The following is a 57,671-nucleotide window of genomic DNA, read 5'->3' as shown; positions in this document are numbered from 1 at the left end:
CCAACTCGAAACCTTACAATTCCCTGAAATCAGAACAACCCAAAAAGGAGAATCCAATTTAGTTGTATTAGAGGAACGAAGGTTAGGTGAACTTACATTAGAGTCCAAAGAACTAAAAAATCCAGATCCTATTGCCTTACAAAACGCACTGGAAAAATATTTACTCTCTTTGGATTGGGAATCCGAATGGAAACGAAAAGAAGAACTCCAATCCCTATACGAAAGAGTGCGCTTTTTGGTGCAAAACCAAATATTGGAAGTGAAGGTATCTTTCGAAGAGCTAAAAAAATCTGCAAAAGAGTGGTTATTCCCTTTCATCAATTGGGAAACAAATAAAATCTCGTTAGATCGAATTCCTTATTGGGAAGCATTTAAGGCATATCTGGGTTACGAAAACGAATCCATTCTAAACAAAGAAGCTCCCACTTCTATCCATGTTCCCTCAGGTTCCAAGATTTCCATCCAATATTCCGGAAACGAACCCGAGTTACATGTCAAATTACAAGAGTTATTTGGTTTAAAACAACTTCCGAAACTTGCCAATGGAAAAATAAACATTTTAATCCATTTGTTGTCACCCGCGAGGAGGCCAGTGCAAATCACAAAAGATTTAGAAAGTTTTTGGAATTTTGGGTATCATGAAGTGAAAAAGGAGTTAAAAGGTAGGTATCCAAAACACCCTTGGCCCGACAAACCTTGGGAAGCAGTCCCAACAAAACATTTGAATCACAACAAACGTTCGTAAGCTGATACCCACCCTTTTTGGTTCACAAAAAATTTGGTTTGGCAATTGGGACAAAGATGATCTCCCATTTGTTTGAATCGGAGTTTGGTTTGGCATTCCGGACAATGGATGGTTTTGCCCTCTTTTGCGTTTGGGATGAGTTCATTGGCAGGGGAATCGCCGATGTAAAATGATTCTAAGTAATGGATGCATTCCGCTTCTCCATTGAAAAAAGAAAGGGTTTGTGATTCCAAATGAGGAATTTCTATTTTCAAACCAAATCCAGCCAATTTGGAACCTGTCTCTTTACAGCGGACTGCCATTTTTTTGAGAAATTCCGAGCCCACTTCCGTGACTTCGTTCACCTCGCTAAAATCCAGACAAAAAAGCGAAGGCGAAAGGGTTTCTTCCTTTAGTTTTAAATAAAGTTCCGAGCCAATTTCTGCGGAAAATTTCCCCGCTAGGCGGAAAAGAAGTGATTTCAAACAGGTTTTTCCTCTTTTCTATTCTTCGGAAAAGATTCTGTATTTACAAGGAATTTTGTTCCAAATACCTTTATTTATCAGATATGAAATCGATTCCGAGAAGATACTGGGTTTTTCCTGTCGACATCCTCTTTATGTTTTTGTCCTATTTTCTCGCACACCTTGTGCGTTTCGAAAACATAAGTTTTTTGGACAACTACCCCGATTTTTGGATTTGCGCCACAATTGTGGTGGTCACTCGCAGTGTGGTTTTTCTATTTTCTGGGATTTACCGCTCCTTGTGGTCGTATGCATCCCTTCACGACCTACTCTCCATCATCAAAGCAACCATTCTGTCTTCCCTTGTTTCAACCCTTGCCTTACTTTTTTACAATCGATTTTACCAACTCTCAAGGATGGTTCCGATCCTTGATACCCTCATCTTACTTGGGTTTTTGTGCCTACGAAGTTTGAGTTGGAGGATGATCCGTGAACAAATATTTAGTTCCGATAAAATTCGAAAAGGAATCCCCATTCTCATCGTGGGTGCTGGCAAACTAGGTAGTTCCTTCCTAACTGAAATTCGGCGAAATATTAATTTAGAATATTTACCTGTGGGATTTTTGGATGACAACGCTGCCAAAAAAGGTGGTTACATCCAAGGGGTACCTATCCTTGGAACAACAGATGATATTGGTAAGGTGCTCACACGTTACGGCATCAAAAAAGTGATCATGACCGTGCCCCAACCTGACGGACGTGTTGTGAGTAAACTCATGAAAGAGTGTGATGGCTCAGGTGTTGAATTTAAAATCTTACCAACGTTTGGCGAATATCTCGCAGGAAAACCGAATATCACCCAACTCAGGGAAGTCCAAGTGGAAGACTTACTTGGCAGACCCACAGTCAATTTAGAAATTGAATCCATACGATCTTACTTAGAAAAAAAGGTGATCCTTGTAACAGGCGCTGGTGGATCGATTGGTTCTGAAATTTGCCGCCAAGTGGCTCTTTTCAAACCAAGTGTTCTTGTCATTTTGGATGCCGCCGAAACCCCGTTATATGAAATTGACTACGAATTAAGAAAAAACTTTTCAGAGTTTAATATTGATATCCGTCCTGTTGTCGCAGATGTCAAAAATTTATCCAGAATTTCTGCAGTATTTGAAGAACATAGGCCCGCCGTTGTTTTCCATTCCGCCGCATACAAACACGTTCCAATGATGGAGATCAATCCATCAGAAGCGATCCTAAACAATGTGATGGGTACGAAAAATGTAGCCGATGTATGCCGTCTCATCGGTGTCGAACGTTTTGTCCTCATTTCTACTGATAAAGCAGTAAACCCGGTCAATATTATGGGTGCATCTAAACGAGCCGCTGAGATTTATTTGCAACATATCTCACAAAATTCAAGAACCAAATTCATCACAGTGCGATTTGGAAACGTTTTAGGATCCAATGGAAGTGTCATCCCAAGATTTCGAGAACAAATCAAACGTGGTGGACCAGTCACCGTAACCCACCCGGAAGTGATTCGATACTTTATGACGATACCTGAGGCCACCCAACTTGTATTACAAGCAGGTAGTATGGGAGAACATGGTGAAATCTTTTTACTCGATATGGGGGAACCTGTTCGAATCCTTTCGCTTGCAGAAGAAATGATTCGTTTGTCAGGTTACACACCCTACAAAGACATCAATATTGAATTTTCAGGACTAAGGCCAGGGGAAAAATTGTACGAAGAACTTCTGTTAAATGCAGAAGGGATCAAAAAAACCCATCATCCAAAAATCCGAATCGCTGCCCCACTGGATCATTACAATTTATTACTTTTCCAAAACAAACTCAATCGATTGTTTTCTTTGGCAAAGGCTAATAAAAATCGAGAGATTTTTCTTGGATTAAAAGACATCATTCCAGAATACAAAATCCATGATGAATACATTGAATGGGAAACATCACACGGTAAAAGGAATTTATGAGCGAAAACCTCACGCAGGAAGAAATCACAACGTTACGTGAGTTCAAAAGAGATTTATTCAATTTATATTGGGAACGATTTGGTGTTTTTTATATCCATGTTATGCCCCATCCCAAATTAGAAATCGGAAAACGAGGACTTTTAAATGCCGAAAAAGAATCTGGCATTGTACTCGTATTTGGTGACAAAGCCGTAAAAGTTTTAGATAGCAAACCGGATTATCTATTTGCCGAATTACAATTTGGATCTACTTGGGAGCCAACAATGATCCCTTGGGATGCAGTGTTTCGTATTTACGATAAATTCCAAAATTCTGCCTCCCAACTTCGATTTTTACAAATCGAAACTAGTGGAAATGCAGACGAACCCCAAACAAAACCTAAATCTCCCAAACCAGAAGTGACAGGTGAGGGAAATGTGATTCGCGTAGATTTTGGAGGCAAAAGAAGCGAATGAATTTTTTTACCATCACTCGAGGTGACCTAGACGGATTTTTTGGACTCATGGTCGACAACCTCATCCAATTACTGGTACTCTCTGCCCTATGTATGGGAGTTTGTGGTTTCCCAATGGAATTTATCACCTCAGTGGTGTTACCTGGTGCCGCCGTTTCGTTACTTGTTGGGAATGTATTTTATGCATGGCAAGCTTGGAAATTGGGACAACGAACCAATCGAAGTGATGTCACTGCCATCCCATATGGAATAAACACTGTTTCTCTATTTGCTTTTATCTTTTTTGTGATGTTTCCCACTTACCAAGCAACTGGTGATTACAAAGAAGCTTGGAAAGCAGGGCTTCTTGTTTCATTTGCTTCTGGCCTTATCGAAGTATTGGGGTCATTTCTTGCAGCCCACATTCGTAAGTACACACCGAGAGCGGCTCTACTCTCTGCCTTGGCAGGCATTGCACTTACGTTTATTTCTATGGATTTTTTACTCAAAACATTTGAAAGGCCACTCATCGCCTTTATTCCATTAGGTGTCATCCTATTACAATATTTTGGGAAGGTTCGTTTTCCATTTGGAATCCCTGGTGGATTTTTATCGGTTTTAGTGGGAGTATTTCTTTCGTATCTTTCTGGATTTTGGGAGACCCTATCTACAAAGAAGGTGGAATCCAAAACGGACTTTCTAATTTAGGTTTTTATTTCCCACAACTTTCTTTATTTCCTCTTTTGGAAACACTGAACTATGCAAATTTACAAGCATATTTCTCCATTATTTTACCAATGGGAATTTTTAATGTCATTGGTTCTTTACAAAACATAGAATCCGCAGAAGCATCCGGTGATAGTTTTGATACAAAAACATCCTTACTTGTGAATGGATTGGGAACACTTGCAGGAACTGCCTTTGGATCTCCATTCCCAACAACCATTTATATCGGTCACCCCGGATGGAAAGCGTTAGGTGCCAAACATAGTTATTCGATGTTATCTGGTGTATTTATGACAGTTGTGAGTCTTTTTGGACTGATGGGCCTCATCCAAGCTCTTATCCCTGTGGAAGCGGGTATGGCCATTGTCCTTTGGATTGGAATCATCATCACAAGCCAAGCATTCCAAGCCATTCCGAAACACCATTCCCCTGCCGTTGTTGTGGGACTACTTCCAGCCTTTGCTGGCTGGGCAGTGCTTATCATTCAAAACGTGTTTTTATTTTTGGATGGAAAACTTCAGGGCATATTACAAGAATTAGGTGCAAATAAGGAAATCCATTTTTCCTTATCAGACATCCCAACCCATTTGCCATTTTTGCCGTACGCTTTGGGTGGAGTCCTTTCTCTTTCCCAAGGATTTTTAATCACTTCCATGATTTGGGCGGCGATGGTGGTATTCATTTTGGAACGAGAATGGTGGAAGGCAAGCCTATGGGCTGTGATTGCCGCAGTTTTATCTACAGTTGGCTGGATCCACGCGTACGAGCTGAAAGGAAATGCGATTTTGAATCGATTCACAGAAATTGCCAATTGGGATTTTCCAATCGCCTACCTGTCGCTTGCGACCTTATTTTTGTTCGTGAAGTTCCTTGGTTCGAAAGAAAAAGCAGATCCAGCAGACCATTAAATTGCTTGTAATCTTTTGGAAAAGGTCATACAGTTTCAGTCTAAAGAATAGGTTCCTTCTTGGACCTTAAGGAGAACAATTTCCTATGACTTGGATCAAACGAATCGGTTTTTTCCTGTTAACTAACATATTGATTATGACTACAATTTCCATCGTCACCACCCTTATGGGCTCGATGGGATTTAGCATCCGAGCTTTTGGTTTGGACCTAACGCAACTCATTGTTTTCTGTTTGATGTGGGGTATGGCGGGATCATTTATTTCCCTCTTACTTTCCAAAATGATGGCGAAGTGGACGATGGGAGTGAAAATCATCGATCCCAAACAAGCTTCCTCTCACGAAATGGAAATCTACCGTCGCGTCCAATCTCTCGCACAGAGAGCCCACTTACCGATGCCTGAGGTGGGAATTTACGAATCACCTGAAGTAAACGCTTTTGCAACAGGACCAAGTAAGTCCAGTGCGCTTGTTGCTGTTTCCACTGGCTTACTCAATCGAATGAACACACAAGAGTTAGAAGGTGTACTCGCTCACGAATTGTCTCACATCGCAAATGGTGATATGGTAACCCTTACCCTCATCCAAGGTGTTGTGAACTCGTTTGCAATGTTCATCTCTCGGATCATCGCGTATGTTGCGTCAAACGCTGTGAAAGAAGAAATGGCGCATATCGTTCGCATTGCAGTGACCATCTTACTTGATATCGTATTCTCCATTCTTGGATCGATGGCAGTGGCTTACTTCTCTCGCCAAAGAGAGTTTAGAGCCGATGCCGGTGGTGCCAAACTTGCGGGTAGAGAATCAATGATTTCAGCTCTTGAATCCCTCAGACAAATGGTAGAGATGCCAGAGGACCCAAGAGGAGAAGCCCTTGCTTCTTTTAAAATCTCTTCCAAAAAAGGGGGATTTTTATCCCTTTTTGCGACCCACCCGGCATTGGAAGAACGAATTTTGGCTCTCAAACAAATGAGATAATCCTTTTCGAATTCGTTCGAATGATGAGAAAGGTCGGCATTTGCCGGCCTTTTTTTATTGCAAGACCCTAGTCTTCCTAGGTTTCATCCTTTTATGTCCATTGTTAAATCTAAGATACGAACCATTCCTGATTATCCGAAACCAGGGATTTTGTTTCGAGACATCACTTCCCTTCTCATCGATCCAGAAGGTTTCCAACTTACCATTGGGATGTTTGTAGAACGTTACCAAAATGCAAAATTAAATAAAATTGCTGCTATCGACGCAAGAGGTTTCATCCCAGGGGCAGCGCTTGCTTTCCAATTGGGAGTGGGTTTTGTTCCCATCCGAAAAAAAGGAAAACTTCCAGGCAATACCATTTCTGAATCTTATGCACTAGAGTATGGTGTTGACCATGTAGAAATCCATACCGACGCAATCGTTCCAGGAGACAGGGTTCTCATTATGGACGATTTGATTGCAACTGGGGGAACCTTGGAAGCATCCATCAAACTCATCCAAAATTTGAAAGGCCAAATCCACGAATGTTCTACGATCATCAACTTACCTGATTTAGGTGGAGCGAAACGGATCAAAGATACGTATGGGATTGATGTGTTTTCTATTTGTGAATTTGAAGGACATTAAAACTAAGATTTAAGAAACATTTTAAAAAGGTTCCGATCATACATGGGTTTTCCAGTCGGAACTTTTTGTTTTGTCCACACGTATATTCACTTCATTTCCTAAAAAATTCCATCGTACCAAAAATAGTTTTTTTAAGATGTGAATTCCCCTACCACCAGTCACAAGTTTTCGATCGGAATCAATAGGACTTGGAACCAGTCTAGGATTAAAACCTTTTCCGCTATCAATCACAAATACATCTATGTATTTGGCTGATTCAAACACATGGACAGTGATGATATCGTCTTCTCTCTTCCCACCATGTTCTAAAGCATTATCCAATGTTTCATCTACAAGGATTTGAAACCAAAAACTATCCATCGTATTGCGCCAATTTTGTTTATCATATAAGGTCCAAAGTTTTTCCTTGATGATTCTTGAATTGGCACGGTTTGCTGGTATTTTTTCTTCAAAAATTTGTTTGGATCTTTCAAATAAAAAAGAAAAGGGATGGGTGAGATAATCTTTCGTAAAAGAGTAATGGAATAAAAAGACAACAAAACAAGTGATAAATAATAAATTCATAAAAAAGAAAAAATGTAAAAAATAGGAAGTAGTTGCGGGGATTAGATTCGGGAAAATACAAATAGTCAAAAAACTAAAACAAGTAAAAATTGCCGCGTAATATATATATTCCATAAACTTCTGGATGGCAGGGAAATTGAATCGAAGTTTTGAGGTAATTAAATAAGAAAATACAAAAAAAGTAAGAATGTAATAAGTATTATAATAGTATTTAAGTAAAATCAAACTTGCTTCTGGGTAAATGTCATTTAAAAGCCCTAGATCAACTAACAATAACATGATTCCCATTCCAAAAACAAAAGAAGAGACTATGAGGAGTTTTGGGAAATTCCGGAAAAAAGTAGGGAAATGTAATCCAAAGAAAATCAAAACAAAGGAGAAAAAAACCAGATACGTCGAAATGATATGAGGATGGTTTAGGATTTGGTTTTTTAAGAACAAAGTATCAATTAAGATTGTGAAATCACCGATACAGAAAAAACCAGCCAGGACGGAAAAACTTGTTTTCATTCCAGTGCGAGGGTTCTTTCTAAAGGAAACGATGCCAGTGATCAAAGAAAAAAAGGCAACCGATCCGAATAAAATGGATTCAAAAAAACTCATGCAGAATCAAAAAAAAAGACTAATGCCCCCAATTCCCTTTGCGAGTACTATTTTATTTTTTCTGATTTTATTCAACATTCCGATTCCTTCAGATTTACACGCGCAATCCATTGACGAATTGAAGAAATCTGTAGTCCAAATCCGCGTATTTTCACAAACAAAAGACCCCTACTCCCCTTGGATGTCTTCCGGGATTTCGGCTTCGACTGGCTCTGGATTTATCATTTCAAAAAATCGAATTCTGACGAATGCCCATGTTGTTTCGAATGCTAAGTTCATGGAAGTGCAAAGATACAACCAAACGGAATGGTACGAATTAAAAGTATTGTACATTGCACATGATTGTGATTTGGCTATTTTGGAAGTTCCTGACGAAAATTTCTACCAAAATAGCATACAACTTGAGTTAGGTGGAATACCGGAACTGGCTAGCCCCGTGGACATCATTGGATATCCTATTGGAGGAAGTAGAATTTCTGTTAGTCGGGGAATTGTATCCAGAATCGAACAATCCACTTATGCTCATACTGGGATCGACAGTCACTTGGTAGTCCAAGTAGATGCTGCCATAAATCCAGGGAATTCCGGTGGTCCGGCACTCCAAGATGGGAAAGTTGTCGGTGTCGCCTTCCAAGCTTCCACAAAAGGAGAAAATATAGGGTATATCATACCAACAAATGTCATCCAACATTTTTTAAAAGATATAGAGGATGGAATTTACCATGGATATGTTGAACTTGGGATCCAAACTCAAAATTCATTTTCAGAATCTCATCGTAAGTTTTATGGCATACCAACATTAGAAGAAGGTGTATTTGTCACTAGAGTATTCAAACAAGGATCTGCAGAAGGTTTTTTGTATCCAGGTGATTACTTAACAGCAATTGACGGACGTAAAATAGGAAGGAATGGTAATTTAATCGAAACAAATTCTATCGATTTTTTAGAAGTGATTGATAACAAATTTGCTGGTGAAGAAATCCAATTTGATTTGATAAGAGAAAGGAAAAAAATCCAGGTCCGTTTCCCTGCAAAAAAAATGGCACTTATGGAAAACCAAAGAGCAAGTTATGGAAAAGAATACGATTATTTATTATTAGGTGGGCTTCTATTCCAAACGGTAACACGCGATTTGTTAGAAGCATGGAGTAAAACTGGCCAAACACAAGGTGGGAGTTTACTTGTGTATCGATTTTATGAAGCGTATCCACTAAGTGAAGGTGATAACGAAGATGTAGTATTCTATCGAAAATTACCCCATCCGATCAATTCTCATACTGACTTTTATTTGAATATGGTGGTGGAAACATTTAATGGAACTAAAGTAAAAAACTTAAAACACTTAAAAGAATTGTACCAAAACTCAAAAGAGAAAACAATTAAAATCCAATTTTATGGAATTCAAGTTCCGTTACTTTTAGACCGAGACGAAACAGAAAAAGTTAATAGCGAAATCAAACGCTCCTATCATATAACAGGAAACAAATGAAATTAACAAATTTATTTCTAACCATCTTACTCGTTTCTCTACTTTGCCATTTTCAATTATTTGGTAAATCGATTCCTGTTGGGAGCAACGATGCTTCGATTCTTCAAATTAAGGTAACAGTATTATATCCAAATATGATCCAACCTTGGCGATTCAAAAACCCTGAGATTCGACAATCCACTGGAATTTATATTGGAGAAAATCGTATTTTAGTTCCGGCGCAAGCAATCTACTTTTACACCAATATCGAAGTAAAAAAACCAGATGCCTTAAAGGTTTATACAGCTGAATTGGAAAGGTTAGATGCGGACTTAGGTCTCGCCATTCTAAAGTTAGATGATCCTAGTTTTCAAAAAGATTTAAAACCCGTTTTATTTCCAAACGAAGTTTTTGTTCCCGGCACAGGACTTGTGATGGAAAGTAAAGACCAAAGGAACTTAGAAGAAAAAAAAATTAGGATGATCCGATTGGATGTCGATTCATATGCGAGAGGTTATGTAGAATTACCTTATATAGAAATTCAATCCGAAGAAAAGTTGGATGGAATTGGAGAACTTGTTGTGGATGTAACTTCCAGAATTCCGCAAGGAGTGTTATACCAGTTCAAAGAAAACGGATTGGGTAAAATGATCCCGTCATTTGCCATCAAACATTTTATCGAAGGAAAATCTTTCCCCTTCAAAGGATTTCGATTCAAACCACTTCCTGATTTAGCTTCTAGAAATTATTTTGGACTCAGGAAAGACGACTTGGGAGTTTTAGTCGCAGAAATTTACCCAAATTCTTCTGCTTCAGGAATTTTAGAATTAGAAGATGTGATTTTAGAAGTATCAAATTATAAAATTGATCCAAAAGGTTATTTTGACCATCCCAAATTTGGAAAACTCAATCTTTCCTATTTATTCCATAATACCTATGATTCAGAATCAGCCTTTGGTAAAAAAATTAAACTAAAAGTATTACGTAAGAAAAAACCAATCCAACTGGAGCTCGAAACGAAACCTTTAAATGAGACTGACATTCGCATTCCTCATGGGAATACCAGGTTCCAAACTCCCAAATATTTAATGTTAGCTGGCATAGTATTTTTAGAACTTTCAGAACAATACCTAACAGAACACGGGAACCAATGGCGAAACCGAGTAAGTAAAGAATTATTGTACTTAAATGATTTTTATCGAATCAAACGTAATCAAAAAGAAGGGAAAATTGTTTTTTTATCACAAGTATTCCCGCTTTCTGGGAATAAGGCTTACCATACAACCCATCAGGTGATTTTAAAATCTGTGAATGGTAAGGAGATTTCTTCTCTAGAAGAACTCAAACAAATTGTAAACCAATCCGATTCACCATTCATTCAATTCGTATTAGGTGATGGTTACGAACTCATCTTTAAAAAGGAAGAAATTCGAAGTCTAAACGAAGAAGCCAAAAAGAATTTTCAAGTCCAACAAGATTTCAATTTCTAAAACCCAACCTGGTAATTCATTTGTTTAGAAATGAATAATACTTTTATTAGGAATAAAAATAAAATGAGGATGGTCACCAAAACATATTCTTGTTTACGGATGGTTCTGTCTTCATTGAACAGTAAAAGTAAAATTGGAATGCTCAGAGTAAACATTCTCGATACATTTTCATATACAGACCAAAAATGATAATACCCAGCTGTGCCTATCATAAAGAGGACAAACAAAAACGAAATTCTAAATTCCCAACCTTTATTCAGTTTTCCAGTGAAGGGTAAAAACACTCCTAAAAAAAACAAAACCACTAATGGGAATCGAGATAAAAGCCTCGCAAGTTCCTTTATGTTAGTGCCAACCGCCAATTGGCGCCAAATGGATTCCATATAGGAAATCAATCCCTCAAATGGCATGATAAAGTCTGTAAGTCGACCTGGTCTCCAATTTGGAAAACGATATGATAAATACAAATGCCAACAAATGGGAATCACCAAAACCGATCCAACCACAATCATTTTTTTCCTATCTTTACGAAACAAAGCAGCTAAGCCAAGAGGGAATAATAAAAACAATGCTGGTTCTTTTGTAAGGATTGCTAAACTAGATAATAAAACAAATATTAGGTATTTTTCTTTTACAAAATAGTAATATGCAATGATTAGGATGGAAACCATAACCGAATCACTAACGAGAACGTAATAACTACCTAATGCAAACGGGCTTAATAAGTATAAAATCGCATAAGGTTTTACTTCATCATCCAAAAGTTTTCTTAAATAAAAATAAGAAATAAGAATCAGCGTAATATTCCAAAAATACATCCCAAAAATGGCACTCGTTTTTCCAAACAAACCAAAAATACCAACTAACATTGGATAACCGATCCGTGGAGCACGGTAGGATTCATCAAATCCTTTAGGCCAATTTAAATTAAAATTAGAAAGTGGCCTTGAAAAATAGTAAAAAATTTGCCCATCATATCCAGCTCCTAAATCACCTGCTTCTCCTTTAAATAGAATTGCATTCTCTGGAGTTTCGGACTTGTTTTGCAAAGCAAACTCATGCCCAAAATTTACCATGGAACTTGGATTCCAATCGTATTTTTTCCAATAGGAAACGGAAGTGATTCCCCATAATAATAGAAAAACAAAAATCGTTAACCACTGTTTCGAGTTTAAATAATTGAATACTGGATTTAGCTTTTTTAACAACATTATGGTTTCTCCTGAAACGTTTCTGTTTTTGGATCTGATAGATATGGTTCTAATGATTTGGCAAAAATGAGATCGTAAAAACTTGCACCTTCGTATGTTAAATGGTGAGGATCAAAAAAATACCGAACATCTTTAACGGCTTCAGTATGGTCAATGAGCACGTGTCCTCGTTTCGCTAATTTGTTACGCAAATCATTAACCCAATCTTTTCTCCATTGAGAGTCTTTATAAAACGCAAACTCGATAGGATTTTCTGGACTTAAAACCAAAACAAAGGGAATTTTATTGGCTTGAAAATAATCTGAAATTTCTAAGATTCTATTGTATTCTTTCCAGGGTTGGAAATCAACAGCATTCACTGTTTTTTTTGCTTCCCTAACCTTATGAAGGCGAAAGAGTTCATTTCTGTTAGCAGAATCACGAATCATTCTTTCAAAGTATTCTTCCCTAAATTCTGAATCACTCATTTGGATGAATCGAGTATCATCCCAAAAACTCCTTCTGGAATATGAGTAATTTTCTTTTGAAAATGTTTTACAAAAAAAATGAGACAAACGAATTCCAACTGATTCATCTTTTCCATACCGAATCAAATTCACTTCTTTGGCAGTTGGAAGATTCGTATTCACATGAATTTGAACGATTTGCCAAACGATTTCCTTTCCGGCCAAATCCTTCCATTGAATCTCTGTCCAACCTGTTTTTGAAAATGATTTTTGAATTGTTACACTTGGAGTTTTCAGATCCAACGTTTTTTGGTTTTGGTAAAATTGAAAGGTTATATCAGTATTTGGTTTTTGGATGAATATTGACTCACCTTTTCTTTGTTCGCTGCATTGTATCGTTGCGATTTCTTTTGTCCAACCTTTTGACCAAATTCCTTCAATTGGAATCTCTCCTTGGTAGAGATGGTATTTTCTCCCACTTCGGAAATGATTGTCTATATAAACAATGATGGGATCCCAAAAAAATATTCGAAATCGACTCACATAAAACATTGATTTGGTTGCCAGTTTGGAAAAAGATTTTCTCGAAATTCGATTCCAATAATCCTTTAAATACTGTGTCGGATAAATTGTTTTTGTTGGATACCGATCGGCCAATTGTTTCACCCAAATCTCTTCTTGGAAGATCAATGAATTTTGTTTTTGATCCAAATACTCCCATTGCAAATCAGCAAAGTTATGCAAATACACAACGACATCGGGACGAGTCGAAAGTAATGTCTCTTTATAATAATAAAGATCCGTTGGAGACATTGCCACATGGGAAAAAAAATCGTATTTTGTTTTCCGAATTTCTTTTTGATTTAACTCATCCGGTAAAACAGAATACAATGCCACCGAACTACCTGTTATGATGGTTCGATGTTCTTTTTTTTGATTTTGTAAGGATTTTGTTTTATAAATAAAATTGTACCAAGGGGACGAATCCCACTCTGTTTCGTTTGGAAACAAAAAGTACAAATCATAAAACAAAATCCGATCGAGTGCAAAAATACCAACTAACAAACAAATGGTGACTAGGAATACTCTCCATTTGATTCCAATACGGCTTTTTGTTATGGGTAATCGGGGATCAGTTTCCATTTTCTTAATAAAAGTTTTTTTGCAAATTGGATGGCGAGTTTTAATACTTTACGATTAAAACTACTATTCGAAAAAACATATTTGATAGGTAGCTCTTGTATACTTCCATTATTTTTAGAAACAATCGATAGAGCTTCCATATGAAAATCAAAAGCAACTGATTCCAATGGGTAATTTGCAATTTTTTCAAACATTGGTTTGGAATAACGTCTATATCCACTTGTACAATCACGTAAACGATTCCCAAACAAATTAAAAACTCCATTGGATAAACAGTAGTTCATCACTTTTGCGGCGAGCCATGAAATAAACTTACGATACAATGGAACATTCACTGTGGAAGTGCGAGACCCAATGACCAAATCACAATTTGGAAATTCAATGAATTCTCTTAAGTAATTGGCATCATGAGACAAACCAGCGTCCATAGTGATGACCCAGTCGTATTTTTTTTCGACAGCATACTTCATTCCATCTTGGATACCCTTGGGAATATGAGTATTTTTTTCATGTCGAATGACATTGAGTCTTTTCCCAAATTCTTTTGAGAGTTTTTTTAGAATGGAAGCTGTCTCATCTTTACTTGCATCATCAGTGACTGAAACATCTGCATAAGCAATTGCACCTCGCACCACTTCTTCAATTGTGGTGGCTTCATTATAAGCTGGGATCACCACAAGTGTTCGATTTGCCATATTATTTACCAGCGATGTTGAATACGTCTTTGTTTGCTTCAATCCACTTAAGTAAGCGAGTGACTCCTTCTTTTGGAAGGATTTTAGGATTAAATCCAAATTTCTTCGCTTCAGTGATATCACAAATGAAGTAACGCATGTCCCCTGGCCTTTCGACTTCAAAAAGGATCTCTTGTTTTTTACCTAGTATTTCACCAATGAGTGAGATACATTCTAACAAGGAAATTTTATGTGGGCTTGCACCCCCAATATTGTAAACACCAGGGATTGGATTCTTAAAAAATTCCAAATAAGATTTTGCCCCATCTTCAGCATGTAAAATATCACGTGTTTGTTTTCCAGTTCCAAAGATACGGAGTGGAAGACCAAAAACGGATCGAATTGCAAAATTTGCTACCCAACCGTGATCTTCACCACCAAACTGACGTTCACCGTAAATTCCAGTAAAACGAAAACTCGCAGCCTTAACTCCATACATATCGGTATAAGAACGAACATAGTGTTCGGCACTCATTTTGGATGCGTGTAGTGGTGAAATTTGTCCCACCATGGTTGGGTGAGTGACTGGAATTTCTACTGGTTCTCTCACATAAGAAGTTTTGTCTTCTTTTAAGCTATCGTTAATCGAATTTCCATAAACATGGATGGAAGATGTGTTTACCACAGGAATTTTGTGTTTCCTTGCTGCTTCCATCACATTAAACGTTCCAATCACATTGGTTGAAAAATCAAGTTCTGGGTCTTCCCAAGAAATGGTCATCGCAGGTTGTGCAGCTGTGTGGATGATGTAATCACAATCTACACTTCGGTCCATTAGATGTTCCAAATTGCGAATGTCACCTTTTACCATGGTCACACCAAGTGATTTTAAATAGTTCCAGTTATAATCTCTAGTGGCGTCCGTTCCGTAACCAGTTCGTTTCAATTCATATTTTGTCATGTTATCAAAACTGACAACATCCCAACCTTCTTTACGGAACAATTCACAAACATGGGATCCTAAAAATCCACAACCACCTGTAACCAATACTTTATTCGCCATCGCGACTTTCTCCTAAGAAAAACTTTTTTGATAAAATCAATTTTAATATTTGGAATGAATCCGAAATCATATCCCGTAATCGGTATTCCACTTGTCCTACTGGTTTAAAATAAGAAACAGGAATTTCGATACATCTCATATGAGATCTAACGATATCTATCATCATTTCCACAATAAACTTACGATCTTCGACAACTAACTGGGGTTTAACTCGGTCATATGACTCTCGCCATACAGAAAAAAATTGGCAATCTACGTCTGTAAACCTTGGTTCTTGCCCCCACCAAAACACTTCCACAAGTTTACCCATAAGTAAATTTACCAATCGGTATAAAGGTTTTAAATTGGAGCCTTGTTCGATCATCTGCCTTGTGGTCCTTGTTCCTATGACCATGTCAGAGTCCTTCATGTATTCCAATAGTTTTGGAAAATCTTTGGAACGAAACGATCCATCTGGAGATACCACAACCAAAATATCTCCCGTTGCATATTCGATCCCACGACGGACTTGCTCGCCCAGTAAAGATGGGTCTCCATCCCCTGGGAAAGTATACGTTTTCACCTTTTCTTTTTTTGCAAGACTGAGTGTTTCATCTGTTGATTCATTATCAATCACAATGATTTCATTGAATTTATCTTTAAAATCTACGATGACATCTGTAATCGATCGTTCATTATGATTGGTAGGGATAATCAAACTCGTTTTGAATTTGGAAAACAAATCATTTCGAACTTCATACACTGCATGGTAGTAATCCTGCATGGAGTTGATGTTAAAATATTCACAATTCAGGGTGGTTGCATACACTCCACCACTCGTTTCTTTTGCCATTTTATCAATGACATCCGTAATTTCGATCACACCAGATTTGGGTGAGGCAGGTGTTTTTTTAAAAAACTCAAAATATTCAGGTGTAAAATAATAACTCCCAAGTCCCAAAAGTTCATTTGGTGGGTTTTCTGGTTTTTCAACTAAATTTAGAATTTTATCATCTTCTAATACAACAGAATAGTTCTTACGGATTCGAGAAAGAAGAGAAGTTTTTACGATCCCGATGGATGCGGACATTTTTGGATGTTTCTTCAAAACTTTGAGAAACATTTCATGATTGGAACGGTAATAAAACTCATCCCCTAATATGGTAAGGAAAGGTTCATGGATCATTTTTTCCAGGCTTGCCACATCGGAAGCCAAACCTTTTTCCGTCCATAACACAGTTTCGATCACTACTTTGGGAAGTGCCAAACGAATGTGTTCCACTTCAGCCTTAATTTGTTCTTTAAGATGGCCAACAAGGACATACACCTTTTCAATCCCGAATGTTTTTGCCATTAGCTCCACATTCCTATGGAGGATGGTTTTTCCTTCGATGACAAAGAGTGGTTTTGGTATAAAACTCGTACGGGGATAGGCTCTGGTACCTTTTCCAGCGGCGGCAATCACCCCAATTCTGATCTTTTTCAATGTAAAAGGAAAGTCCCTGGAAGGAAGGATTGGGTCAATTAGAAAAGGTTCGTTTCCATCGGTAGAATTGGAGTTCCTTGTTGTCCCCAAAGCCTTTAAATGGCTCCCAATTCCCCTTAGAAGGGTTCCAGGTTTTCTCAGGGTTTTTCTCCCCAATGCCATTCAAATGGAAGCCCCAAATCCCTTCCCGACCCACAGGTAAGCCACTCAGTTGGACTCCCACAGGGTTCCCTGCCTTGTGTTCTAAAGCAAACACCAGCGGGATGTTTTCCAAGGTTCCCAGGAGTGATTCAGACAAAACCCAGACATTGTCTTGATTTTTGATCAGCGTGAACTGTAAATGTTCACAATCAAAACGGCGGAGGAGAGCAAACTTTTGCCCCCATTCCTTTGTGGCACGGATTTGGCATCCCTCAGGGACCAAATGGATTTCTTCCGTTAGATTCGTGATTTTCCCTACAAAGAGGATTTCTTCCCAACCTAAGGTTTTTTTATAACGAAGTTCTTGTGCGTAGTAAAAAAACTTTCCTTTTTCCTGGAAAATCTCTATACCTATCACTAGGTATCCATTTTCAGTTGTTTGACGGTCTGAAATATACAATCCTTCCAGTGATTTTCCTACCACAGGTTTCGTCCAAACAGGTAGAAGGCAAATAAGGGATAATATTAAAAATTTATGCACTTGAATTACCGAGTAATCGCTGCTCTTCTATTTATTTCATCTATTTTTTTCAATTGTTATCCCTTACTTCTGGCAACAAAAGAAGAACCAAATGACAATTCTTCCGTTTTACTCGGAACGTATTTATTACTCGTTGGGAATTGTAACTCAGGTAATGGGCTTTGGGCAAGAGACCTTACCACACAAACGAGTGTCTGTGTACCAGTTCAACTTTTGTATGATGGGAACAATGTACAAGTTTATAAAGAAGTATCCCTTTCCACTAATTACGATTTGGTGAACTTTGGGAAAGTTTTTGATACCAATACTTACAGCAAACTTATTGCCACATTTGGAACCCCAAGTGACAGAGATGGAGATGGCAAAATCAAAATATTGGTGATGGATATAAGAGATGGTGCTACAGCAAACAGTCCTTATGTGGCAGGATATTATGACCCAGTAAATTATTTTTCTGATAATTTTTTATCAAGGATTCGTTCCAATTTTGCAGAAGTATTGTACTTAGATGGAAAAGAATTAATTGCGGCAAATAATTCCGATCCAACCGCATTTACATCCACAGCAGCGCATGAATTCCAACATTTACTTCGGTTTCCCAGGATGTATGAAGTGGGTCAAACCGACGAACTTTGGATCAACGAAGGAACAAGTGAAGTGGCCAGTGACATTGCAGGGTTTGGACCGCAAACCAGTCGTTTGGATTGTTATGCAGGGAGAGAATCACGTTGTTCGGATGGGATCAATGGTGTTTCCTTATTAGATTGGAATAATAGCAGTAGCGAAGTCCTCAAACAATATGCCTTTGCCTATGTATTTTTGAAGTATCTTTATGAAAGTTCAGGCACAACAGAGGCACAAAAACAAAGTTTTTTTCGTAATTCCGTGTTAGGCGTGAATGGAATCCGTGCCAACTCCACGGGAAGTTTGATGTCAGTTTTCCAAACCAGCGCGAATTTCCAATCCTCTGCTCTCACCACCCAGAATTCCGATATCTTCTTTCGGATGTACACTCTCATCACAGGGTATAGCTTTGGTTTAACTAATTTTTCTTCTGTAGAGCAAGTGCAAATTGATGGAGGAAATATAAACACAATTGATTTGTCAAATGCAGTCCACTACTACCCACTCCCTACTAGTTTGAATCGGTTTAATACGCTCGCTAACCAAGTAACTCCGACAACAATAAAAAATACCATCAAACAAGGATCCACTAACTTTTATAATACTGCTCCACCAAATATTCTCGTAAGTTCTTCAAGAAAAAATTATGGCCGAGTCGCTGGAATCGGGAAAGGAATCTTTTTATGGGCAGATTCCCCTTCTGGTTTCAATGCGAGCTTTCGGAATGTAACAGAAACAGAGGAGACATTCGCTCCGGTGAGAACAAAACCTAGGTCTTTAAAATCTGTGATAGGCACTGATCATGGGCACCAATTCCCGATTTGTGGTTTTGAATTTACAAACGGTTTGGTTCATACTTCCGAAAGTATTCCAATAGAATAGAACGCATCAGACCTCGGTAACAGTCCTTCGCAACGTGGCCACCATCTGCAAACGCATTACAAGAATATGAGGAATCATTTTTTAATTTTAAAATAGAATAATTGTATTTGGATGTGATTTCATTTACTTCTTTTTCCCATAATCCAACCAGGGATTCTTTTTCCATTAGGGATTCAAAATCTGGGGAAGACAATGGCCAAACGACTACCACTTTGATGCCTTCCTGATTCAATCTAAATAGAATTTTTTCGTAAAATCCAAATTGCATTCCACTCCTTTGGTAGGAGGCAAACAACCAATCCAAGGTTCTATGGCTTGTTTGTAATAATGAATTGGAGTTTTTCTCCATATAATTGTCGATAGGTGAAAGTCCGTTTCCATTATGTGATAAAATATAATCGTAAGTCGCTTTATGCATTTCAAAAGCATTGACTAAATAGGGATTTTTATAATTTTTCCACATCTGGTCGAGGTAAGGTTTGTAAGTTCCAACAGCAAAAAGTTTACGCCCAAGGTAAAAAGAAACATAGTCCTTTCCAAACAATTGGATATTAGAAAACACATACCCTAAGTCGAAACTATAAGTTAAATTGGAACTTTTGAAGACAGAGTTGTGATTGAACTGGTTTGGATCAGTTTCCATGATCACAAGATCAGGTTTGATGCCAGCATCTAAAAGTTTTGTTAATTGGTAGTCATAATAAGCTGGAGTTGTGACGGCTGAAGAAAGGTTATAAATTTCCCACTCTGGGTAAAACGATACCAATTCATCATGATCAAAATAAAGAAGGCGAGAAGAACCCAAAATGAACATGATTTTTTTGGATTTTGACTCACCAACCCCAGTTTTTTTTTGGATGAGTGAATCCAAAAAATCAGCTTTTGCTTTATAGTTAACCGCTGTCAGGTCAATCTTTGTTATGATTTGTACATAAGGGATTCTAAAAATGGAATCCACAAAAAACAAAAAAACTAAAAGAAAAACTGGGTAAAAAAGGAACCGTGCCTTGAGCATATCTGAAAGGAGAAAGGAAACGGATTAAAATGTAAAGCGAATTGAGAACCTCCCCCAGACTTTCGAATGAGGGAGAAAGTGTTTATGCTACTTGTGTGCGAGCAAGTTTACGTTTCTTTTTAAGACTAAGGAACCAATCATCAGCCTTACGAACATGGCTCACTAATTTTTTCACGTGTTCTCTATTCTCTGGATTTAAGATTTCACGTGCTTCTTGGATGATTTCTTCCACTGTTTTCACATGGAATGTGAAATAACTAGTAAAGAGTTCGTAATACTCTCTGTCGGTGTTCTCCCAATCTTTTGATTGGATATCATCAAAAAACTCAGTTAACTGTGGTATGTCGATCTCAGGTGTCGCATCAAAATGATTGTTCATCATTGCGATACGGTCTGTTATATCAGTTAATTTCTGGAAATAAGATTCCAATTCAGGATATTCCATCTTCCAACCCTCCTTAACAACCCTTACTTTTACCAGGATTTTAGAAAGGGTCGAGAGATCAAGTTTTTTTCATAAATATGCTGATATCTGGATTTTGTTTTAAGAAGTCTTTTAGGTGTACAGCTTGTCCGTCCCATGCCTCTTTGGCACCATCTAGCCATACTTGTGAAGAATCGTTGTCAGGAAATCCCCCATTAACAATTGTTAATTTGGATTGATTTGGCCCTGTGCTTTCAAATAATAACTGCAAAAAAATATCCCCGGCTGGATGGTCTTTCCATTCCATTACAAGTTCTTTTAATGGTTCAATTTTTTTATAAACTCCATGGGATGTGAAATTTCCTTCCAGGCCTAATTTCCATGTCCAAGAAAACTCACCTCCAACTTTTGGCCTTCCCCTTACCTCATCTGCCAACCAATGCACTAACACTTCATAAACGGTGACCGCGGACCACAATCGTTCAATAGGTTCATCAAATGTAAAAACAGATTTGGTTTCTCTCATAGACAGAGAGATAAGGTTTTCGATTGGTTTGGCAAGATGTTTTTTTAGGCAACCTAGTACCAATGGATCGAAATTCTTCCATCCATTGGTGGGTTTAAGAGTCTCAGAACAAAGTTTAGATGTTTAGATTGTTGGGTCGAACATAAACAGACTGCACGACACTGATGTTTCGCATTTGGAACGCAGCAGCGCAATATGCTAAGTAGTACCTCCACTTACGAATAAACGTTTCGCTATACCCTTGATTTCTCACTAAAGCCAAATTGTCTTCAAAGGCACGTAACCAAATCCTAAGTGTTTTTGCATAACTAAGACCCATATCTTCCAAATGGTGGAGATACATATCCCCCGTGCGATTGATCGCTTGGTTCATTCGCCCAATCGAAGGCAAAAGCGAACCAGGGAAAATATGTTTTTGGATGAAATCGATCCCCTTTTTAAAAGCAGTGAACCTAGAATCAGGGCAAGTGATCACTTGGAGTGCCATTATTCCATCTTGTGCCAAAAGATCCTGACACTTTTGAAAGAATGTTTCATAAAATGCATCACCAACTGCTTCCAACATTTCAACTGATACAAGTTTAGTGAACTTACCCTCAATTTTACGGTAGTCTTGGATCCGAATCTCAATTTTGTCTGACAATCCCTCATTGGCGATTCGTTCTTTTGCATATTTGTATTGTTCTTCAGACAAAGTAACAGTTGTTACCTTGCATCCATAATTTTTTGCCGCATGGATGGATAAAAATCCCCATCCACTTCCAATTTCCAATAAATGGTCATTCGGATTTAGTTTTAACTTTTGGCAAAGTTTATCCACCTTTGTGGTTTGTGCTTCTTCCAAAGTTTGGTCAAGTGACTCAAAATAAGCAGAACTATACGTCATAGTAGGATCTAAGAATAGTTTATAAAAACTATTACCTAAATCATAATGTTCTACAATGTTCTTTTTACTACCAGTGAGTGTATTCCGTCTTAAAAAATGTAAGAATTTATTTCCTAAATTGAACAGATCCAAATGGAAAAGTTTTTTCTTTGCTCCTGATAAATTTGGAGTTTCATCTACATTCAAAATAAACCATGAGATTACGTTTTCAATCGAGTCAGTATCCCAATCACCTGTTAAATAAGATTCTGAAAATCCAATATCACCATGTAATACGGATTTTTTAAAGAAAACAGGATCTTTCACTTGAATGAGAGCGGAATGAAATTTTGGCTCATAATTGCTATTTGCATCACCAAGCACCACCTGCTCTCCGTTAGGTAGAATCATTCGTAATGATCCTCTCTTCATGGAACTCATTGCTTTAAAAAATATCTTTTTGTAAATGGGATATTGTTCGGTGACCGTCTTATCCTTTAGTTCAGTAAAAAGCTCTGAATCAATCGTTTCTTGTAAAAGGGACTGGTTCGCTGATTTTTCCAAGGGGAACTCCTGTTTGTTTCTCTAAGTTTTGGTGTTTCTTTATGTAAGGAATTTTTTTGATCCACAACTTGAAGGCTTGCCAATGAATCAATGTTATTATTTTGACGGTAATAAATGGAAATTGGATGAAAAGTTTTAATAGAGATTGGGTCTTAAATGGAATTTTTTTTCCAATAAAGGATGTAATTAAAATTCGTTTCCCATCTTCATAAGAGTCGACTCCAATCTGTAATTTTTCATTCGGAACATTCAAACGGAATTCGAATTCAGAATCCAATGGGATAAAGGGTGAGACATAAAAATGTTTTGGTTCTCGGATGTACACTTCTGGGTCTGCGATTGTACCTTCCCCAGATTGGAATTTACCTATGTAGGGTTTGATTTCCCCAAAGGTATTGCCAACTTCCGCAATGGCAACAAGTGGAGTTCCATCTGATGCAAAACAAAAATAAAAACTCACCGGGTTAAACACATAACCAAGGACTCGAAAATTGGTTAAGAGGAAAATTTTTCCCACTGAACCTTTCACTCCAGACGCTTCCAAAAATGCTTTCACATTCTCATACGTTGTCTGTTTTCCAAATTGCAAATGGTCTTTGTCGAAGTAAGAAAATAGATTCCACCGATTCCGCGAGAAAAACAAACTCTTGTGGGACAACTGGTCTATTTCTTCCAGATCAATATAAAAATTAAAAATTTTATATTGGAACTTGTTTTGGGTCGGTGCGGTACGCATATGGAATACGTCCGCCTCATACATACAAGAATTTAGGTCCATGGATCTCGTTTTAAAATGCTTTTGGAAACATTCACTGCTGATAAAAATCCATCTTCGTGAAATCCATATCGGAAATATGCACCTGCAAAATAAATCGGCCCGTCCTCATTTAACTTCGGCAAACGGCTTTGCCCAAGAGAAGCCTCTACAGAAAAAAGTGGGTGTTCATAATCTATTTTTTTGATGAGATGGCTTTTTTTCACACGGTCTGGATCATTGATAGTCACAAAATAGTTTTTCTTCTTCGAAACATTTTGCAAACGATTCATCCAATAAATCGTATACGGTTCCTGTTTTCCGTTTTGCCCTTCTATGATTTTATAATTCCAACTCGACCAACAAGATTGAATCGTTGGCATATCTGTTTCATCGGTATGCAGGGTGGCAGTGTTGTGTTGGTATTTGTAAAGTGGTAATAATTCCTTTTCAAGTTTTGTTGGATTTTGTAAGAGTTTGGCAGACAAATGACCATGGGTAGCCAGTAACACCTTATCAAAAACTTCCTTTTTCCCTTCTGGTAAACTGAGTTCCACTTTTCCATTTGGCAATCGAGTGACTGCTTGTATGGCTGTATTCAATCGGATTCGGTTTTGGATCGGTGGGATGATTCGTTTAACGTATTCTTTTGAACCGCCATCCACTGTATACCATTGGTGTTGTGTATTGAGACCTAAAAAACCATGATTATAAAAAAAGCGAATGAGAGATTTGGCTGGGAATTCCAACATCAAATCAGGTGGTGTGGACCAAACAGCAGAACTCATTGGAACTAAATAATAATTGAGGATGTCCTTACCATAACCAAACGTCTGCATATAACGCCCTAAGTTCCAATCATCATAGGTAGGGTTCTCCAGAATTTTTGGTGCGTTTGAATTGAAACGATCGATTTCAAGTAACATCTTCAGATAACGCGGACGGAATAAGTTTCGTTTTTGTGCAAATAATCCAGAGAGTCCTGATCCACAAAATTCAAGTTTGGTGGGATCATGTTGTACGCTAAATGACATGTCCGATTTTTTTGTGGGCACACCTAAGGTTTGGAACAAACGCAATAAATTCGGATAGGTTACGTGATTGAAGACAATGAACCCTGTATCGATCGGAATTTGGATCCCATCTTCTTCTACCATAACCGTGTTGGTATGACCACCAATGTAATTGGCAGAGTCAAATATTGTTAAATCAAAATCATTTTTTAAAAAGTAAGCAGAACCCAATCCTGCGATTCCAGTTCCGACAATTGCTAATGTTTCTTTCACTTGTTTCCCTAATGGTGATTAGACCGTTATGAAAAGAGTTGGTTCATTTGCAAATGGACTTCTTCTGCTTTCTTTTTTGAAACTTCCCCATAATTTTCTGTGAGAGTGCTAAGTGTAATGCCGCGGGATGAATTGATCAATGCTTCTTTGCCAGAAGCATTTAGGATCGATTCCAAGTCTCCACCTTGTGCTCCAAATCCTGGAATGAGAAAACATAAATCACGATGACGTTTACGAAGGGATTGGATCTCAGATGGATGGGTCCCTCCGACAACAAGGCCAATCTGTCCTGGGTAGGTCTCGGAAAGTTTTGCCATTTGGTCACTGACCTCTTCATAGAAATAGAGACCACTGCCTTCGGTTTTTAATTTTTGTAAGTCCCGTGAACTTGGATTGGAAGTTAACCCAAGCACAAACAAATAACCACCTAAATCAAGATAGGGTTCCAAACTATCTCGGCCCATATAGGGATTCACTGTCAGGGCATCCACTTTTAAGGTTTGGAAAAAATACTTCGCATATTCTTTTGCTGTATTGGCAAGGTCACCACGTTTTGCATCCATTACAATCGGAACCTCTGGCGAAACCTCTTTCATTAGGTGGACCATATGTTCTAATGCAAAATACCCTTCCGCTCCTAACCGTTCAAAAAAAGCAATATTGGGTTTCCAAGAAACGGCAAAGGGGTGGGTGTACCGAATGATGGTTTCCGAAAAATGAACAAGAGGGGACTTGGATTCCAAACAAACTTTTGGTAATTTTTCCAATTCCGGATCAATTCCGATGCAGAGTTGGGATCGTAACTGGTCACGGCGGGAGTGGAACTTTGATAAAAATGAGGTCATGGACTCGGTTTGATTTCCTTTATCGTTTTCTTTTGTTTGCGTTTTTCCATTTCAAGAGAGATGTCTCTTTTTTTGTAACGACCATAAATATGACCTGGGATGACCGTAAAAGTAGTGATAGGGTTTACGACAACATCACCAATCGCTCCCCCCACATAGGTCGCATACGCTGGGGTCAGAAGTTCGAAGGAAGATTCTAATTGTGCCACATCTTCCTTTTCAGCAAAGTAATTGAGGGCATCATCGGATGCCTTTGCTTCGTGGTACAAACTTCCTACAATGGGAATCGCATAGACAGCTGCATATAAAGTACGTTTTTCCCTTTGTGCAAAATCCTTTGCATGCCCTCCTTCATGGATGGCAACGGGAGGTAAATCGGAATACAAATTGATGGTGTTGGTAAATGCATTGTAATGGTCGCCACTTATAGTACCGGCAAACAAACGACCCGGTAAAAAAGTATAGGCAAGTAAAGAAAGAGAACCAAAAAAATAACGAACCACTGGATTGATATTTTGGTTTTTGGACAACCGTTTCCATTCTGATAACGGAGCATATTGGTTAAATCTAACCTTTACATCACGTAAATTATTCTCCTTCATATAACGAATCAAATATTCTTTCGTTTCTTTAGAGATGTGATGGTTGTCTGCCTTTCGGTTCCATAAAACAATTTTGGAGGGAATCGAAAAAATCCAGTCTCCAGTTTTGTCCAAAATCCAAACTGGTTCCCCTTCTTCGAATTGAGGGTCATCTTCTGTAAATTCTGGACTTGGTAAATACGGATTCCCGTAATTGTATTGTTTTTCTAACGAATAACAATTGATTACCAAAACTCCCAAACAGAATACAAAAAGGATCGGATAACGTTTCATAACGAGTCAATAATTTCCTTTAACTTTGGATCCATTGGTTCTTCTGTTTTCGGTTTTTTCTTTGTCGGCGGAGTTTTGATTTCATCTTGCCTCATCACCTTCACATTGTTTTGGAAACCCGAAGATAACTCCAATTGGTTAAAAAACTCATTTAATGCATTTCGTCCTAGTTGGTTGATTTGGTCTTCTCGGTTTCCACGGAATCCACTATACGGCACATACCAAACCAAAGGAAGGATTGTAATCGTACTTCCTAAAAGATAACAATTGGTTACATGGGAAAGGATTTCATCATAATAATCAAAATCTTCCTGTCCAAATCCACGAATTTGAAAATTCCCTTTGAGTCGAACATAGGTTAAGTTTTCGTGGCATCGATCCAATGAAACCAATTCAAATGACTCAATACGAATGTTACCACCTCTTTCTATAAGCAGAGGGAACCTTTGTTCCCGAATGGACAATTCCTTACGAATCAAATACGATAAGGGACCATATTCATTCTCTAAACTTTGGGCATCAAAAAAAAATGGATCAAATAATCCCATTTTCATTCGGTTTTCATCTTTGACTTCTACTTGTATATGGTCCATTTTTTTGACAAAGTCGTATTCCTTTTCATTGGGAAACGGCCGATACACTCGAAGGGATACATCACATCCCACTAAGAGAAAACAAATTAGCAGTATAAAAATTCTGAGTTTTTTCTCAAAACACATAGGTATATCCTAAAAACAAATTTGCAATCGCATACACTCTATTTGGGCGACTATTATATCCATCAGATTCATAATAACCAGAACTTAAGTAATAGTCTTTGAAAGCGGATGTATACGACTCAATGTTTGCGGCCCGAAATCCAGGTGCACGTGATTCATTGGCTCTCCAGTTGTATTGTAAGTATTGTAATCCTAAATGAAATTTGTGATGGGTAAAAGGTTGCCAATTGAATTGTGTGATCAGATTCAGACCAATGATTGCCGTATCTAGATTTTTTTCCGAAAAGATAGAATACATTTCATCATAGGATATTTTTTCACCACTAAAACGAGTGTACCCGCCAGCATTGGTAAACATATCCCTTTTGTACTGCAATTTGGCTCCAGGTGTAAAAAATAAATCTCCCCCAAATTCATAGGACCAAACATTCGTCAAATGGTGATAAAACTTAAAACCAGTACTTGGTGCGATATAATTGATTTGGTCTTTTAATAAACTGGTTTGGCCTAAGGTCATCGAATGTTGCGAAGAATTAGTGTTCATCGAACCAAATCGAAACCCAAACTCCCAAGAAAAACTTTTGTTAGACGAATATTCTTCAAATACTTGCACAACAAATTTGTGATCTGCATTTCTAAATGCATCCGCTTGGTTTCCGTATTGGAAACCATCTAGATAACCGAATGTAAAATAATTCCGTGATGTGTTGGATTGCAAATACACATACTCAAGACCCCATTTTTTGGATTTGTGTAGGTAGGCAAATCGAGGCGAAATGAAATTTGATTCCCTTCTTTTGTCATTCCACTCATTGGTAAAGGGTAATGAACGGATGTTTTGGTATCCAATCTCGGAACGTGGGAAGTAAGGGGTTCCTGCTTGGAATGCAATCCTACCATCGTCAAAACTCCATTCTTTTCCAGACTGGAACATCGAAAACGATTGAAGGCCTCTTAACCCAATCTCCCATTTCCCACCGGAAAACTCCAATGATCCATTGTTTGTAGCAGGTATGTTTTGGTTCGATGGAATGTATTCAGGTTCGCTATAAGACCTTTGGAAATTCCTGGAACGGATTTTTTTAATCTTTTCTCGGAGGATTTGGCCCTTTTTATAATACCCTCTACTTTCATACGATTCCGCTTCCAATTCTAATTTGGTTGCATCTGTTTCCTCTGCAAATAGCAAAGAGGTTGGAATGGCAAAAAGCCAAACCAACATAGAAAGATAGAGAGTGAAACATTTCACAAAGTTTTAGCCTTTTCGTTTGATGTATGCTTTTGCAAATTCAGGTAAAACAAAAGCCGCTTTGTGGATATCAGGGCTATAGTACTTAAGGCCTTTTGGAACCCGTTTTGGATCTGGAGTGACCGAATACGGATCAATGGCATTGGATAAAAATGTAAATCCAATGATTCCAGAAGGATATGTTGGGATGGTTGTGTAATAGTAACCATACTCTGGGAAAATCTTTGGAATGAATTCGAAAAGTGATGTGATCACATCTCCATGATACCAAAATGATTCTGCTTGTGTGGCAATGATTCCTGTTGGTTTTAAGGCACTCGCCATATCACGAAAAAATGGTTCTTTAAACAAAACTTCTGCAGGCCCTACAGGATCACTGGAATCCACAAGGATCACATCAAACCTTCCTTTATTGTCACGCGCAAATTTTGCTCCGTCATCGTAGTGGTGGATGACTTTTGGATCTTTCATTGCATCTGCACATTCAGGAAAATATTTATAACTGATGTCGACAACAGCTTTGTCAATTTCGCATAACACAACTTCTTTGACGGAAGGGTGTTTTAAAACTTCACGAACGGTTCCACCATCTCCTCCTCCAATCACAAGAACTGATTCTGGATTGGGATGACTCATCATTGGGATATGGGCAATCATTTCATGGTAAGAATGTTCGTCTTTGTTGGTAACCATTGTTACACCATCAAGTGTAAACATACGGCCAAAAGACTGTGTCTCAAAAATATCTATTTTTTGGAACGGAGATTGTAGGCTTTCGATTGTTTTTGTTACTCGGTAACTAACAGCTCGCCCTTTTTCTAATTCCAATTTTTCTGTGTACCAAATCTCCATTAAATGCTCCTAAGGATTCTCTCTTTGAACCAGAATAGGAATGGGAAGAAGAGAGTGTAGTTTTTTTTAAAGTTTTAGCTTTACGAAGGCTTAAAAATTGAACTTGGCGGGAATGGGACAGTCCCTTTCCATAGGCATGTATGCAGAAATATTCTCGCGTTTTTTACCTCGTCGGATTTTTGGCTATGCCAGTTTTTATCTTACTCCTCGTTTTTGGTTACATCAAAATCAACCAAATGGCGAGCGAAGAAATCCACTGGGGTCATAATAAGTCATTTGCCTTTGGACAAGCTTCGAGAGAAGGAAAACTCATTTTGCTTGCAGTCACCAAATCCCGATGTGAAATGTTAAGAGGATTGGAATGTGGCGAAGGGAAACCCGACCTCGGAACCTACGTCTTACTCAACTTCACCCCCCGCGACAACGAATTCCAAACCCTCATCCTCGATGACCGATTTGCCTCACTCAAAAATGAATCTCTCCCACAATACTTTTTACTCAATGCCTCAGGTGAAATCAGGCACTCTTCCAAACAACTCCCAAGTGTTGAGGAGATGCAAAAACTCCCCAAAAAAGAGTCTTCTCCCTAAAAATTAAAAAAAATCTCTTGCAACTTCCAAAACCGCCTATACCCTATGGGGTATAGGAATTCGGAGGATTTATGTTAGGGTTAACCGTACACAGAAAAAAGAGTTTTGAAGACACGATACACGACACAACAGAAGCACTCAAAAAAGAAGGGTTTGGTGTTCTTACCACCATTGATGTCAAACAAACCTTAAAAGATAAAATCGGAGTCGATTTCAAACGATATACCATCCTCGGTGCCTGTAACCCCAGTTTTGCGCACAGAGCCTTACAAACGACAGACGAAATTGGGATGTTATTACCATGCAACGTAGTTGTGACAGAAGAAAAAAACGGAGAAATCAAAGTCTCGATCTTTGATCCCATGACCATGACAAAACTTGTCCAAAACTCAGAACTCGAATCCATCGCAAAAGAAGTCCAAGACAAACTCGTACGTGTGATCCACCACCTGCACGAGTGAGTTTACCAACCGACACGCGTTAGGGCGCCTCGCCTTTGGACTAGATGATTCACATTTAATCCATTAGGCGAGCCTGTGCATTGAGAAATTTTAGATATTTAAAAAATCAAGATACATTTTAGCTCCAACGATCAAATGTTTTCTTAATTCCTCACCTTCTAAAAAGATTCCGTCATTCAATGGAATCTTATTTGTAGTTTTATGACTAATAATTAAATCAAACTGTGAACATTGCATTTTCTCATTTAGATCAGTAATGAGTTCTGAATCCATCAATTCGGAATTTTCAATATGAGTAAAACTTTGGTTTAATCTTTCACCAAGTGTAAGAATTTTTTTACCCATTAAATGTTCGAAAGAAAATACACTTAACTGACATACGTGGAAGGACTCCGCTAGATAAATTTCACGAGCCAATTCCGCGAACAAAGATCTCAAAAATACTCTTTCTGATTCAAAAATATCTTCCGGGAATATTACTAAGACTTTTGGTTTCATGAAGTAATCGAGAAAGTGTTTGTTAGCTGACCTAAGAGATTGAATTAATTGAATCAAATAATCAAAATAAGAAATCGACCATTTGTAGTTGGTCGAAGGATTCTGATTGAGAGTATCAATATAAGGATAATTCCTAACGGTTGGATCATTGGGGTTTTGTGCTCTAAAATAGACGAGATTTTGATTTTCAAAAATCACCACTTCCGTGTTGCGAGCGGATGTTATCTTCAATTTCATGAATGATCATTCCTAGTTGATCTATCTTTTTATAAAAGTTCTTTTTATCTTGGTTTTGGAAATAAAAAGATAATTTTTACTTTGCGAGTCAACCGGAATGAAGCCCCTGTCGAAGCAAAGTGACAGTGGGTTTTTACACAAGTTTCTCTTTTTCCTGTATCCGATTTTCTTTCTGTTTCCGAAACACTTCCATCACAGCACAAAACAAAATCACCCCTCCACCGAGCCATAACCTATCGGGAGGGACTTCTCCTAAAAAATACCATGCCGCCAAACTCCCGTAAATCGGGCTTAAAGTGGACAACGTTCCCGCCGTAGTCACTGATAAATTTGACAAACTCCGAATCCAAATGGTATGAGCAAGGGAGGTAAAAATTCCCGCAAGGATCACTTGGAAGAGGAGATACTTTGGTTCTGAAAGCATCTGGGAAAGTCCATCGGCAAAGGGGAGTAAAACCAAGGAAGTTGCTAAAAGTTGGGTGAATAGAATTTGAGAACTTGGATAATGTACATGCATCTCTTTTGTAAGTAAGTTGCGGATCGCATACAATACTGCCGATACCACCCCCCAAACCACACCTTGGAACATTTGGTTGTCCCAAGATAAATCTGGCACAATGAGAAAAAGTCCAAACAAAGAAAAACAAGCTAAAAATAACGCAAATGGCTCTGGCTTTTTTCCACCAAACAAAGGTTCTAAGATGGCAGAAAACACAGGATAAGTGAAAAGGGACAACATCCCAACCGCAACCGTTGAAACTTGGATGGAATGGAAGTATGTAACCCAGTGAACGGCAAACAAAATCCCAATCCCAAAGACAAAACTAAAGTCCTTAAAACTTCTGTACAATATGGACTTACGTCGGAGTAAAAAAAACAAACCCAAAACCAAAACGGAAAACAAAGCACGACCCGAGATAATGGTGACGGCAGGAAACGGTAGGAGTTTGGCAAACAAAGTGACGTTCCCCATGATAAGGATCGTCAAATTGAGTTCTAATACAGAACGAAGGAACGAGGGGGAAGAAGTTTTCACTTCTTCCCTAGGTTTCAACCCCTAAAAATTTGGCGATGGATTTTCTATCCTTCTCCAAACTATGTTTGTGGATTTCTTCGATTGCCTTCTCTACGATGGGAGAAACAAAAAGTAAACTCGATACTACGTCTACATCATAAGACCTAGTGGATTCTGCACCACTCGCTTCGTATTTGCTTTTCCCTTTGATCACAAACACATTGTCTTTCCCAGGAGGGGAAATTTTAAATTCATGGGTATTCGTTGTGATATCAAACGTGGATTCTTCGAGTAAGGATAGGTCATTGAGAGCTGCCGACAATACGGCAGGCATGGATCCCTCCAAACTCACCTTTCGTTTTTGGTGGATGAGGTTCCCTTCCTTTTTTTCTTCGAGTAAGGTAACGTTCTTTAGATCAGGGAACTGGTCTAGGTGTTTGTATCGTTCCTCTCTCGCATGCAAAAGTTTCTCTAATGGGACTGGAAATGTATGGGTGACTTGGTATTTCACTATTTTTTCTTACCTTTTTTCTTTGCCGGTTTTGCCTTTGGTTTGGCTTTTTTAGGAGATGGTTTAGCGGCCTTTTTAAGTGCCTTTTTCACCTTCGCTTTGTTTGCTGGTTTTACAACCGTTTTAGAGGAAGTTTTTGTTGTAGGCGTTGGTTTCGCCTTTGACGATGTTTTTGGTTTTTGGCTCGGTTTAGGACTGGTCTGTGCCTTCGGTTTTGGTTGTGATTTGGAAGGAGGGTTTACTTGTGCAAGTAACTCTTCATCTTCCCAATAAAACACTTGGTCGGCAGGTGTGGACTGTTCCATCGCCATGGCTTGAGCTTCTAACAATGAATTGTTGGATTCATTAAAGTTTGCTAATTTTTGGAATAACAAATTGATTTTTGGGTCTTGGAATTTCCCACGGATGGTCGCATAAAAATTACGAGCATCTTCCCCTTCTCGGATCGCAAGTTCGATTGCCTTTTTTTCGTCGGCTTTTACTTCTGCATTTTTGTTTCGATCGAGTCTATCCATGATCTTTTGGATGGTGGATGAATGGAATTTTTCGATTTCAGAAAGTTGTTTTAGATTTGGAAGTTCCTTACCTTCCGCACTTTTGTAAATTTCTTTGATGTATTTGATATGCTCATCGCCGTCTAACGCGAGTTGGCTGAAGAGTTCTCTAATTTGTCCTTCTGGCAAACTTTCAGAAAGTTTAAGATAAAAATTGAAACATTGAACCTCATGTTCAATTGCAGCCGCTACTGCTTCAATAAAGGATGTTTTTTTTAGTGATTTCATAATCCCTTTCCCTGGTTTTGTAAAACCATAAATACGATACTCGTTTGACCGAGGTGAATCAAGTATTTTTCACTGATTGAACGTCTAACTCTTCCCTCTTTGTAGCTGCATAAATCAGCAATTGAGCAAGATAATAGGTGATCATTATGCCAAGAGAAGCGATAGAACGATCCATCTCCCGGTTTAGAAACATTGAATACGCGATGATCGAATCGGAAAGGATAAAAACGAGGGCTCCCGCAAGACCTAAATAAAATGGTTTTGTAATGGAATTTCTCGCAGCGGCCCTCCAACCCATCAGGCAAATGGCAGAAATATAAAACCCAACTGGGATCATAAGGGCACCAAGTTTCGGTGCGAGCACCATAAAAAAGGAACTTCCAAACAGTAAAAAAGGAATGGCAAGCAGCGGTTTGATTTTAGAATCAATGGTGAAGGCGTACGAATAAATCAATTGGGCAACAAGAAAGGATCCAAGCCCTGGTACAAAGTATCCTTCTTTCGGGATGGCTAAAAAACTATCACCAAAAAGGGAAAATACAAACCCCACCGCCACCAATTTCCCACGTTTTTCCAAACTCGGGAAAAATCGAAACAAAGACACAATCAAAATAAGGATTGGTATGATTTTGGATGGAAGATAAAAAACATCATCCTTAGTGATCGTAACGATCGCAAGCAGATGCACAATAGAAAAGAGAACAAACAAAACAATTTCTTTAGCCATATTTCTTACTTTACACAGATATCATTCTCGAGATTTCATCAGATGGAAAGCCCGAGTGATCAGCCTATGAAACAAACACGACCCTTGTCTATCCTTTTCTTAATCTGTCTTTTGTGGACACAAACCCTATCCGCAAGAGAAGTCCCATCTGGCGGTGAAATGTTGATTGATCTCATCGTTGCACGACCTATGGGACTTGCAGGAACAATTCTTGGAACTGCTGCGTTTATTGTTGCTTCCCCATTCACACTTCTCTCTGGAACATTCATCCAATCAGGGAAAAGATTGGTTGTGTATCCTGCAAAATTCACCTTCACACGAGGGTTAGGCGACTTCCCTGGTTATATGGAAGATTACCAAATCGTAGAGGAATAAATTGAACGAATTTTTATTTTCAGACTTCCCCGAAGTATCCACCGAAGATTGGAAAAACCAAATCCTTAAAGACCTAAAAGGCAGTCCTTGGGACAAAGTGACCTGGGAAACCGAAGAAGGTTTTAAAATTGAACCCTTTTACCGCAAAGAAGACCTTCCTGTTTTACCAAGAGTTTTCAAACGAAACCCGGGATGGAAAGTCACTGAATCTGTCACAACAAATTCCGAAGCCAATTCTCTTTCAGAAAAGGGAGTTGATGCTGCCATCCTTATTTCCCATGAAGAAAATGGAACTCAATATGGTTGTAAAATTTCATCGGCTTCTGATTTAGAAGTTTTGTCAAAAACCGTTGGCGCCATTCCCCTCATCGTTTCCCTTGCCACAAGGACTCCTCAATTTGTAGATTCCTTAAAAAAACTGGTCCCTTCGCATAACACAGTACTTGGTGATTTTGATCCGTATGGAACAGCGCTTCTCTGCGGCGAACTCGGTTGTGAAGAGAATACCTTAGGCACTAGTTTTGCCTCTCTTTCGGGAACAAAGGGTTTTGCCGGTGTTGGCATCCATAGTTTGTACTTACGCGATTCAGGGGCTTCCATTAGCCAAGAACTCGCCTATTCCCTGGCTTGGGGAGTGGATTACCTAAACCAGCATTTGGATGCGGGAGTTTCTATAGAAGATGCCTCTGCTAACATTTGGTTTTGGATGGGAATTGGATCGGATTATTTTACAGAGATCGCCAAATTCCGCGTTATGCGAATCCTTTGGACAGAAATTCTAAATGCCTACAAACCAGGCCTTGGAGAAACACTTCCTGCCCTAATCCTTGCCCAAACTTCCAATTTTCAGTACACAGCGTACGATCCTTATGTAAATATGTTACGGGGGACAACGGCTGCAATGTCCGCGGTGATTGGTGGGGCAGATTTTATTTCCGTTTCCCCATTCGATTCAGAATACACCACAAAACAAGAGTTAGGCAAACGAATTGCAAGGAATGCCCAACTCCTCCTTCGTTATGAATCGTTTTTAGACAAGGTAGAAGACCCAGCTTCCGGTTCATACTATTTGGAAGTCCTCACTAAAAAACTGGCAGAAACTGCTTGGGGAAAATTCCAAACCATCGAGAAAGACGGTGGTTTCGGCGCCTCTCTAAAAAAAGGAACCATTCAAAAAGAAGTCAATGTACGTGCTTCTAAAAAAAGAGAGGCCCTTGCTTCAAAAAAAGAAATCCTACTTGGGACAAACCAATACCCACTCCCTACAGAAAGGCATGCGGAACTAAAAGAATCAATAACCGAAACGGAAAAAAGACTTTCGTATTCAGAAAACTCAACTTACGAGCGTTTGGTGCCACTTAGGCTATCTTATGAATTTGACAAATGGAGGAACAAAACGGACCTCCATGTGGCTGCCGGTAAAAAAGCACCAAAGGTATTTTTACTTACCATTGGGGACCTCACCATGAGAAAGGCAAGGGCTGGTTTTAGTTCCAACTTCATTGGGTGCCTCGGATATGAAATCATCGACAACCTTGGTTTTTCTTCTGTAAAAGAAGGTGTTGCAAAAGCCAAAGAACTTGGGTCTGAAATTGTTGTCCTTTGTTCGTCTGACGAAGAATATGCGACCTACCTACCTGAATTTGTTTCCGAGATGAAATCGCAACTTCCAAACTCTTGGAAACTGCTTGCGGGTTATCCAAAGGACCTAATAAGCCAAGCGGAATCCCTCGGCATCGATGACTTCATCCACATGAAACGTAACCTCGTTGGGTTTATGGAAAAGGCCCAAACCAAATGGATCGGGAAATAAAATGAAGAAACCTAATTTTGCAAATACCCCTCTCTCGTTTAGTGCTCCAAAACCAGACCCAAAGTCCATTTCCCTTTGGCAAACGGCTGAAGGGATCTCCATCCAATCACGATACCAAAACTCTGACTTGGAAGGGATGGAACATTTAAATTACGCAGCAGGAATTCCACCTTACCTTCGGGGACCCTACTCCACGATGTATGTGAACAAACCTTGGACGATCCGCCAGTATGCAGGATTTTCCACGGCCGAAGAATCGAATGCCTTTTATCGCAGGAACTTAGCAGCGGGGCAAAAGGGACTTTCTGTTGCCTTTGACCTTGCCACACACAGAGGTTATGATTCTGACCACGAACGAGTGGTAGGAGATGTGGGAAAAGCGGGAGTGGCCATTGATTCGGTCCTCGATATGAAAATCCTCTTCGACCAAATCCCTCTCGACCAAATGTCAGTTTCCATGACAATGAATGGTGCTGTGATTCCCGTACTCGCCTTCTACATTGTCGCTGCCGAAGAACAAGGGGTTTCCAAAGATAAACTTTCAGGTACCATCCAAAACGACATCTTAAAAGAATTTATGGTGCGTAATACTTACATCTACCCACCTAAACATTCGATGAAAATCATTGCGGACATCTTTGGTTATACTTCCAAGTACATGCCTAAGTTTAACTCGATTTCCATCTCTGGGTATCATATGCAAGAAGCAGGTGCCACTGCTGATTTGGAACTCGCGTATACATTGGCTGATGGATGGGAATACATCAAAACAGGAATTGCATCTGGCCTTTCAGTAGATGAATTTGCACCCCGCCTCTCCTTCTTTTGGGCGATTGGGATGAACCATTTTATGGAGATTGCCAAAATGCGGGCAGGACGTCTGCTCTGGGCAAAGATTGTAAACCAATTCCAACCAAAGTCCACAAAGTCACTAGCACTCAGGACCCATTGCCAAACCTCAGGGTGGTCACTTACAGAACAAGACCCATTCAATAACGTAGGAAGGACATGCATTGAAGCCATGGCAGCTGCCCTTGGCCACACACAATCCCTCCATACCAATGCCCTGGATGAAGCGATAGCCCTCCCCACAGACTTCTCTGCAAGGATTGCACGTAATACGCAGATTTACCTTCAGGAAGAAACAAACATCCACCGTGTCATCGACCCTTGGGGGGGTTCGTTTTATGTGGAAAAACTCACCAATGACTTAGTCCACAAAGCATGGGATCTCATCACCGAAGTACAAAAATTAGGTGGGATGGCAGAAGCAATTGAGACAGGAATTCCAAAGATGCGTATCGAAGAAGCATCGGCAAGAAAACAAGCTCGTATCGATTCTGGTAAAGATGTGATTGTGGGTGTGAATCGATTCCGTTTGGATAAGGAAGCACCACTTGATATTTTGGATATCGATAATACTGCCGTTCGAATCGCACAGATCAAACGTCTTGAACAAATGAAAAAAGACAGAGATAACACTGCCGTCGAAGCTGCGTTAAATGCCATTACGAAATGTGCTGAAACTGGTAATGGAAACCTACTTGAGCTCGCAGTGGATGCCGCAAGAAAACGTGCTTCCCTCGGTGAAATTTCATATGCAATGGAAAAAGTATTCGGGAGGTATAAAGCTGTGATCAGGTCCATCTCTGGAGTTTACTCCTCAGAAATTTCCGAAGACAAAGGTTATATCGAAGCAAGGTCACTTGCGGATGAATTTGCAAAACTGGAAGGGAGAAGACCTAGGATCATGGTTGCCAAAATGGGACAAGATGGCCATGACCGAGGTGCCAAAGTGATCTCTACTAGTTTTGCTGATATGGGGTTTGACGTTGATATCGGGCCACTTTTCCAAACGCCAGCAGAGGTTGCCAAACAAGTAGTAGAAAACGACTGTCATATACTGGGAGTATCGTCTCTTGCTGCTGGACACAAAACTTTGGTTCCACAAGTGATTGAAGAATTGAAAAAACTGGGCGCCGAAGACGTGTTAGTTGTTGTGGGGGGAGTGATCCCAGCACAAGATTATGACTTTCTCTACAAATCAGGTGCCACTGCCATTTTTGGACCAGGGACCGTGATTTCTGAAGCTGCGAAACAAATCTTAAATTTGTTACTTGGCGAACGAAGAGCCGCTTAGTCGATAAAAGAAGCAAACAAAACACCAACCAAAGGTCACCGAAAGACAAACAAACATTCGGTGGAGTTTGGTTGGTCCGTTTGAACTTATTTTCGAAACAATAGGCAGAACAAACGATCCGAACGATACAAACCATGGACCAAGTGAACAAAGCGGACGAAACCAAAAAAGAGCAAAGCGTTATTGGCGAACCAAAATCAGCCCTTTCGGTAAATCCTGGTGTGGCAGATGCCCCTGCGATCTCTCCTTACATCAAAGAACAACGGAAATCCTTATCCAAAAAAGAAACCACTGCTTTGTCCCTTGCCGAAGGAATCCTCGCAGGAAACCGCACTGCCCTATCCAAGGCCATAACTTTAGTTGAAAGTAATTTGGATGAACACAATGACAAAGCCCAAGCCATCTTAGAACTGGTGATGCCAAAGGTAGGAAACTCCATCCGCATTGGGATCACTGGAGTTCCGGGAGTGGGAAAATCCACTTTCATTGAAAGTTTTGGCAGTTTCATCCTCGAACAAAATCGAAAGCTCGCTGTTCTCGCCATTGATCCGAGTAGCCAAAGGACAAAAGGTTCCATCCTTGGTGATAAAACCAGAATGGAAGTTTTATCAAAATCAGAAAATGCATTCATTCGGCCTTCACCTAGCAGTGGTTCGCTTGGAGGAGTCGCAAGGAAAACTCGAGAAAGTATGTATCTCTGTGAGGCCGCAGGATTTGACACTATCATCATTGAAACCGTGGGAGTGGGACAATCGGAAACACAAGTCCATTCTATGGTGGATTTCTTTTTATTACTCATGCTTGCCGGTGCCGGAGACGAACTCCAAGGGATCAAACGAGGGATCATGGAGATGGCAGACCTTATCGCCATCAACAAAGCTGATGGCCCTAATGAAGCCTATGCCACAAGAGCAAGAGCCGAATACGAATCAGCGCTCCACCTCTTCCCTGCTCCAGAATCCAAATGGACACCTCGGGCCACAACTTGTAGTGGTCTTGGTGGAAAAGGAATTGATGAAATTTGGAAACTCATCAAAGACTACATCTCTACCACAAAAGCAAACGGATATTATGCGAAAAATAGAGAGGACCAAACTAAAACTTGGTTTGAAGAATCCTTACGGGAAGCGGTTCTCGATCAATTTTTTGCCAAAGAAGGGAAAAAAGAAGCGATCTTGCGTTCTGAAGCCAAACTGATGGGCGGAAAATCCACACTGCTCCGAGAAATCAAAACCCTACTCGGTAACTAAAAAAACACCACCGCGTTATGGACACGATGGTGCACGTAAAAGTCATCATTCATTAAAGGAAAATGCAAATGGATTGGATTCAATACGAAAACGAATCCAGGAGAATCTACTTTTGAACAGGTTTAGTGTATGAAATTGAGGACAAACAAAACCAAACAATACGTCCCAAACCAAAAGAGGATTCGTAAGCCATTCCACAAATAGGGATTCAATGGGTCTTTCTGGCTCGTTTCATATTGATGGAATTCCAATGCAACCATAAGTATACGTTATTTCCCTAACTTCGTCTATCTACCAAATGGTATAAAAATGAAGCAAATGGCAAAGATCAAAAAATACCGAAGATCCTTGCCTTTTTTAACATTTGAACCCGGGTGTTGACTTGGAGTTTTTTGTATATGGTTTTGATTTGTTGCCTGACTGTACCAACAGATGTTCCAAAAAGTTGTGCAATCTGTTGTGGGTTGTCCCCTTCCGTAATGAGTTCTAAAATTTGTCTCTCTCTAGGTGTGAGTACTTCTAATCCTTGTTCCTTTTGACTTTGCCCTAACTTCCAATCTGGATTTGTTTTCGAAGCCCGAAACGATAACAAAACCTTAGTAGCAATCGAAGGAGAGATCACACTGCCTCCCTCTAAAATGGTTTGGATGGTATCAGGAAGAGAATCCAATTCCGATTTCCAAATATAACCAGAAGCACCTGATTGGATCGCTGCAAAAATCACGTCATCGGTTTGTAAGGCAGAAAGTACAAGGCTTTTTCGAGATTCCACAGTGTGGTATTTTTTTAATACATCGATTCCCGTTAACCCAGGAAGCCCAATGTCGACTAATAACAATTGTAATTCTTCTTTTGGAGGGGTCTGGAAAAAACTTTCCGCTGAATCCCAGGTGAGAATGGAAACATTCCCTTGCAAAAGAAGTACATCTGTAAGGGATTTCAAATAATCAGGGTTGTCTTCAATGATGCCAACTAGGATCTGATTCATAAACTAAATATCGACTTTGGTAGTTTGATCAAAATTTGGAAAGGGAAATCTATAAAATTAACTTTTCCTTGTAAAAATATGACTCTTTGTTCAATCCCTTTGATTCCTAATCCAAATTCCAAAGAGGAAGGCTTCGGATTCTGTTCCAAGGATTGTTTTGTTTGTAAATTCGTTGGTACTTCCGAGATAAAATTGATGGTAAGGTTATCTTCCGTCACCATTACTTGGCATGTAGTTTTCCCAAATCCATGGCGTAAGTCATTGGTTGTAATTTCTTTCAAAATTTGTAGGATGTGATGGGCATGTTCAGGTTCTTTGATTTGGATGAGTTTGTCAGTCTCCAAAGAATCCAATACTATGGAGATGTCTCGGCCCAAAGATTTATATCTTTTTTTGACAAGCAAATGGATTCCATCTACCAACGACTCTTGTAAAATTTCACGATGGTCTTCCTCTTTTACTTGGTTTCGTAACGATTGTAAGGCGTCACTTGACAATTCTTTGATTTTTTGAATTTGAGGAGAACCAACTTGAGTAGGATTTTGTTCTAAGTTTTGGCTTAACAAATACAAGTCCGTGAGTTTGGAACCCAAACTGTCGTGGATATCTTGGAAAAAAGTTCTACGTTTTTCTTCGAGTAACATCCCTCGGTAAGCGGCGATGTAACGAGTTTGGAACCACCAATGGTTGAGAAAAAATGCAACCAAAAACAAAGGTACGGTGGTTGACATCTCACGCCATGTTTCTTCAGGGATGGAACCTTCATTATTAAACGCCACACGTGTTACATACAGAAAAAAGACAATGGTCCATTCTAAAATGAATTGCCATACAAGTCCTGGATAAAAGAAGCAAGTGGTTCCAATGAGTGCAATGATGGTTAACCAATTTCTTGGATCAAAATAAGGGATAATTGGATCATGAAATCCTGTTTCTATTTCCACAAGAACTAAGAAAAAAAAAGAAAACCTTACCAGTTTAGAAATAAATCCATTTGTGTTTTGATACCAAAACGAAATGCCTACAAGAAACAAACTGATTAAAAGTTGTACAAAGGAGAGGTAACAATTGATCAAATCTTCTTTGCCCCATTCTAAGTACACACTTTGGGCATAAGCAAGTGTGTATGCAAAACCTAATAGATATAATTTATTTAGAATTTCAGAATATACGGCAATGAGCGAAATTGGATCATATTCTCTTCCAAATATTTTTTGAACTGTCTTTTGAAAGAGCGTCATATTGCCAAAAGAGTGATTGGTATTGAAAAATCTGATAGGGGTTTGGAATTTGATTTCACACTTCCAGTTTGTGGATGTGTTCTAATAAAAGTTTTTTGTCATCTTCAAAGATTTGGTTAAACTCTAAGCCCACTTCATAAAAAGCACCTTCCCCAAATTCTTCTAAACGAACCACTTTGGCTTTTGGATACAAAACATATTTTACATCAGGGAACCTAAGTTCCAACTCAAGCCTTGTCCCCAGAGGCATCGGCTCTTTTGTTCGGAAAAGCAGACCCCCTTCGGAAATGTCTTGCGAGTCCCCCTCTCCCTTATCACTGGGAAGGAACTGAGCAGAGCCTGCTCCCGATTGGATCACACGGTAGGTGAGGTGGACTTTTTCAGAGATACGTTTGTAAATTCGGCGTTCGCTAGACATGATAGCAAGAGAACACCAAATTCAAAGTTTGGGCAAGTTTAAATTGGAAAATGGATCCGGTGATCCAATTTCCGTTTTCATCAATCTTCTAAATCTTCGGGCCTAATTTCATAGTCAGGACGGAAAGCACCTTCAATTTTTTCTCGGAGCCTGTCAATGTAACCAAAAACAGCAGGTACCACGATAAGGGTAATCAAAGTGGATAAAACAAGTCCTCCAATGATGGCAATCCCCATGGCCGTTCTCGATTTGGAAGCTTCACCGATTCCTAGGGCAATTGGCAATGTACCTGCAATCATGGCAAGAGAAGTCATTAAGATGGGTCTAAGTCGTTTGGCTCCGGCATCAAAAATTGCCTCATCCCTTGACATCCCATGTTCTTTCATCGCTAACATGGCATGGTCCACAAGTAAAATTGAGTTTTTGGCAACAAGACCCATAAGTAGGATAAGCCCAATCATACTGAATAGATTTAACATCTCACCTGTCAAAGCGAGGGCAAAAAAGGCACCCGAAATGGCCGGTGGGATGGCAAACAGAATCGTAATGGGTGTGATGAACGACTCATAAAGAGACGCTAACACAAGATAGATGAAGATAAGTGCCATTCCAAAGGCAAGCACTATGTTTTGTAATAACTCTTTGAAATCCTCTGATTGCCCCACAAAGGAATATGTGATCCCAGGAGGAGGTGGTAATTTCTCTTTTAAAATTTTTACCGCAGATTCTGAGGCAGATGCAATCGCACCACCAGGAGCTAGGTTTGCATTGATTGGCACCACACGAGAACGGTCTTCTCGGATGATCCTTGCAGGTGATGAACTTTCTTTGCCATCTGCGATGGCGCTCAAAGGAATGAGTCGGTTTTGGATATTGGGAACTCTTGTTTCATAAAAAGACTTTCTGAGATTCCTTTGGTCTTCTCGAAGCCTTAGTCTCACATCATACTCAATTCCACTCTCTAAATACTTTGCTACTTCCCCACCTTCGATGTGGTAACGAAGCTCAGCTCCCATCACTCCTGCGACGACTCCCACCGTTTGCATTTTCGCTCGATCAGGAACCACTTGGAATTCTGGTTTCCCCGTTCTATATGTTGTGTCAACATCCGTAAGGTCTGGAACTTTTCTTAATTCTTCCATCACCTGAAAAGAATAGGATTCTAGATCTTTTAAGTTTTCCCCTTTTAAGTTCAGGTTAAATGGATATTGCACACCACCACCGATCGCAGAATAATCGTTCACCTTAGGGCGAGCTTGTGGATAAGCTTTCAGAACTTCACGAATTTGGTCTTTTACATCACCTGTGGTACGTTTTCGATATTCGGATGGAAGCAGTGCCACACCAATCGTTGCAATGTTTGACTCACCATCAGAATTTCCAACAACTGTTGCTAGAAGTTCCAATTCAGGAACATTTTTGATGATTTCGTTTTGGATTTTTTCTACCATTTCCGAAGTCCCACTTAAGGAAGTTCCAGGTGCCATCTCCACATTCACCATAAACTCCCCTTGGTCGTTCGGTGGGAGGAAGGTTTTTTTCACAAAGGCAAGGGAAAAAATACTAGTGACAAGAGTTAAAAATGTTAAAAGAATTACGGCCCATGGTTTTTTTAATGCAAACTTCATGATGACACCGTACATTCTGTCCAAAAAGTTTTGGAACTTATCAAAATACCGAAGCACAATATTTTTTTCTTTGTGGATATCGTTTTTCCCAGCAAAATAAGCAGATAACATTGGTGCAACGGTCAAACCATCAAAAAGAGAGATGATCATTGCAAATACCACTGTGAGACCAAATTGTTTGAAAAACTGACCGACGATCCCTGATAAAAATCCAATCGGTAGGAAAACAGCAATCACAGTTAAGGACGTTCCAATCACAGCAAGAGTCACTTCTTCCGTTCCCTTCCTTGCCGCGACGATGACCGATTCTCCTTCTTCCAGTTTTCGGAAAATGTTTTCCCTCACCACAATGGCATCGTCAACTAAAAGTCCCACCGCAAGGGATAATGCGAGTAACGTCATCACGTTCATGGTAAATCCCATGGCATACATGATGATGAAAGCACCTAACATGGAGTTGGGGAGAGCCATTCCCGTAATCAAAGTGGAACGAACATTCCCAAGGAATAAATAAACCACAAGGACTGCAAGGAAGATCCCCAAAATGATAGCAATGGTAACGTCTTCAATATTTGCACGGATCCATTTTGACCCATCTCGTATCAAAATGACCTTAGGCGCTCCTTTGAGGTCTTTGATTTGGCCATTGATGGTATCAATTTTGTTTAAGATTCCATCAGCGACTTCAACTGTGTTTGCTCCCGATTGTTTGTAAACATCCAAAAAAAGTGCCTTTTTTTGGACTCTTTCTTTTTTAGGAGCTTCGTATTTGAATAATAATTTCCCAATGATAGAAGGTTCTTCGTGTTCTTCTGTTTTGATAGGAGCATACAACAAACCAAGCGTTTGGCGGTCTTGTAAGGTGTCTTTCACGGAGCCCAAGTCTTTGACAAGCACACCTCGTCCAAATTCACCACCAAATGAAACAACTGTATTTTCAATTTGAGATAGGGATTCGTATTTCGCAACCGTTCGAAAAGAAGTTTCTTTTTCCCCACCTTCCACTTTCCCAGCTGGGATATTCACACCGGAGTTTTTAATTTGGTTCCCAATGGCAATTGCGGGCACTTGGTAGGCATTGATTTTGTTTCGATCCAATTCAATGTGTATCTCACGGCGAGACCCACCAATGATTTTTACAGCACCTACGTTATTTACCTGCTCTAATTTGGTTTTGATTTTTTCCTTTGCCAAATCATAAAGTTCCCCTTCTGGTAGGTCAGCAAATAAAGAAATCCGCATGATGGGTTGGTCCGAGGGATCAAACCTTTGGACAAGTGGTTCCTTAGATGCTTCAGGGAAAAGTGGTTTGACCCTTGCCGTTTTATCCCGTACTTGTTGTTCGGCATATTTGATATCGGTTGTCAAACTGAACTCAGCAAAAACAAGTGATATTCCTTCTTGGTTTCTCGAAGTGATCCGTTTGAGTCCTGAAATGGAACTGAGTTCCTCTTCCAATGGTTTGGAAATAGATGTTTCAATTTCTTCGGGCCCTGCACCAGGGTACACTGTAGACACCACAACAAAAGGGATGTTGATGTCAGGGAATAAATCCACACCAATTCGTTTTAAGGAAATATAACCTGTGATCACCATGATGATCACAAGTGAGGATATAAAAATGGGGCGTTTGATCGAAAAGGAAGCAATACTCATGAATTTCTGTCTCTATTTGATGAGTTTGTATTCTTGTAAACAAGCAATACCGGTACTCTCTCTGTAAGTAGACAGCAATGTTGACTTACTGTTCAACATTTTTGTGCGATTTTCAAATTTTTCTTCCACAAAAGGTTCTGGGCAAACATCACTCAATAAAAGAACAGAATCAAAGTTTGTCCAATCTTTCCATCGGTATTTGTTGTCATTTCGTACCATTCCCTGTTTGTATGTACGAAGTTTCATCGCAAGATCAAAATCCGATGCCAACACCCTACCCTTTGTATCATATTTTTCTTGGAAATGGAAAGCATTGATAAGGATGTATTTTTTATCTGGAGAAATATGTTCTGCAATTTCTCTTGCGGGTTGGAAGTCACTTGCATTCATTCCGCGGTAACAAAACATTTTGGATTCATAAAATTTTCCCGACAAAATCCCTTGTTCATAAACTGAGTTAAAAAAAACAAAACTTGTTGTGAGGATGAGAACAGAAATTGCCGTGATCTTTTGAATTTTATGATCAGCTAATTGAGACAACCTTAAAATCCATAAAAATCCCACAAGCCCAATGGCTGGAATGAATTGCAACACATGCCGTGGCTGTTTGTTCCCAGTTGTGAGTTCCAAAATCAAAAGCTCTAAAAACAAAACGAAAGTTGCTGCTACCAGTGGATCTTTGATTTTACTCCATAATGTTTCTTTTGTGCGCACAAAAAAGTATAACAAAGACAAGGTGGAAAATAATACCAAGGTACGAAAACCCCAAACAAAATCAAAAATTCCAGGTACAGAGGGATCTTTTCCAGGTTCAGTCCAAAGGGTTAAGAAAAAACTCCTTGTATATGCATTTACGATCATTTGGGCATCGATCAGGGCATTCACTCGATCAGGATTCAAAAATAACCATAAAAACGATGGGAAAATCGCATAGGCCCATAATACAACTGCAGTTTTTGGGAATATTTTTTTCACTGCATCTCGGTTACGAAAAAGGTATACCGATAGATCAACAAACAAAACAAAGGTGATTCCAAACATAAACTGTTTGAAACCTTTTTGGTTTAAATTAATTTTTGTGACCACTCGCAGCACAGGCAAAGAAAACACCATTAAGACAACAAAAATCAAATACAATAATCTTATGTTCTTCGCGTAATGTTTTAATAAGTACAATAATACTTCTTTGTATTTCCCAGGAGATCGAATGAGCTCATAAGAAAAACAAGCCATAAAAAACAAAATTCCATACGGATACTTTGTGAAATAAAATCCAAATAAGGAAATGAGTACGAGCCATTTGGTGGTGCCATCAATTTCAGTTTCCTTGTTGTCTTTGTCATACAACCGATAAATTGTATACACAGAAAGTAGCAGAAAAAACATCGACTGGGTTTCCAACATGGAAGACAGTGAATAAGCAGGCACTTCAACTGTTTGAATGGTGAGTATAAATATCAAACTTGAGAATAACCCTGACCAAAAAAGTGATTTGGTCATTCGGAAAGTTGTGTAAACCAAACCTGGGTATACCAAAATCAAAAAGAACATGCCAAGAAAACTATCTCGGTAGGTTTCATACGCATCCGTTGGCAAATACAAAGTAACAAACGTTAAGAGCGAACGTAACGGAGGCCATGTGGGACTTTCTAAAAAGGGCATCACACCATAAAACCAATTTCCGTTTCGAAAATCGACATACTGGTCAAGGACTTGGTTGAGTCGTATGTTTTCATCCCAAGACAAAAAGTCTTTGTTGGGGCAAATTTGTAGGAATGTCTCCCAAGATTTTGTAGCATAGAACACGACGAGAAATACGCCGAAACCAATGAAAAGAACCCCAAAACTGTTCAGAAGAATGTTTTTTGCCTTCATACCAATCCTTGGAATCATTCTTTCTTTGGGGTGGAATTGGGATCAACCGAAGTTCTTTTTCTTTAAATTTTCTCTTTGATTGTAGTTCATAGGATTGGATTCTGTCCGTTAGAAGGTTCCAAAATGCAAGAATTCGTAGACCTTGGGGAAAAAATCATCTTCCTCGTGATGTTACTCGCGAGTGTTCTCGCCATTGCTGTTTTCATCGAAAGGTTCATTGTTTATAAACGTAATTTTAACAAAGAATCGGAGTCACTTCTCGATTCACTTACACTTCTCATCCGCCACCGTGATCTGAAAGGCACTGAGAAATTACTCGAAACCCATCCCATGGAAAATTCCTATACTCGCTTCATCCATTTTGTTTTGGAAAGGGAAAAAGAAAACCACAAGGGTTTGTCAGAACTTATGGAAGGAAAAATTTTAAAAGAACGCCTGAGTTTGGAAGAACGACTCCCGATCTTAAACACACTTGGGAACAATACTCCCTTCATTGGATTACTCGGAACGGTCCTTGGTGTGATCAAAGCGTTTTATGGTTTGGGAACTCTTGGAAATTCTGGTGCAGAGGTGGTGATGCGAAGTATCTCAACGGCACTTCTTGCAACGGCAGCTGGACTTGCAGTGGCCATTCCTGTGGTTATGGCAAATAACTACTTCACTCGCAAAATGAAACTAGTGATTGGGCATTTGGAAATCCTATCCAAAGAAATCCATGCTAGTTTTATAACGAGTGGAAAACACAACCAATCGTCTAGTTCCACACCGAATATTCACCATTAAACATTGAATTTATGAAGTCATTTACATTGTTTCTACAATACAAATTAAGAAGGTTTGGACTTTTCCGAGCTAGTCTTTTTGCCTCTGTCAGTTTACATGTATTTTGTTATTTAATTTATTTCATCCTCACCTTACCAAGTGAAGCTGCTTTCCAAGAAACTTCTATGGAAGATGTGGATGTTTCCTTTGAAGAGATTCCTCCAGAACTCATCGGTGGAACGTCTAGTCCTGCCCCTGTTGAAAAACAAGAATGGGTGGAAGGATCAAACAAAGATGCCGAAGACAAACCAGACAATTCTGACTTAAACCCAAACCAACTTTCAGGAAATGGAACAGACAAAGATGGGTACTTGTTTTCGTTTAATGGAGACAGACCACCTACTCCCATCATTGATTTTGATCTCAAATCATACTTCCCTGAAGCAGCCAAAGCAGCCAATATCACCCAAAAGACTGTCGTTGTCATGGTACAAGTGGATGAACAAGGTGTATTACAAGGGGTGAAAATTGTTTCGGGTCGTGCGGGGTATGGGTTTGATGAAGCTGCCATTCGAATCATCCAAAGGGCAAGATTTTCACCTGGATATGATAAAGGAAAACCAACCAGAATGGCACATCGTTTGCCAATCAGTTTCGACTTAGAAGAGGATTAAGATGTTTCAAAATACAAAACAAAAAATTGCTCTTGGCAGTCTATTTTTTATAATTGGGTTAATCATTGTTAGCTTTCAATCCAAACCCATTACTGGGAAAACCGAAACCAAATCATCTCTCAAAAAACCTGGTTTAACTCCTGATCCTTTTGCGCTTTACCAAAGCATTCCTCCTTATATATCCGAACTCACAAATTCAGATTTACCTTCTAGTATCGACCTAAGTCCTGATTTTCCTACACCTATGGACCAAGGGATTGGGAAAGATAATGTTGGTTATACGGTAGGATATGGGCTTATTTCCTATATAGAAGCAGGAAAAAAAGGAATTCGAAATCTTTCAACGATTGGTCCGAGTTCCGCCAATGGACAAAAACTCCTTTATTCAGCTAATTTTATTTATAACCAATTGAATAGTGGAAAAGACCAAGCAGTTTCACTTCTCGATGCTTTGGTCCTTGCGACAAGCCGAGGGTCCGTACCTATGGAACAAATGAATGAAGGGAATTCAAACATTCGCACAAAACCAAAAGCCAATATCGTAGAACAAGGACGGAAAGCAAGGCTTGGTCACATTTTCAAAATTGATCCACATGATTTAAATTCCGTTAAACTCGCCTTAACTGAAAAAAAACCTGTACTAATCGGTTACCTGGTTTATGAAAACTTTTTGGATCCAAAACCGGATGCCGTTTACAACCAAGGTGCAGGAGAAGTGTTAGGTGCCCAGTCTCTCGTCATCCTAGGATTTAATGAAAAAAAGAAAGCCTTCAAAGTATGGAATACTTGGGGAACCCAATGGGGTGACCAAGGAATGCTTTGGATTTCTTATGAAAGTTTTCCAAAACATACAAAATCCATTTACGTTGCAGAAAGAGCTTCAGAAAACCAACTACTTACCGAATCAAAACTGTTTAATGTTTTAGAATCGTTAGAATATGGCGAACACAACCTTTTTCCACCAAAGGAAGTGTATGCTTCTCGTGGAGATTTTTCTGATCGGATTCGGATTTCATGGTCGAGTGAAAAACGAGCCATTGGGTACGAAGTGTACAGGAAACGAAAAATAGATACAAAATACCAACTGGTTGGGCTTTCTAAAAGACCAAGTTTTGATGATTTTGGTGTTCAAAAAAATACTGCTTACCATTACCGAGTAGCGAGTTTAGATGAAAATTATATCTCAAAACCATCTATAGAATCAAATGATGGTTATGCGTCAGAAGAACCAAAACCTTCTGGAATTTTACCTGTCACAAACTTACGAGCAAGTGTTGCCCCCACAAATGATCGGATCGTTTTAGAATGGGACAACCAACCGATTCCTACAACATACGCGGTATACAAATGGAATGCTATGGCACGTATCTTTCGTTTCTTAGGTAAAACTGAAAAAAACACATACACCGACTTAAAAGCAAGTCGTAATGGGGATAATGAAATTTACCAAGTGATCCCAGAACGAAACCAATTGGAAGGAGAGGCCAGTTTTTATGTTTCGGCTCACTTAGATCCTTCTGAAGTTTTAAAACCAAGACCAGAACATTTCACAGCATCCAAAGGTTTGTACCCTGGAGTTACCGTATTACAATGGGAAGGTTCTCCGAGCGCCACTTTTTATCACATTTTTCGAAAAAAAGATGGAGTTTGGAAACGCATTGCAAAAACGACCGAGTTACAATACAAAGACCAAGACAATTCAGTTAAAGAAACGTTTTATGTTGTTACTTCTGAGTTTGAAGGTGAATTATTTAGCCTTCCATCAGAACCTGACTTGGGTTATGCGTCACTCGTGGCAGGCAGATCCTTACAGTTGAAAGCACCCGAGTTAACAGTAACAGAGAATCCAAAGATAGGTGAATTTTCGTTACGATGGAATTCCATTCCTAAAGTCACATCCTATAAAATATTAATGCGAAAAAAGAATGAAGAAGATTGGACTTTGGTCAAAGAAACATCTGAAACGAATTTTAAATTGCAAAACCTTGCCAAAAATCAATTTTATTTTTTTGTGATCCAATCTGTTCAAAAAGGTGTGGGAGAAAGTTTGTTTTCCACTCCTGTGAGTGCAGTATTATCGGAAACCGTTCCTGATATCAAAAAGATCAAAACCTTTGGTGAGTCTGCCATTCAAAAGTTTATTGGTCCTTGGACTGCGATGTACTGGGACGGGAAAAATAAAGTAAAACCGATTCGTTTGTCCATTGAAGCAGAAGACGTAGATGGAAACATCATCATGAAATGGAACGAAAACGAAATCTTCCGTGGTAAAAATATTGTTGATTCAGATTTAATCGAAGAAAAAGGGAAATGGAAAATCAAACTTTCTCCCAGTTACGAATCTCTTTCGGGAGAATTTGAAGACAAAGGATTGGTTCCAGAAAAAAGCCAACTCTCCTTTATTCGAGAGTGATTGATTCACACCACGATTAGAACCAATCGTGGCATTTGGATTAAAAAAAGATTTAAGAATACAATCAAACGGCCGCTAGGTTATCAAAATAATGTTTTGGAACTTTCCAAGGTCGTTTTTTTGCAAAATCAAAAAAAATAGCTGAGAAAAACGCTTCGCAGACAAGTGCACCGTCTGAGACACGATACATGTTTTGCACCACAGTCCCTCGGATTTGTGTCATGTCCCGAAATCCAGTTTCAATGCGAACGGATTCTGGGTGGTTTAATGCTTTGTGGTAATTCAATTCTGCTTTCATGACAACGGGACCCACTAAGTTTTCCCGCATCTCCCGAATCGAAAAACCGATGGTTTCCAATGCCTGCATCCTTGCTTCATCAAAATAGGATTGGTACACACCATTATTCACATGCCCGTTGGCATCCAAATGGCTCCAAAGGACGGGTATTTCAGTCGTATGGACGATTTTCATAGGAACTCTCTCCTCTCTTCCTCCCAGAATTAGACAGACCGTCCTGTCTGCCAACTAAAAAACAGACAATTCTGTCTATTTATGATTTCCCTTCCCTGGAGTTTCTGCTAACATGGAAAGGCATGAAACCCTCTCCCAAACTTCGGATCCTAGAAATCGCCAAAAATCGGTTCTACCGACAAGGCTATTACCACACGGGCATCAACCAAATCATAAAGGAATCCGAAACGGCCAAAGCAAGTTTTTATGACCATTTTCCCTCCAAACAGAGTTTAGGTGTACACGTGATCAGAGCCTATGGTGTGGATGTTTTGGTGTGGTTTCGCGGGATCCTTCGTAAGTCAAAAACTCCAAATGATTTCATCCGGGAAATGACAAATGCAATCTTAAATCAAATCCATTCAAATGAATCCTACTACCAAGGTTGTCCTATCGCGATTTTTTCCTGCCAGTTTCCAGTGGGAGAGATACCATTTAGCGAAGAGTTCAAACGAATCGTTGTTCGTTGGGAATCCCTCTTTGTGATGACCATTGCAAAATGGAAAGAAAAAGGGTACCTTCGCTCCGATACCAGTGAAATTTCTTTGGCAAGAGATTTGATCACTCTTTATGAGGGTGCACTGATCAATTGGCGTATCTCATTAAATGAAGACTATATCAGTAGGGTCTTTGACCAAATGAAAGAACGATTGAAATTAGAGACTAAAAAATAGTTCCACTTTCACAGTTTTTACGGCAAATTTTTTCCAAACCAAGGCAACTGCTTGCAAGTGCCACCAAATCAGCGTTACTGTATTCTGTAGCCCCGGTTGATACTCGATAAAAAACATCGTTCCGCAAAAAACATGCACCTTCAATTGTAGAACATTTGTTCCTTTCATAACATGCTGTACGAAAGGAAAATGGTGATCCACAATTTAATAGAGAGACGATGAAAATAAAAAATCCAATATTTCTCATAGAACAACAGTTTGGTTTTCAAACTCTGTTTTGGAAAGGGATGAAATTTTTTTCATACTTCCCGATTGGTTTTGGAATTTGACTTTGCCTCGTAAGGAAATGGGAACATCAAACAAAATCTCACCTTCTACTACCAATTCTTCACAATACAGTAAGGATGGTAAAACGAGAAACAATGCATCAAATTGTTGGATTTTTTTATAATGTTTCTCATCCAAAAGAACAAGCACCTCTCCTAGACCCTTTTCTTTTCTTTCTTTTGCCATTGTTAAAGAAAAATCTTCGTTTAAAACATAGGCATCGGAACGCCGGATCAAATAATCTTCCGTTTTTTTCACTGGCGCAAATCGGTCTCTTGGAATGATGATTCCTTTAAATTTAGAAAAATTCCCAACTGCACTTCCCATGGCTGTTTCTAATTGGATCACATCTTTTCCATCAACTTGTTTTGGATTTACAATGAGTGACAAAGAAAAGTTTCCTTCTTGGAATCTCTCTTTTAACGCACGTAAGTTGATCCATAAATTGTTTGTGGAAAAAGTTCTGAATTTTCCTAGTCCACTAAATTCATGTTCGTGTTCTTTTGGAACTTGTGCAGTCTCTAGAAGTTCATACTGCACCATTTTTCCACCGACTATCTTTCGATAGATTGCTCCGCCTTTTTTATCCGCAAGAGTTTTAGGTGTCATCTCCATAGCAAAATGGATGTTCTCTTTGAGTAAAAAGGAAACGATATGAGGATCAACAGTGGCTCCCAAATTATCGCCATTGGAAAGGAATGCGATTTCAAAACCTTTGTTTAATAACTCATCTAAGATTCCTTCTTCCATCATGGTGAAATAAATATCACCATGGCCCGGTGGGCACCAGTTTTCTTTTTCCTGGTTGGACTTCAGAGGGGCAAAGGTTTTCGTTTCTAACCTTGGAACTTTATGTTGTAAAAAACTTGAACGTAACGACTGTTTGAATCCGTTTTTTTGTAATTCTTTTTGTGAATCCTCTTGTGTATTATAAGAATCCATAAATAAAAGGGGAACTTCAATTCCATACCGGCTTCGTAAGGATTCGATTTGTTTTGCCATAACGGCTAAAAATGAATAAGAATCTTTGATTGGGATAAGAGACTTTGCTTGGTTAAGACCCATACTTGTCCCAAGTCCCCCGTTTAATTTGATCACAACCAACTTGGATAATAAGGATGGATCAAGTGGGTAAGAGGAATGGATTTCTTCCAAAGAAATTTCATCCGTCTTTGGATCCAAATCTCCTACTTCCTCCCAACGAACGATCCCTGTTTCCCCTTGGCGGACTGCATCCACTTTGGAGATAAAATCATCGATAAAGGCCTGAGAGAGACCAGCTTTTTGCATGGTATCTCGGATGAGTTGGTCAGAGCTTTCTTTTTGCATTTCATTTCCCTTCATGTGGTTCCCCAAGTTCGATCCGGTGGGGTTCTTCGTTGATTCCCGGATTCCAGAAAAGGAACACAATGATGTTACGTCCTTCCGATTTCGGAACCGCGACTGTCTCTTTCCTTTCGTATTTTGGCATAAACACTTCAAAATTGTACACCCAATACTTCCCTTTTTTTCGAGAAACCTGTCGGATTCCCTGACCTAAAGGGTCTTTTCGTAGGAGTTTTCCATACGGAAGTGGGTATTTGGTCTCCCAAATTTGTGGGAGTAACTTGGCCGCCTCATCGTAACCACCTGGACTGGCCAAAAGGAAGGACGGCAGTACCAAAAAAGATAAAATGACACATACCAATTGGAACATAGGAACCTAAAAGGCAATCCTATGTGAGTACGGTTATCGGTCAATTCAGGATTTCTTACTTTGCGTTTGATTTTCATAGACAAGAATTGTGTCGGATTGAATCATTTAATTCATGTTTCGATTCATTGAATATCTGGAACGTTTTTGGGCCTTATTGTCATTTTATCTTCCTAGTCATTTAACCGTGGAACGGAATCAGGATAAAAATATCCTCATTGTCCCTGGGTTCAAAGCTGGTAGGTCTTATTACCTCCGATTAAAATCCAATTTAGACAATTTGGGATTCAAAGTGGGCATTTTGTCCACATTACGGAACCCTACTTCCTTGGAAGAGGCAGTTGGGTATCTTGCCAAACAAATCTTAACAGCACCTAACGAAGTCACTTTGATCGCTCATAATACAGGTGGGCTTTTGGTTTTGATTTTACCTGATGAAGCAAGACGAAAGGTAAAACGACTCATCACCTTAGGAACTCCATTCCATGGATCGGATAGTTTCACCAATACTCGTTACTCGTATTGGGGTTATGAATCAGACTGGGTGAAAATGAATAACAAAAATGCTCTATTTTTTCCGTTGTTCCAACCCCTTTCTGCAATTGAAGATTTTAGTTTCCCTCCACAAGAAAGTACGGAGTTTGGGCAAGGTCGGGATTTGTGGTTTGATATCCCTGGTAACTATAACCTTGTTAGGCGAAATGAAAACATCAGAACCCTTCGTGAATTTTTAGGAACACCAAAAGATAGTATCAACATCACACCCAACCCAAAGGCAAATCCTGACTTTGCGGTTCCAAAAAAAATAGAAGTGGATTTTTCAAAATTTGAGCCCTCTGTTTACAAAAAAAACAAAGAAAGTTTGGCAAAAAAGAAATCTCCATCAAAAAAAACCGAGTCCAAGCCAGCAACAAAAGCAAAACCTAGCAACAGTTTGGCGGCAAAACCAGGTTCCAAAGGAAAATCCAATCCAAAATCAAAAACAGTTCCCAAACCTAAGGCCAAAAAGAAAACAAAACGTTAAACATTAAAAAAGCTGCCCACCTAACAATGGACAGCTTTTTTAGTAAATTCGGATTTCGAATTATACTTTTTTTAATTCTTTAACGCAAGCAAGACAACTATCTCGGCATTCTTTACAAACCGCATGATGGTTGGCATGTTTGTCACATTCTTTGGCGCATGCTTCACAAACTTCAATACAAAGATTTGCCAATTTTTTAGTAAAGGAAGAGTTTTGGCTCGCAAGTTTCACAAACGAATCACAAAGGCTAATCACTTCCCGAGTGGATGCCGCACAAACTGCCATCGCTTTGTCCCCTTTCCCAAGTTCGGTGAGGCAGTGACTTAAACATACCTCAGAGGACAATTTGCAATGGATTGCTGCCATCATGGCTTTTGCATACTTGGATTTGCCAGCAGTTGGCATGGCACCCGAATGGTCATGGTCTTCTGCGGAAAGTGTGGATAAAATTCCAGAAACAGCCACTGCCATCCCTGCTTTTTGTAATAATTCTTTACGGTTCATAATCGATTCCTTGTTTATCAATTGTTTAAGAGCTAAAAATCAATGTGGTCACCTAACAGAGTCGGTGTGCCAATCTCAAATCAAAAGTCGAATCGTACGAATGGGTGAATGGGTAGGAAGTCGTGTTTCTCTAAAAGAGAATCCAATCTGAGTTTGTTCCATTGAGAGAGTGGAATCTTTAGATGGAAAGGAATGAACCCACAATACCGAGGAAACATATGGTTTTCCTAGAATGGTCGCAGAGTCATTGGGAGATTGGAGTGAATCTAAAATAATGGGGCAATCACAACTTTCGTTATTGGCTGTGTTTTTGTTTTCCGTTTGGTGGCAAGGAGGGAGTTTTTTTGTTTCAACGAAGGCATCGGGAGATAGGCATACCCCAAATAGAGAGGATTTACACCCTAAATACAAAAGAAACAGTAGAATGAATCCTAAACTTGCCTTCCGTTTCATACTTGTTCCTGTCTCTTAGACGAAATTCCTACTCAATCATTTTACCAGTTTAAAATAAATTCTTCAATCCTTTTCCTGCGACAAGAAAGGTTCCGATTGTGGATCCAAATTGTGGAAGGAAAAATACCAAAAAGATATGGATCACTCGGTTTTTCCAAAATCCGGACAATGATTCTGAGTCTTCTGCGATCCGTTCAAAATCTTCCACTAAAGGTTTCCTTAAATAGGATTCCGAAAGGGCACTCACCCAACCTGCTTTGAAGATTGGCAAAAAAGTTCCAATCGGTGCTGTGATAAAGGCAAGTAAAATTGATATGGGATGAGCCCAAGCGATGAGAGCACCTAGAGCCGCAAGCCCACCTTTGATGTAGATGAGTTTGGATACTAAATCCATCCCAGCCTCTCCACCTTGTGAATAGGTTGTGTATCCAATGAGTCCTGCAAAAAAAATTGGATAGATTGCCAAACTTAGACTGTCCCAAATTTTTTTTTGGGGGACTTCGTCTAACGGAGCCAAGTCGTTTTGTAAATCTATGTTTCTGCTAATGCCAGCGAGATGGCCTGCCCCAACAACTGCTACTACCTTTTTCACTTTTTTGTCCAGAGTAGACAAACGGATTTTTTCCGCTAAGTACACATCTCTTTCGTCAATGATCACATTTTTTACGGATTCGTATTTTTTTGGAATTTGGGTAAAAAGATCCTTTAAGATATCATCAGATTTCATTTCTTCAATTTTTTCATCGGATACATCTTCCTTTACAAGAAGTGATGCAAGAAGGGCACTGAAAAGATACATTTTAGAAAAAAATCCGACATTGCCCCAAGAACGTTTGAGTGTGGTTTGGATTTCTCGATCCACCGCAACCACAGGTATACGTAGAGACCTACCAAGTGAGATTGCTTTTCGCATCTCGTCCCCTGGTTTGATATCTTGGTTTCCCATTTTCTTTTGAAAAGAAGAAAGGATAAGACTTGATAAAAGTAACCACATCTTTCTTTCTTTGAATACTTTAAAGATATCTAATTTTTTAAGATAGTCTGGGTCTTCCACAGACTTCATTCGTGATTCACATAACTCAACACAAATGACATCTGGTTTGATGTCCTGGATCATTTTTTCAACTTCATCCACACTTTGTTTGGAAATATGGGCAGTTCCTAAAATGTGGACTTCCGTTTTGTCAATGGTTTTAAACAGGTAAGGTTCTTTGGTTTTGAAACCTTTTTTGGTAGATTTTCTTGGTTGAGCAGTTTTTTTGATTGAACGCATAATGAGAAGTGACTATCTATTAT

55 protein-coding genes and 1 pseudogene (1 of these 56 running past the window's edge) are annotated in these 57,671 nt (G+C 39.2%); 20 read left to right on the top strand and 36 right to left on the bottom strand.

What is annotated here, in order from left to right:
* A protein-coding gene (hrpB, locus tag LEP1GSC202_RS19175) for an ATP-dependent helicase HrpB (RefSeq protein ID WP_039929617.1) crosses the window boundary here: on the top strand, positions 1-745 show its final stretch. 1,733 nt of this gene lie to the left of the window's left edge; only the last 745 of its 2,478 coding nucleotides appear in the window; the start codon falls outside the window, past its left edge; the stop codon is at positions 743-745.
* Here hrpB and LEP1GSC202_RS19170 read toward each other — a convergent pair.
* On the bottom strand, positions 727-1,209 hold the full coding sequence (locus tag LEP1GSC202_RS19170) for a hypothetical protein (RefSeq protein WP_015679284.1): 483 nt from the start codon (positions 1,207-1,209) through the stop codon (positions 727-729). The two genes, hrpB and LEP1GSC202_RS19170, sit on opposite strands and share 19 nt — an antisense overlap.
* Before the next feature lie 83 nt (positions 1,210-1,292).
* Here LEP1GSC202_RS19170 and LEP1GSC202_RS19165 point away from each other — a divergent pair, with 83 nt between their 5' ends.
* From LEP1GSC202_RS19165 to LEP1GSC202_RS19145, 5 genes and pseudogenes are all read left to right on the top strand, one after another.
* Positions 1,293-3,176, top strand: coding sequence for a polysaccharide biosynthesis protein (locus LEP1GSC202_RS19165; RefSeq protein ID WP_208597430.1), 1,884 nt, complete (start codon positions 1,293-1,295; stop codon positions 3,174-3,176).
* Complete coding sequence (locus tag LEP1GSC202_RS19160) at positions 3,173-3,631, top strand: ClpXP protease specificity-enhancing factor SspB (RefSeq protein ID WP_015679371.1); 459 nt, start codon at positions 3,173-3,175, stop codon at positions 3,629-3,631. Before LEP1GSC202_RS19165 ends, LEP1GSC202_RS19160 begins: the two co-directional genes overlap by 4 nt.
* A pseudogene (locus LEP1GSC202_RS19155) lies at positions 3,628-5,243 on the top strand (NCS2 family permease). The gene LEP1GSC202_RS19160 and the pseudogene LEP1GSC202_RS19155 overlap by 4 nt, the downstream one beginning before the upstream one ends.
* An 85-nt stretch (positions 5,244-5,328) precedes the next feature.
* Positions 5,329-6,219 carry a protease HtpX gene (gene htpX / locus LEP1GSC202_RS19150; RefSeq protein WP_015679336.1) on the top strand — a complete coding sequence of 297 codons (891 nt, stop codon included), beginning with the start codon at positions 5,329-5,331 and terminating at the stop codon, positions 6,217-6,219.
* A gap of 93 nt (positions 6,220-6,312) precedes the next feature.
* Complete coding sequence (locus tag LEP1GSC202_RS19145) at positions 6,313-6,846, top strand: adenine phosphoribosyltransferase (protein WP_015679465.1); 534 nt, start codon at positions 6,313-6,315, stop codon at positions 6,844-6,846.
* A gap of 36 nt (positions 6,847-6,882) precedes the next feature.
* Here LEP1GSC202_RS19145 and LEP1GSC202_RS19140 read toward each other — a convergent pair whose 3' ends face one another.
* The gene (locus LEP1GSC202_RS19140) at positions 6,883-7,920 is read right to left on the bottom strand and encodes an ATP-binding protein (protein WP_015679241.1); all 1,038 of its coding nucleotides are present in this window, start codon (positions 7,918-7,920) and stop codon (positions 6,883-6,885) included.
* A gap of 91 nt (positions 7,921-8,011) precedes the next feature.
* Here LEP1GSC202_RS19140 and LEP1GSC202_RS19135 point away from each other — a divergent pair, with 91 nt between their 5' ends.
* The gene (locus tag LEP1GSC202_RS19135; protein WP_425256029.1) at positions 8,012-9,502 is read left to right on the top strand and encodes a S1C family serine protease; all 1,491 of its coding nucleotides are present in this window, start codon (positions 8,012-8,014) and stop codon (positions 9,500-9,502) included.
* A complete protein-coding gene (locus tag LEP1GSC202_RS19130; RefSeq protein WP_015679341.1) occupies positions 9,499-10,971 on the top strand; it encodes a PDZ domain-containing protein in 1,473 nt (490 codons plus the stop codon). The genes LEP1GSC202_RS19135 and LEP1GSC202_RS19130 overlap by 4 nt, the downstream gene beginning before the upstream one ends.
* Here the strand turns inward: LEP1GSC202_RS19130 and LEP1GSC202_RS19125 are convergent.
* Genes LEP1GSC202_RS19125 through LEP1GSC202_RS19100 form a run of 6 tightly spaced genes read right to left on the bottom strand, consistent with a single transcriptional unit; the run spans position 10,968 to position 17,655 of the window.
* The gene (locus LEP1GSC202_RS19125) at positions 10,968-12,182 is read right to left on the bottom strand and encodes an AZOBR_p60025 family cell surface glycopolymer formation protein (RefSeq protein ID WP_015679281.1); all 1,215 of its coding nucleotides are present in this window, start codon (positions 12,180-12,182) and stop codon (positions 10,968-10,970) included. The genes LEP1GSC202_RS19130 and LEP1GSC202_RS19125 overlap by 4 nt on opposite strands.
* Positions 12,182-13,771, bottom strand: coding sequence for a hypothetical protein (locus LEP1GSC202_RS19120; RefSeq protein ID WP_015679230.1), 1,590 nt, complete (start codon positions 13,769-13,771; stop codon positions 12,182-12,184). Before LEP1GSC202_RS19120 ends, LEP1GSC202_RS19125 begins: the two co-directional genes overlap by 1 nt.
* Positions 13,744-14,466 carry a glycosyltransferase family 2 protein gene (locus tag LEP1GSC202_RS19115; RefSeq protein WP_015679409.1) on the bottom strand — a complete coding sequence of 241 codons (723 nt, stop codon included), beginning with the start codon at positions 14,464-14,466 and terminating at the stop codon, positions 13,744-13,746. The genes LEP1GSC202_RS19120 and LEP1GSC202_RS19115 overlap by 28 nt, the downstream gene beginning before the upstream one ends.
* 1 nt (position 14,467) lies before the next feature.
* Positions 14,468-15,508, bottom strand: coding sequence for an NAD-dependent epimerase/dehydratase family protein (locus LEP1GSC202_RS19110; RefSeq protein WP_015679297.1), 1,041 nt, complete (start codon positions 15,506-15,508; stop codon positions 14,468-14,470).
* Positions 15,498-16,973 (bottom strand): nucleotidyltransferase family protein, encoded by a 1,476-nt coding sequence (locus LEP1GSC202_RS19105; protein ID WP_015679378.1) that lies wholly within the window; start codon positions 16,971-16,973, stop codon positions 15,498-15,500. The genes LEP1GSC202_RS19110 and LEP1GSC202_RS19105 overlap by 11 nt, the downstream gene beginning before the upstream one ends.
* 34 nt (positions 16,974-17,007) lie before the next feature.
* A complete protein-coding gene (locus tag LEP1GSC202_RS19100) occupies positions 17,008-17,655 on the bottom strand; it encodes a hypothetical protein (protein ID WP_039929590.1) in 648 nt (215 codons plus the stop codon).
* On the opposite strand from LEP1GSC202_RS19100, the gene LEP1GSC202_RS19095 reads away from it, so the two are divergent.
* Entirely contained in the window at positions 17,650-19,161 is a 1,512-nt protein-coding gene (locus LEP1GSC202_RS19095) for a peptidase MA (protein WP_015679462.1), read from the top strand. The two genes, LEP1GSC202_RS19100 and LEP1GSC202_RS19095, sit on opposite strands and share 6 nt — an antisense overlap.
* On the opposite strand, the gene LEP1GSC202_RS19090 is transcribed toward LEP1GSC202_RS19095, so the two are convergent.
* The 11 genes from LEP1GSC202_RS19090 to speE all read right to left on the bottom strand — a co-directional run bounded on the left by LEP1GSC202_RS19090 (position 19,115) and on the right by speE (position 29,135).
* Positions 19,115-20,176 carry a DUF1574 domain-containing protein gene (locus LEP1GSC202_RS19090; protein ID WP_015679227.1) on the bottom strand — a complete coding sequence of 354 codons (1,062 nt, stop codon included), beginning with the start codon at positions 20,174-20,176 and terminating at the stop codon, positions 19,115-19,117. The genes LEP1GSC202_RS19095 and LEP1GSC202_RS19090 overlap by 47 nt on opposite strands.
* Positions 20,177-20,258: 82 nt before the next feature.
* Positions 20,259-20,621 (bottom strand): protein kinase family protein, encoded by a 363-nt coding sequence (locus LEP1GSC202_RS19085; RefSeq protein ID WP_015679287.1) that lies wholly within the window; start codon positions 20,619-20,621, stop codon positions 20,259-20,261.
* Positions 20,622-20,679: 58 nt separating this feature from the next.
* Entirely contained in the window at positions 20,680-21,126 is a 447-nt protein-coding gene (locus LEP1GSC202_RS19080; protein WP_015679213.1) for an SRPBCC family protein, read from the bottom strand.
* A gap of 115 nt (positions 21,127-21,241) precedes the next feature.
* The gene (locus tag LEP1GSC202_RS19075; protein ID WP_051125399.1) at positions 21,242-22,555 is read right to left on the bottom strand and encodes an SAM-dependent methyltransferase; all 1,314 of its coding nucleotides are present in this window, start codon (positions 22,553-22,555) and stop codon (positions 21,242-21,244) included.
* Positions 22,512-23,315, bottom strand: a complete 804-nt coding sequence (locus tag LEP1GSC202_RS19070) for a DUF1365 domain-containing protein (RefSeq protein WP_039929615.1) — start codon at positions 23,313-23,315, stop codon at positions 22,512-22,514. The genes LEP1GSC202_RS19075 and LEP1GSC202_RS19070 overlap by 44 nt, the downstream gene beginning before the upstream one ends.
* An 8-nt stretch (positions 23,316-23,323) precedes the next feature.
* The gene (locus LEP1GSC202_RS19065; RefSeq protein WP_015679354.1) at positions 23,324-24,595 is read right to left on the bottom strand and encodes an NAD(P)/FAD-dependent oxidoreductase; all 1,272 of its coding nucleotides are present in this window, start codon (positions 24,593-24,595) and stop codon (positions 23,324-23,326) included.
* A 26-nt stretch (positions 24,596-24,621) separates the two neighbouring features.
* Positions 24,622-25,440, bottom strand: a complete 819-nt coding sequence (gene pyrF / locus LEP1GSC202_RS19060) for an orotidine-5'-phosphate decarboxylase (RefSeq protein ID WP_015679296.1) — start codon at positions 25,438-25,440, stop codon at positions 24,622-24,624.
* Entirely contained in the window at positions 25,437-26,315 is an 879-nt protein-coding gene (locus tag LEP1GSC202_RS19055; RefSeq protein WP_015679421.1) for a hypothetical protein, read from the bottom strand. The genes pyrF and LEP1GSC202_RS19055 overlap by 4 nt, the downstream gene beginning before the upstream one ends.
* Positions 26,312-27,034 (bottom strand): hypothetical protein, encoded by a 723-nt coding sequence (locus LEP1GSC202_RS19050; protein WP_015679397.1) that lies wholly within the window; start codon positions 27,032-27,034, stop codon positions 26,312-26,314. Before LEP1GSC202_RS19050 ends, LEP1GSC202_RS19055 begins: the two co-directional genes overlap by 4 nt.
* Positions 27,024-28,256 (bottom strand): hypothetical protein, encoded by a 1,233-nt coding sequence (locus LEP1GSC202_RS19045; RefSeq protein ID WP_015679324.1) that lies wholly within the window; start codon positions 28,254-28,256, stop codon positions 27,024-27,026. Before LEP1GSC202_RS19045 ends, LEP1GSC202_RS19050 begins: the two co-directional genes overlap by 11 nt.
* A gap of 33 nt (positions 28,257-28,289) precedes the next feature.
* Positions 28,290-29,135 (bottom strand): polyamine aminopropyltransferase, encoded by an 846-nt coding sequence (gene speE / locus LEP1GSC202_RS19040; protein ID WP_015679252.1) that lies wholly within the window; start codon positions 29,133-29,135, stop codon positions 28,290-28,292.
* 140 nt (positions 29,136-29,275) lie between these two features.
* Between speE and LEP1GSC202_RS19035 the strand changes: the two genes are divergently transcribed.
* Both LEP1GSC202_RS19035 and LEP1GSC202_RS19030 read left to right on the top strand, forming a co-directional pair.
* Positions 29,276-29,725, top strand: a complete 450-nt coding sequence (locus LEP1GSC202_RS19035; RefSeq protein ID WP_039929588.1) for a hypothetical protein — start codon at positions 29,276-29,278, stop codon at positions 29,723-29,725.
* 71 nt (positions 29,726-29,796) lie between these two features.
* Positions 29,797-30,186 carry a DUF302 domain-containing protein gene (locus LEP1GSC202_RS19030; RefSeq protein WP_015679429.1) on the top strand — a complete coding sequence of 130 codons (390 nt, stop codon included), beginning with the start codon at positions 29,797-29,799 and terminating at the stop codon, positions 30,184-30,186.
* Positions 30,187-30,276: 90 nt separating this feature from the next.
* On the opposite strand, the gene LEP1GSC202_RS19025 is transcribed toward LEP1GSC202_RS19030, so the two are convergent.
* The 5 genes from LEP1GSC202_RS19025 to LEP1GSC202_RS19005 all read right to left on the bottom strand — a co-directional run bounded on the left by LEP1GSC202_RS19025 (position 30,277) and on the right by LEP1GSC202_RS19005 (position 33,956).
* Positions 30,277-30,921 carry a hypothetical protein gene (locus LEP1GSC202_RS19025; RefSeq protein ID WP_015679257.1) on the bottom strand — a complete coding sequence of 215 codons (645 nt, stop codon included), beginning with the start codon at positions 30,919-30,921 and terminating at the stop codon, positions 30,277-30,279.
* Between the two features lie 133 nt (positions 30,922-31,054).
* Positions 31,055-31,957: a DMT family transporter gene (locus LEP1GSC202_RS19020; protein WP_015679456.1), complete on the bottom strand. Its 903-nt coding sequence runs from the start codon at positions 31,955-31,957 to the stop codon at positions 31,055-31,057.
* A gap of 7 nt (positions 31,958-31,964) precedes the next feature.
* Positions 31,965-32,447, bottom strand: coding sequence for a DUF2505 family protein (locus LEP1GSC202_RS19015; protein WP_015679259.1), 483 nt, complete (start codon positions 32,445-32,447; stop codon positions 31,965-31,967).
* Positions 32,447-33,229: a ferritin-like domain-containing protein gene (locus LEP1GSC202_RS19010; protein WP_015679305.1), complete on the bottom strand. Its 783-nt coding sequence runs from the start codon at positions 33,227-33,229 to the stop codon at positions 32,447-32,449. Before LEP1GSC202_RS19010 ends, LEP1GSC202_RS19015 begins: the two co-directional genes overlap by 1 nt.
* 58 nt (positions 33,230-33,287) lie before the next feature.
* Positions 33,288-33,956 carry a lysoplasmalogenase gene (locus LEP1GSC202_RS19005; protein WP_015679345.1) on the bottom strand — a complete coding sequence of 223 codons (669 nt, stop codon included), beginning with the start codon at positions 33,954-33,956 and terminating at the stop codon, positions 33,288-33,290.
* A 66-nt stretch (positions 33,957-34,022) separates the two neighbouring features.
* Between LEP1GSC202_RS19005 and LEP1GSC202_RS19000 the strand changes: the two genes are divergently transcribed.
* The 4 genes from LEP1GSC202_RS19000 (at position 34,023) to meaB (ending at position 39,534) form a co-directional block, all read left to right on the top strand.
* The gene (locus LEP1GSC202_RS19000) at positions 34,023-34,331 is read left to right on the top strand and encodes a hypothetical protein (RefSeq protein ID WP_244147781.1); all 309 of its coding nucleotides are present in this window, start codon (positions 34,023-34,025) and stop codon (positions 34,329-34,331) included.
* Between the two features lies 1 nt (position 34,332).
* On the top strand, positions 34,333-36,144 hold the full coding sequence (locus tag LEP1GSC202_RS18995; protein ID WP_015679288.1) for a methylmalonyl-CoA mutase family protein: 1,812 nt from the start codon (positions 34,333-34,335) through the stop codon (positions 36,142-36,144).
* A 1-nt stretch (position 36,145) separates the two neighbouring features.
* On the top strand, positions 36,146-38,284 hold the full coding sequence (gene scpA, locus LEP1GSC202_RS18990) for a methylmalonyl-CoA mutase (RefSeq protein ID WP_015679430.1): 2,139 nt from the start codon (positions 36,146-36,148) through the stop codon (positions 38,282-38,284).
* A 134-nt stretch (positions 38,285-38,418) separates the two neighbouring features.
* Positions 38,419-39,534, top strand: coding sequence for a methylmalonyl Co-A mutase-associated GTPase MeaB (meaB, locus tag LEP1GSC202_RS18985; RefSeq protein WP_015679454.1), 1,116 nt, complete (start codon positions 38,419-38,421; stop codon positions 39,532-39,534).
* Between the two features lie 328 nt (positions 39,535-39,862).
* Here the strand turns inward: meaB and LEP1GSC202_RS18980 are convergent, their stop codons facing one another.
* The 5 genes from LEP1GSC202_RS18980 to LEP1GSC202_RS18960 all read right to left on the bottom strand — a co-directional run bounded on the left by LEP1GSC202_RS18980 (position 39,863) and on the right by LEP1GSC202_RS18960 (position 47,340).
* Positions 39,863-40,522: a response regulator transcription factor gene (locus LEP1GSC202_RS18980; RefSeq protein ID WP_015679441.1), complete on the bottom strand. Its 660-nt coding sequence runs from the start codon at positions 40,520-40,522 to the stop codon at positions 39,863-39,865.
* Complete coding sequence (locus tag LEP1GSC202_RS18975) at positions 40,519-41,763, bottom strand: sensor histidine kinase (protein ID WP_015679388.1); 1,245 nt, start codon at positions 41,761-41,763, stop codon at positions 40,519-40,521. Before LEP1GSC202_RS18975 ends, LEP1GSC202_RS18980 begins: the two co-directional genes overlap by 4 nt.
* A 55-nt stretch (positions 41,764-41,818) precedes the next feature.
* A complete protein-coding gene (locus LEP1GSC202_RS18970; protein ID WP_015679320.1) occupies positions 41,819-42,181 on the bottom strand; it encodes a PilZ domain-containing protein in 363 nt (120 codons plus the stop codon).
* 80 nt (positions 42,182-42,261) lie between these two features.
* A complete protein-coding gene (locus LEP1GSC202_RS18965; RefSeq protein ID WP_015679211.1) occupies positions 42,262-45,465 on the bottom strand; it encodes an efflux RND transporter permease subunit in 3,204 nt (1,067 codons plus the stop codon).
* Positions 45,466-45,477: 12 nt separating this feature from the next.
* Entirely contained in the window at positions 45,478-47,340 is a 1,863-nt protein-coding gene (locus LEP1GSC202_RS18960) for a hypothetical protein (RefSeq protein WP_015679226.1), read from the bottom strand.
* Between the two features lie 123 nt (positions 47,341-47,463).
* Between LEP1GSC202_RS18960 and LEP1GSC202_RS18955 the strand changes: the two genes are divergently transcribed.
* Genes LEP1GSC202_RS18955 through LEP1GSC202_RS18945 form a run of 3 tightly spaced genes read left to right on the top strand, consistent with a single transcriptional unit; the run spans position 47,464 to position 51,189 of the window.
* Complete coding sequence (locus LEP1GSC202_RS18955; RefSeq protein ID WP_015679450.1) at positions 47,464-48,123, top strand: MotA/TolQ/ExbB proton channel family protein; 660 nt, start codon at positions 47,464-47,466, stop codon at positions 48,121-48,123.
* A gap of 11 nt (positions 48,124-48,134) precedes the next feature.
* Entirely contained in the window at positions 48,135-48,776 is a 642-nt protein-coding gene (locus LEP1GSC202_RS18950; protein ID WP_039929587.1) for an energy transducer TonB, read from the top strand.
* Position 48,777: 1 nt separating this feature from the next.
* Complete coding sequence (locus LEP1GSC202_RS18945; RefSeq protein ID WP_015679319.1) at positions 48,778-51,189, top strand: fibronectin type III domain-containing protein; 2,412 nt, start codon at positions 48,778-48,780, stop codon at positions 51,187-51,189.
* Positions 51,190-51,253: 64 nt separating this feature from the next.
* On the opposite strand, the gene LEP1GSC202_RS18940 is transcribed toward LEP1GSC202_RS18945, so the two are convergent.
* A complete protein-coding gene (locus LEP1GSC202_RS18940; protein ID WP_015679322.1) occupies positions 51,254-51,661 on the bottom strand; it encodes an acyl-CoA thioesterase in 408 nt (135 codons plus the stop codon).
* 122 nt (positions 51,662-51,783) lie between these two features.
* Between LEP1GSC202_RS18940 and LEP1GSC202_RS18935 the strand changes: the two genes are divergently transcribed.
* Complete coding sequence (locus LEP1GSC202_RS18935; protein WP_015679349.1) at positions 51,784-52,374, top strand: TetR/AcrR family transcriptional regulator; 591 nt, start codon at positions 51,784-51,786, stop codon at positions 52,372-52,374.
* Here LEP1GSC202_RS18935 and LEP1GSC202_RS20525 read toward each other — a convergent pair.
* The 3 genes from LEP1GSC202_RS20525 to LEP1GSC202_RS18920 are packed head-to-tail and all read right to left on the bottom strand — an operon-like array spanning position 52,364 to position 54,397.
* A complete protein-coding gene (locus LEP1GSC202_RS20525) occupies positions 52,364-52,621 on the bottom strand; it encodes an LA_0364 family Cys-rich lipoprotein (RefSeq protein WP_039929586.1) in 258 nt (85 codons plus the stop codon). The two genes, LEP1GSC202_RS18935 and LEP1GSC202_RS20525, sit on opposite strands and share 11 nt — an antisense overlap.
* Complete coding sequence (locus LEP1GSC202_RS18925; protein WP_015679403.1) at positions 52,618-54,030, bottom strand: UTP--glucose-1-phosphate uridylyltransferase; 1,413 nt, start codon at positions 54,028-54,030, stop codon at positions 52,618-52,620. Before LEP1GSC202_RS18925 ends, LEP1GSC202_RS20525 begins: the two co-directional genes overlap by 4 nt.
* A gap of 1 nt (position 54,031) precedes the next feature.
* Entirely contained in the window at positions 54,032-54,397 is a 366-nt protein-coding gene (locus LEP1GSC202_RS18920; protein ID WP_015679279.1) for a hypothetical protein, read from the bottom strand.
* A gap of 112 nt (positions 54,398-54,509) precedes the next feature.
* On the opposite strand from LEP1GSC202_RS18920, the gene LEP1GSC202_RS18915 reads away from it, so the two are divergent.
* Entirely contained in the window at positions 54,510-55,418 is a 909-nt protein-coding gene (locus LEP1GSC202_RS18915; protein ID WP_015679203.1) for an esterase/lipase family protein, read from the top strand.
* Between the two features lie 60 nt (positions 55,419-55,478).
* Here the strand turns inward: LEP1GSC202_RS18915 and LEP1GSC202_RS18910 are convergent, their stop codons facing one another.
* The 3 genes from LEP1GSC202_RS18910 to LEP1GSC202_RS18900 all read right to left on the bottom strand — a co-directional run bounded on the left by LEP1GSC202_RS18910 (position 55,479) and on the right by LEP1GSC202_RS18900 (position 57,648).
* Entirely contained in the window at positions 55,479-55,922 is a 444-nt protein-coding gene (locus tag LEP1GSC202_RS18910; RefSeq protein WP_015679275.1) for a four-helix bundle copper-binding protein, read from the bottom strand.
* Positions 55,923-55,997: 75 nt separating this feature from the next.
* The gene (locus tag LEP1GSC202_RS18905) at positions 55,998-56,375 is read right to left on the bottom strand and encodes a hypothetical protein (protein WP_015679338.1); all 378 of its coding nucleotides are present in this window, start codon (positions 56,373-56,375) and stop codon (positions 55,998-56,000) included.
* Between the two features lie 49 nt (positions 56,376-56,424).
* Positions 56,425-57,648: a TraB/GumN family protein gene (locus LEP1GSC202_RS18900; protein WP_015679404.1), complete on the bottom strand. Its 1,224-nt coding sequence runs from the start codon at positions 57,646-57,648 to the stop codon at positions 56,425-56,427.
* Positions 57,649-57,671: the final 23 nt, after the last annotated feature.

The organism is Leptospira yanagawae serovar Saopaulo str. Sao Paulo = ATCC 700523 (assembly GCF_000332475.2).
GTDB classification, from domain to species: domain Bacteria; phylum Spirochaetota; class Leptospiria; order Leptospirales; family Leptospiraceae; genus Leptospira_A; species Leptospira_A yanagawae.
The sequence above is the reverse complement of the archived record's forward strand: the minus strand, read 5'-3'. Positions and strand labels throughout refer to the sequence as shown.

Coding starts and splice junctions, on each gene's coding strand:
- LEP1GSC202_RS19135 (WP_425256029.1), top strand. CDS start 8,012: ATGCAGAATCAAAAAAAAAGACTAATGCCCCCAATTCCCTTTGCGAGT.
- LEP1GSC202_RS18970 (WP_015679320.1), bottom strand. CDS start 42,181: ATGTCTAGCGAACGCCGAATTTACAAACGTATCTCTGAAAAAGTCCAC.
- meaB (WP_015679454.1), top strand. CDS start 38,419: ATGGACCAAGTGAACAAAGCGGACGAAACCAAAAAAGAGCAAAGCGTT.
- LEP1GSC202_RS18975 (WP_015679388.1), bottom strand. CDS start 41,763: ATGACGCTCTTTCAAAAGACAGTTCAAAAAATATTTGGAAGAGAATAT.
- LEP1GSC202_RS19095 (WP_015679462.1), top strand. CDS start 17,650: ATGCACTTGAATTACCGAGTAATCGCTGCTCTTCTATTTATTTCATCT.
- LEP1GSC202_RS18980 (WP_015679441.1), bottom strand. CDS start 40,522: ATGAATCAGATCCTAGTTGGCATCATTGAAGACAACCCTGATTATTTG.
- LEP1GSC202_RS19125 (WP_015679281.1), bottom strand. CDS start 12,182: ATGTTGTTAAAAAAGCTAAATCCAGTATTCAATTATTTAAACTCGAAA.
- LEP1GSC202_RS19085 (WP_015679287.1), bottom strand. CDS start 20,621: ATGGAATATCCTGAATTGGAATCTTATTTCCAGAAATTAACTGATATA.
- LEP1GSC202_RS19120 (WP_015679230.1), bottom strand. CDS start 13,771: ATGGAAACTGATCCCCGATTACCCATAACAAAAAGCCGTATTGGAATC.
- LEP1GSC202_RS18960 (WP_015679226.1), bottom strand. CDS start 47,340: ATGAAGGCAAAAAACATTCTTCTGAACAGTTTTGGGGTTCTTTTCATT.
- LEP1GSC202_RS19110 (WP_015679297.1), bottom strand. CDS start 15,508: ATGGCGAATAAAGTATTGGTTACAGGTGGTTGTGGATTTTTAGGATCC.
- LEP1GSC202_RS19005 (WP_015679345.1), bottom strand. CDS start 33,956: ATGGCTAAAGAAATTGTTTTGTTTGTTCTCTTTTCTATTGTGCATCTG.
- LEP1GSC202_RS19070 (WP_039929615.1), bottom strand. CDS start 23,315: ATGTATGAGGCGGACGTATTCCATATGCGTACCGCACCGACCCAAAAC.
- LEP1GSC202_RS19080 (WP_015679213.1), bottom strand. CDS start 21,126: ATGAGAGAAACCAAATCTGTTTTTACATTTGATGAACCTATTGAACGA.
- LEP1GSC202_RS19010 (WP_015679305.1), bottom strand. CDS start 33,229: ATGAAATCACTAAAAAAAACATCCTTTATTGAAGCAGTAGCGGCTGCA.
- LEP1GSC202_RS19030 (WP_015679429.1), top strand. CDS start 29,797: ATGTTAGGGTTAACCGTACACAGAAAAAAGAGTTTTGAAGACACGATA.
- LEP1GSC202_RS18920 (WP_015679279.1), bottom strand. CDS start 54,397: ATGTTCCAATTGGTATGTGTCATTTTATCTTTTTTGGTACTGCCGTCC.
- LEP1GSC202_RS19130 (WP_015679341.1), top strand. CDS start 9,499: ATGAAATTAACAAATTTATTTCTAACCATCTTACTCGTTTCTCTACTT.
- LEP1GSC202_RS19050 (WP_015679397.1), bottom strand. CDS start 27,034: ATGTGTTTTGAGAAAAAACTCAGAATTTTTATACTGCTAATTTGTTTT.
- LEP1GSC202_RS19025 (WP_015679257.1), bottom strand. CDS start 30,921: ATGAAATTGAAGATAACATCCGCTCGCAACACGGAAGTGGTGATTTTT.
- LEP1GSC202_RS19160 (WP_015679371.1), top strand. CDS start 3,173: ATGAGCGAAAACCTCACGCAGGAAGAAATCACAACGTTACGTGAGTTC.
- LEP1GSC202_RS18910 (WP_015679275.1), bottom strand. CDS start 55,922: ATGAACCGTAAAGAATTATTACAAAAAGCAGGGATGGCAGTGGCTGTT.
- LEP1GSC202_RS19145 (WP_015679465.1), top strand. CDS start 6,313: ATGTCCATTGTTAAATCTAAGATACGAACCATTCCTGATTATCCGAAA.
- LEP1GSC202_RS19000 (WP_244147781.1), top strand. CDS start 34,023: ATGAAACAAACACGACCCTTGTCTATCCTTTTCTTAATCTGTCTTTTG.
- LEP1GSC202_RS20525 (WP_039929586.1), bottom strand. CDS start 52,621: ATGAGAAATATTGGATTTTTTATTTTCATCGTCTCTCTATTAAATTGT.
- LEP1GSC202_RS18950 (WP_039929587.1), top strand. CDS start 48,135: ATGAAGTCATTTACATTGTTTCTACAATACAAATTAAGAAGGTTTGGA.
- LEP1GSC202_RS19115 (WP_015679409.1), bottom strand. CDS start 14,466: ATGGCAAATCGAACACTTGTGGTGATCCCAGCTTATAATGAAGCCACC.
- LEP1GSC202_RS18900 (WP_015679404.1), bottom strand. CDS start 57,648: ATGCGTTCAATCAAAAAAACTGCTCAACCAAGAAAATCTACCAAAAAA.
- LEP1GSC202_RS18940 (WP_015679322.1), bottom strand. CDS start 51,661: ATGAAAATCGTCCATACGACTGAAATACCCGTCCTTTGGAGCCATTTG.
- LEP1GSC202_RS19090 (WP_015679227.1), bottom strand. CDS start 20,176: ATGCTCAAGGCACGGTTCCTTTTTTACCCAGTTTTTCTTTTAGTTTTT.
- LEP1GSC202_RS19140 (WP_015679241.1), bottom strand. CDS start 7,920: ATGAAAACAAGTTTTTCCGTCCTGGCTGGTTTTTTCTGTATCGGTGAT.
- LEP1GSC202_RS19035 (WP_039929588.1), top strand. CDS start 29,276: ATGCAGAAATATTCTCGCGTTTTTTACCTCGTCGGATTTTTGGCTATG.
- LEP1GSC202_RS18915 (WP_015679203.1), top strand. CDS start 54,510: ATGTTTCGATTCATTGAATATCTGGAACGTTTTTGGGCCTTATTGTCA.
- LEP1GSC202_RS18905 (WP_015679338.1), bottom strand. CDS start 56,375: ATGAAACGGAAGGCAAGTTTAGGATTCATTCTACTGTTTCTTTTGTAT.
- pyrF (WP_015679296.1), bottom strand. CDS start 25,440: ATGACCTCATTTTTATCAAAGTTCCACTCCCGCCGTGACCAGTTACGA.
- LEP1GSC202_RS18965 (WP_015679211.1), bottom strand. CDS start 45,465: ATGAGTATTGCTTCCTTTTCGATCAAACGCCCCATTTTTATATCCTCA.
- LEP1GSC202_RS19045 (WP_015679324.1), bottom strand. CDS start 28,256: ATGTTGGTTTGGCTTTTTGCCATTCCAACCTCTTTGCTATTTGCAGAG.
- LEP1GSC202_RS18955 (WP_015679450.1), top strand. CDS start 47,464: ATGCAAGAATTCGTAGACCTTGGGGAAAAAATCATCTTCCTCGTGATG.
- LEP1GSC202_RS19165 (WP_208597430.1), top strand. CDS start 1,293: ATGAAATCGATTCCGAGAAGATACTGGGTTTTTCCTGTCGACATCCTC.
- speE (WP_015679252.1), bottom strand. CDS start 29,135: ATGGAGATTTGGTACACAGAAAAATTGGAATTAGAAAAAGGGCGAGCT.
- LEP1GSC202_RS18945 (WP_015679319.1), top strand. CDS start 48,778: ATGTTTCAAAATACAAAACAAAAAATTGCTCTTGGCAGTCTATTTTTT.
- htpX (WP_015679336.1), top strand. CDS start 5,329: ATGACTTGGATCAAACGAATCGGTTTTTTCCTGTTAACTAACATATTG.
- LEP1GSC202_RS18935 (WP_015679349.1), top strand. CDS start 51,784: ATGAAACCCTCTCCCAAACTTCGGATCCTAGAAATCGCCAAAAATCGG.
- scpA (WP_015679430.1), top strand. CDS start 36,146: ATGAAGAAACCTAATTTTGCAAATACCCCTCTCTCGTTTAGTGCTCCA.
- LEP1GSC202_RS19055 (WP_015679421.1), bottom strand. CDS start 26,315: ATGAAACGTTATCCGATCCTTTTTGTATTCTGTTTGGGAGTTTTGGTA.
- LEP1GSC202_RS18925 (WP_015679403.1), bottom strand. CDS start 54,030: ATGCAAAAAGAAAGCTCTGACCAACTCATCCGAGATACCATGCAAAAA.